Below are 57,671 nucleotides of genomic sequence, written 5' to 3'. Positions count from 1 at the left end.
AATAAAGCAAAATTATTAGCACCTGAAAAATTAGTGGTGGAATATGTTTCTCTTTCGCCAAAAGATGTTGAAAAAAATATTCAAATTACAGATGAGCAAGTTCAAACTTACTATGATCGCAATCAAGCCGATTATGTAACAAAGGGTGAGTCTCATTTGGCTCATATCCAAGTTGCGACAGAAGAAGACGCTCAGGCAGTTGAACAAGAGCTTAAAAATGGGGCGAATTTTGCAGAATTAGCAAAATCTAAATCGACAGATGCGTTATCGGCAAATAACGGTGGTGATTTAGGTTGGGCAAGAGCTGGCACTTTCCCTAAAGCTTTTGACGATGCTGCAGCAAATTTAAATATTGGTGAAGTGAGTTCGGTAGTTAAAGTTGATAATACTTACCATATTATTAAATTGTTAGATCGCAAGGCTGAGCAAATGATTGAGTTAGCCCAAGTAAAAGATCGTATCGTTGAAACAATTCGCCAAGAACTTGTTTTAACAGAATATTCAAAAATTGCTCGTGAAATGGCAAATAGAGCATTTGAAAACAATAGCTCACTAGAAGAAGTCGCAAAAGTAGCGGATTTGGAGGTACAAAAAACACCACAATTTACTCAGCAAAATGTGCCTGTTGCACTTCAACACGAAAAAGTGTTAAGAGCATTATTTGAAGGCGAATTACGCCAAAGCAAACAAAATTCAGATGCATTAGATGTGGGTAATGATATTAATCCACAAACCTTATTTGTGCGAGTGAGCGAATATGAAGCTGAACGTCCACAAACTTTTGATGAAGCAAAATCAGCGATTGAAAATTTTGTAAAAGCAGATAAAGCCGAAAAAGCATTACAACTTAAAGCAGTAGAATTGCTTAGTGCATTAAATGAAGGAAAAGAAGCTGATATTACATTTAATGCCCCACAAACATTAGTGTATATGCAGGCGGAAGTTGAAAATCCTTCTTTAGCAAGAACAGTGTTTGCAATGAAAAAAGAAGAGGGTAAAACAGCTTACCAACTTGCTCGTAATCAACAAGGTGATGTTGTTATTGTTGCATTAGATAAAATTGTAGATGGAGATAATGAACAATTCAAAGCATTACTTCCGCAATTTGAGCAAGCAAATCATTTAATTTTACGTGATGAGTTATTAAAAGATCTTCGTGCTAGAGCTTCAGTTGAAGTAAATGAAGATTTTATGAAACAGAATTAATAATAGGTGAAATTAAAATAGTTTGAAATAGAAGCACCCAAATCAGAGCAAAGATTTTGGGTGCTTTTGTTTTGTATCTCCTATCATTAATCTATATAATATTATTGAAATATTATTCTTTTGAGAAATTTTTGTGGATATTGTCATTAATTTTGCTATCTATCTCCAATTTTTTATTGGTCTATTTGCTATCGTAAATCCATTTGGTTCTTTGCCTATTTTTTTTAGTATGACTGCCCATCAATATGAAGGTGAACGAAATCATACAAGTTTGGTTACTGCTGTTTCAATCGGTGTGATTTTATTAGTGAGCCTTTATTTTGGTAATTTAATTTTAAATGCTTTTAGTATCTCTTTAAGTTCATTTAGAGTAGCGGGCGGTATTTTGATTGTAAGTATTGCAATGACAATGATTAGCGGTAAGCTAGGCGAACACAAACAAAATAAAGAAGAGAAAAACGAAGATATTACAGAATACGATAATATCGGTGTTGTACCGCTAGCAATGCCTATTATGGCAGGCCCTGGGGCAATAGGTTCTACTATTGTGTGGGGAACTCGCTACCATAGCTGGGAAGATTATATTGGCTTTAGTATCGCAATTATTATTTTTGCGTTAATTTGTTATATTTTATTTCGCTATTCTGCCCCTTTAGTTAAAAAACTAGGAAAAACAGGGTCAAATGTTGTTACTCGTATTATGGGGCTTATTTTGATGGCACTTGGTATTGAAATCATTGTGGCTGGAATTACGACCTTATTTCCAGGACTTCTTGTAAAATAGTTATCAATTTGGAATGCTTATGTTGAAATATTTACAAGCGGTGAAATTTGTAAAATGTTTTGCAAAAATGACCGCTTGCCTTTTACTTATTACCGCTTGTGATAAATTAAATAGCTCTAAGCCGATTCAAGTAGAACAACCGCAACAAGATGCGACAGTACTAAAACGAGCGGTTTATTCGGCGGTGATTCAACTTGATCCACATAAAGTAAAAGTATCTGCGGATGCAGCACCTATCCGAGATCTGTTAGTGGGCTTAATGGCATATAACATAAAAGGAGAGGTGGTCCCTGCACTTGCACAAAGTTGGTTTACTGAAGATCAAAAAGAATGGTTGTTTATTATAGATGAAAATGCCAAATGGTCTAATGGTGAAGCTGTTACTGCACAGGACTTTGTTGCAAGCTGGCAACGTTTAATTGCCCCTGAAAATCACTCATTACTTGCAAAATACCTTATCTATATGGGAGTAGAGAATGCAAAAGCAATTCAAGATAAGCAAAAAGATGTCAGTGAATTAGGTGTTGTTGCATTAAATGATCATAGTTTACAAATTCGTCTTCAGTATCCAAATAGCTTATTGCCAAAAATGTTGGCACATTCAGCGTTATTACCAACTTATCAAGGCACTGAGCCAGATCCAAAAAATTTTATCAGCAATGCAACTTATAAAGTTGAACAGCTAGAACCGAAAAAAATAACATTAAAAGCACGTACTGAAGATACAGCATTTCAAAAAGTGGAGTATGAGTTAATTACTACCATTCAAGATTATTCATCTTTCGATATTGTGGAAAACCCATTATTAACTCAAAAAGAAAATATTGTTAGATTTCCTCGATTATGTTCATACTATTATGAATTTAATTTTAACGACCCTTTATTAAGCAGAAAAGATATTCGAGAATCATTAAGGGTAATGGTGACTTCTGCTAATCTTGGGCAAGCATACGGTATTCCTAGCCAATCAGTTATTCCCCACCATTTAGTTAAAGATAGGGAAAAACAGTGGCAACCGATTATTGTTGAGCAGTTATTAACAAAAGCAGGCATTAGTCAGCATAATCCGCTTAAGCTTACACTCTCATATGATGAGAATAGTGCTAATATAGATATTGCCAACCAAATTATTCGTACATTATCTCAATCAGAGCTATTTCAGATTGTACCTAAAGCAACAGATTGGATTGCATTGAATAAAGCCAGAGAGCAAAAAAATTATCAGCTTATTCGTTCTGGTTGGTGTGCAGATTATCCTGATCCTGCGATCTTCTTATTTAAATTTCATTCAATGAGCCCAGATAATCATTCAGGTTATAAAAATGAAGAAGTCGATCAAAAATTAGATCGCTTACAATCAGAAAATTTAAGCCCAGAAGATCGTTTACAGATCATTAAAGAAGTGAATGATCTACTTTATGATGATGTAGCCGTATTACCTTTATTTCAATATCAGCACCGGGTAGGGATTGCCTCCTCCCTTTTAGGTATTGATTTAAATAATGATAGCGAAGTAATTTATAGCAAGGATTTACAACGCAGTTTAAACCAAAAGGATTAATTTAATGAACCAATTAACAGAACAGCAACTTGTTGAAATTAAAGTGATTTTCCAGCAATTTGCTCATCCAACTTTACAGAAAGATTTAATTGCCTTAAATGCGTTTCGAAAAGCGGAATTGGGTGGAAGCACATTACGTATTGAAATGACTATGCCATTTGCGTGGAATAGTGGTTTTGCTGCGTTAAAAGCAGAAACAGAAGAAAAATTAAAACAGCTAACGGGGGCAAGCGGTGTAAAATGGGTCTTAAATTACCAAATTGCCACACTAAAACGTGCAAATAGCCACCCAGCCGTAAATGGTGTTAAAAATATTATTGCGGTAACCTCAGGCAAAGGCGGTGTGGGTAAATCGACCACCTCTGTTAATCTTGCCTTAGCTCTTCAAGCACAAGGTGCAAAAGTTGGGATTTTAGATGCTGATATTTATGGTCCATCTATCCCGCATATGTTAGGGGCAAAAGATCAGCGTCCAACTTCGCCAGATAACAAACATATTACACCAATTACCGCCCACGGTTTACAGTCAAACTCTATCGGCTATTTAATGGACGAAGAAAATGCAACGATTTGGCGCGGCCCAATGGCAAGTAGTGCATTAAGTCAGTTATTAAATGAAACTTGGTGGAATGAACTTGATTATTTAGTCATTGATATGCCACCAGGTACGGGGGATATTCAATTAACCCTTTCTCAACAAATTCCTGTAACAGGGGCGGTGGTTGTAACAACTCCACAAGATATTGCATTACTTGATGCTATTAAAGGTATTTCAATGTTTGAGAAAGTTTCAGTGCCAGTTTTAGGGGTAATTGAGAATATGTCGATGCATATTTGCTCAAATTGTGGTCATCACGAAGCTATTTTCGGAACAGGTGGAGCAGATAAAATTGCTAAAAAATATGGCACTCAAGTTTTAGCTCAGTTACCGCTTCATATTCGCTTACGTGAAGATTTAGATGCAGGTGTACCAACAGTGGTTGCCGCACCAGAACACGAAATTACCCAAGCATATCTTGCTTTAGCAGAAAAAGTTGCTGCAGAGCTTTACTGGCAGGGTAGTGTTATTCCATCTGAAATTATGATTCGAGAAGTGAAATAATTTAACAAATATTATAGATTAAAGGCACGTGTGAGAACGTACCTTTATTTTTTATTTTTGATAGCCTTTTAAGATAGCTTGCCAATTTTCTTCATTAAATAAAATATTCAGTCTGCCCTGTTCCTTTTTAAAAGAACGTAGCAGGCGATCTAAATTGTTTTGTTTCCAATTTTCGCCTTGCTCAATGCTGCATTTATCAAAATCAATCAGCCAAAATTTCCCATCCTGCCCAAGCAAAATATTATGAATATTCAAATCGGAATGATGAACTTGATGATTATGTAAATCACGAATTAGCTGTCCGATTTGCTCATATTGTTCATTTGATAACTGCTGAGATTGCAAAACTTTGCTTAGATCCTGCGTGTTTTCTAGTTTTTCAAGCATTATCTCAGCACGATAACAACATAATTTACTTACTACTTTAATTGCAACTGGGTGAGGCACAGGCAAACTCCAAGCCAGCATTTGTTGTAATAAGAAGAACTCTTTATAGGCCCGAGTTTTCTCAAATTGAGTGAAAAAATAACTATCTTTCACGAATTTACCAAATATCCCCCCTCGATAATAATGACGGAGAACAACATTAATGCCAAGTTCAGGTGTGGCATTTAAAAACCAAGTAGTTCCTCGCCCTTTAGAGTAACCTAACAAGCGGTCGGAATTTTCAATATTTTCGCAATTAAATAGTGATTGTACAAATTCGGCGTGTTGTTCGGGGATTAAATCGGCATTAAAGAGAAATTGAGTTTTTTGCATAGTAAATATAATGTTTATCGCTGAGATAGCTCATTTTAGAGCTATTTTTTTTGATGTCAATTTGTTAGAATTTGCGGCTTATATTTGAGAGGAAAACCAATGACAACGATCTCGCCACTAAGCACAGCAGAAAACACGCTTTCACCTGAAGCGAAAAAAGTTCGCCAAGCCTTGCTTGCCAAAGGTATTGAAACACCGACGGTTCAACTAACACAAGATAAAGATAGTCGCCGAGCTGAAATTCAGCAACATATGCGAGCAGTAATGGAATTATTAGGGCTAGATCTAACCGACGATAGCCTCGAAGAAACGCCTCATCGTTTAGCGAAAATGTATGTAGATGAGATTTTTAGTGGGCTGGATTACGCTACTTTCCCTAAAATTACCAATATTGAAAATCGGATGAAAGTAAGCGAAATGGTGCTGGTGGATGATATTACCTTAACCTCAACCTGCGAACACCATTTTGTTACCATTGATGGTAAAGTTGCGGTGGCGTATTACCCGAAAAAATGGGTGATTGGTTTATCTAAAATTAACCGTGTAGTACAATTTTTTGCCCAGCGTCCACAAGTGCAAGAGCGTTTTACCGAGCAAATTCTCACCGCATTCCAAACCATTTTAGAAACGGAAGATGTGGCAGTTTATGTGAAAGCAACTCATTTCTGTGTGAAATGCCGAGGGGTAAAAGATACCAATAGCTATACGGTAACCTCGGCTTTTGGTGGTGTGTTCTTAGAAGATCGTGAAACTCGAAAAGAATTTTTAGGCTTATTAAACAAATAGTTTTAATACACGCAAGCGGTCAGATTTTTGCAAACTTTTGCAAAAATTTTACCGCTTGTTTATTAGGTAAAGTGAATGAAAATTGCATTAGGCATTGAATATGACGGTAGCCGTTATTTTGGTTGGCAACGACAAGAGTCGGTTGAAAGTGTGCAACAAAAATTAGAACAAGCTTTGTCTGTTGTGGCTAATTCGCCAGTAGAAGTGTTTTGTGCTGGTAGAACCGATGCTGGTGTTCACGGAACAGGACAGGTTGTGCATTTTGAAACACAAGCCAATCGCCCACTGCAAAGCTGGTGTTTCGGGACCAATGCCCATTTACCTGATGATATTGCAGTGAAATGGGCGGTGGAAGTGAATGAGGATTTCCACGCTCGTTTTAGTGCAACCGCTCGCCGTTATCGTTACATTATTTTTAATAGCAAACTGCGTTCAGCCATTTTACCTAAAGGGATAACTCACTATCATTTCCCGCTTGATGAAACTAAAATGCACGAGGCGGGGCAATATTTATTAGGCGAAAATGATTTTTCCTCCTTCCGTGCTGCAAAATGCCAATCAAAAACACCGTGGCGGAATATTCATCATCTTAAGGTTTCCCGTCAAGGTAATTATGTGATTGTCGATATTCAGGCAAACGCCTTTGTGCATCATATGGTGCGAAATATTGTTGGAACATTGCTTGAAATAGGACAGGGCAGACAACCAATAGAATGGGCAAAATGGGTGTTAGAGCAGCGAGATAGGGAAAAAGCCGCCCCAACCGCCAAAGCGGAAGGATTATATTTGGTGGAAGTACATTACCCTGAACATTTCGGTATTCCCAAAACACCATTAGGGCCTTTATTTTTAGCGGATTAATAGTCGTTAGCGGATAATATCAAGCGGTGAAATTTGCAAAAATGTTTGCAGATCTCACCGCTTGTTTTATTTCAACAGCCGTTGGCTATTTAATACTACAGTAATAGACGACAACGTCATCGCAACCGCCGCAATCATCGGATTGAGCAACCAGCCAGTAAACGGATAAAGCACACCAGCTGCCACAGGAATGGCGATTACATTATAGAAAAATGCACCCATTAAACTTTGTTTCATATTCTGCAATACACGCTTTGAGAAGGGAAGAATTTGCATCACAGGAGCTAATCCTTGTTTCATCAGCGAAAGATCCGCCGTTTCCACCGCAATATCAGAACCATTGTGCATTGCAATGCCGACGTTGGCTTGAGCAAGAGCTGGGGCATCGTTAATACCATCGCCAATCATTGCTACTTTTTTGCCTTGTGCTTGCAGTTCCCGAATTTTTTCAGCTTTTTGCTCTGGTAATACTTCAGCAATTACACCGTTTAAGCCAAGTGTTTTAGCAAAATATTCAGCGGTTGCTTGGCGATCGCCTGTGAGCATTAAGCATTGATAACCTTGTGCCTGGAATTGTTCAATCATCGCCTTTGATTCAGGGCGAAGTTGATCGGAAACTGATAACACACCGACTAACTGTTCATCAACAGCAACAAAAATTTTAGAGGAAAAATCGCCTTCTTGCGTAAAGGAAGATGATTGGTTCTCTGCACCAACAAATTTCGCATTACCGATTTTAACAAGATTTTCCTCATATTTGCCTGAAATACCCAAACCTTTTGCTACCTGAATATCACTCATTTCGCAAGCGGTCTGATTTTGTGCAAATTTTACAATCGCTTTTGCTATTGGGTGAGAAGCGTGCTGTTCTAAACTTTTGGCAATCTGTAGTAATTTATCTTGCTCAAAACCGTTAAAAGTAGTTACATCAACCACCTCCATTTGCCCTGTAGTAAGAGTGCCGGTTTTATCAAACACAAGAGTGTCGATTTCGCTACTGGCTTGTAAGGCTTCGATATTACGCACTAAAACACCAAACTCTGCGGCACGAGCCACCCCAGCTATGGTCGAAAGTGGAATAGCCAAGCCTAAGGCACAAGGGCAAGCGATGATTAGCACGGTCGTAAAAATAGATAAGGCAAAAGAAAACTCTTTACCAATCATTAACCAAACAAACATTGCTATTACAGCGAGTGAGACCACTACCGGCACAAACACGCTAGCCACTTTATCAACAAATTGAGCCAGTGGTGGTTTACTGCTTTGAGCGTGGCGAACCGCATTGATTACACGGGCAAGAGCGGTTTGCGAGCCGACTTGTTCGGCAATATAAACGCCTGAACCGTCTTGAACCAAGGTGCCAGCTCGCACTTTATCGCCCGCTTTTTTCTCAATTGGTAACGCTTCGCCGGTAAGCATTGATTCATCTACCCAAATCGAACCGCTTTCTAAAATGCCGTCCACCGCTAAGCGATCGCCTGTTAAGGCTTGCACCCTCATTTCAGGCTTGATTCCCTTAACAGGAATAGTTTTTGCAATATTTTCCTCAAAAATAACCGCTTGTTTCGGGGCTAAATCCAGTAATTTTTCTAATGCTAAAGAGGAACGCTGTTTGGCTTTTAACTCTAAATATTTACCTAAATTGATAAAGCCGATAATCATCACGCTCGCCTCAAAATAGACGTGAGCATTGGGCTGAGGGAAAAGCGTGAGCCAGAATGAATAAAGCCAAGCCGTCCCCGTGCTGATTGCGACCAATACGTCCATATTAGCAGATCTGTTTTTAAGGGCGGTGTAAGCCCCAATAAAGAAATCTTTGCCTGCAAAATACATTGTGGCAAGGCTAATAGCCGCCCAACCTAGCCAAAGGGAGCGATTGCTTTCATCAATTATCATTCCTTTGTAAAAACCAAAGGCAACCAATGCAAAGCCGATAATAAGAGCAACAATAAATTGCGAGCGTTTATGGTTAAGTACACGTTTGGTTTGGGCTTGTTGTTTAGCTCGACGCTCTTCCTCACTTTCCAGCACTTCCGCCCCAAAACCAATTTTGACAACGGCAGCGACTAAAGCCTCCGGCTCGGCATTGCCTTGAACAAAAGCGGTTTGATCGGCAAGATTAACCGATGCAAAACTAACGTTCTCGACTTTCAGTAAAGCTTTTTCTACACGGCGAACACAAGCAGCACAGTGCATTCCGTCAATTAAGAGTTGTTGTTCGTTTGAGTTGAGTGTTGAAGTTGTCATTTTACCTCCATAAGAATAATCCCCTTTTGGAGAAAAACATTTTCTTCCCCCTAAGGGGGAAGTCCCTTGCATTGCAAGGGGTAGGGGGCAAAAATTAAGCTAATTTCGCATCAAAACCAATATCTTCAACCGCAGTAATTAACGCTTCTGCACTTGCACTGCCTTCGACAACAGCCGTTTGATTTTCTAATGTTACGCTCGCTTGAGTAACACCTTCTACGCTATTTAACGCTTTCTCCACGCTTTTTACGCAGTTGCCGCAATGTAACCCGTCTAATGCTAAAGTAATTGTCATAATAAGCTCCTATTATTCATTATGAGTATTAAAAATACTGGTTGAACCGTCTTTTTTCAATAATAAAACGTGATATTTTTCTTTTACACCATTATGTTTTGGTTGATCCATACCAGGTGAACCAATTGGCATTGCAGGTACAATAAGTCCCACAGCATCACTAGGTTTTTCTGTTAATAAACGTTTGATATCTTGAGCGGGTACGTGACCTTCAATAATATATCCATCTACCAATGCAGTATGGCACGCTTGTAACTGTGGCTGTAACTTAAGCTCACTATGTACTGCTTGATTACCTGTGTCATTAGCTTTTACTTCAAAACCATTTTCTTTTAAGTGATCTATCCAAAAATTACAACAACCGCAGGTTGGACTTTTCCAAACTTCTACTGTTGATTGTGCATAAGCTAGGGAAAGAAATGCTGTTGTTACCCATAGGCTAATTGTTTTAAAAAGAGATGACTGCATACAATGCTCCTTATAAATTAAAAAGTGACAAATCTAGTATTTGTAGATATGCTAAACCCTAACCCTAGGTTAAGGTCAAGAGGAAATATGAATATCAGCCAAGCTGCCGAAAAAACAGGGCTTTCAGCCAAACAAATCCGAGATTACGAAAAAGCAAGCTTACTGCCTGAGCCAAGTCGTACCGAATCGGGCTACCGTTTTTATAATGAAAAAGATTTAGCTCGCTTACACTTTATTTGTAATGCCAGAAAGGTCGGTTTTTCCTTAGTGCAAATCACAGAATTATTACGATTAAACGACAACCCAAACCGCTCCAGCCGAGAAGTGAAAAAGCTGACGGAACAACATATAGATGAGTTAGAGCAGAAAATAGCGGATCTACAAGCAATGCTTAAACGACTAAAAAGCTGGAGCCATTCTTGCTGTGGCAATAATAATCCGGAGTGTTCAATTTTAAATGGATTGAATGGCTGATTTGCTTTTTTATCCCCTACCCCGCCTTTGGCGGGACTTCCCCCTATGGGGGAAGTACTACCGTAAGGCAGGGAAGGGGGCATCAAATACACAAAATCTACATATAGAAAAAGAAATATAGAACAGGTAATATTCATTGTGCTTTTTTGAGCAACATCACAAAATAAACAAGTATATTTAATTGTTTTATTAATAAACCTATGTCATTTCAACTCACATTTTGTCAGCAAGTAGGTAATAGCAAAAAACAAAATCAAGATGCATTATTTAATAGTGTAAAGGTTTACCAGTGGCAGTTAAAAAATGCTGAACGTGTCATTTTAAATGATGAAAAAGTCATTTTCGGCATTGCTGATGGGATTTCTAACAGCCCAAAACCTCAACTTGCTAGTCGATTTCTAATGGAAAAATTAAGCCAATGCCAAACATTGAGTTCCGCTTGGCTAAGAGCAATACAAGCTGAGTTAAGTGAACAATATGCTCACAGTCATTTTGGCACAAGTAGTACCTTTGTTGCTTGTGAAGTAAATACAAATGGTCGTGGCAAAATAGTTAATACTGGCGACAGTAGAGCTTATAAAATTACGATAAATGGCAAGTGGCAACAACTCAGTTTTGATCACACTGTGCTTGCTGAAATGCAAGCTCAAGGTTTGATTGATAAACAAACAGAATATGCAGCAATGTACCAAGCTTTATCCGATTGCATTAGTGCCGATTTTGATAGTTCAGATTTCCGAATTAATGTAACAGAATTTCAACTACTAAAAGGCGAAAGTATATTGCTTTGTTCAGACGGTTTACATAATTACATTACACCCGCACAACTTCTCCAAATTTGGCATAAGTACCCTAATAATATTGAACGTCTGCAAATTTGCAGAAAAATGGTAAAAAAACACCGCTTGTATGACGATTTTTCTGCCATTATTTGTGAATTTTTATAAGTTTGCGACATATTTTGTCGTTTTTCTAATTAAAATTATAAAAAAACAAAGGGGAAAACGATGAAAAATGATCTTAATTATGCTGTTGCACTTATCCGCCAAGCTGACGGTATTTTAATTACTGCGGGGGCTGGAATGTCTGTAGATAGTGGCTTGCCTGATTTTAGAAGTGTAGGTGGATTATGGAATGCCTATCCACCGCTGAAAAAATTCAATTTGCAATTTACAGATATTGCAACACCGCTTGTTTATAAACAACACCCTGAGCTTGCCAAATGGTTTTTTGCTCATCGCTTAAATCAATATCGCCAAACCAAACCCCACGAAGGTTATGAGATTTTAAAACGTTGGGCGGAGAGTAAGCAACACGGCTATTTTGTATTTACCAGCAATGTAGATGGGCATTTCCGCAAAGCAGGGTTTCTTGAAAGCAGAATTTACGAATGCCACGGCACATTAGACCGCTTGCAATGTGTGGATAATTGCCAAGATCAATCGTGGTGGTCTGACGGTTATCAGCCGATCACCGATGATGAACAATGTATCGTGCTTAGCCCTGCTCCCACCTGCCCACACTGCGATGGCTTAGCACGGCAAAATGTAATGATGTTTAATGACTACACCTATTGCGAAGATTACCAGCTCGGTAAATATGTATTACTTAATGAATGGCTAAGAAAAACCCAACGTCCTGTGGTGATTGAAATCGGTGCAGGCAAAACTGTGCCAACAGTCCGCAACTTCTCCGAACGCACTGCCAAACAGAAAAAAGGCGGTTTAATTCGTATTAACCCAATGGATGCAGGTGTACCGAAAATGCACTTTTTAAGTTTGGAAATGAAAGGATTGGAGGCGTTGAAAATGATTGATGATATTTTGAAGAATAATGTTAGATAAAATAAATTGTTTTTTTGAGCAGTTTGTTATAGTGTTTATACCAATTTTTATATGGAAGAAAGATAATGAGTAATCTAATTAACAAAGTTCAGATTCGTTACATTAAATTAGGTATTGGCGGTTGTTGGGAAGATGAATGCATTGAGAAAGGAACGATCAAATTTGGCTATGAAGGATTACATGAAGAATGCCTAGATAGTCAATGGGATAAAATTTGGGAGCATTGGTTTAAACATCGTAAAGATAAAGGAGCTGCAACTCGTGATACTAATCAAATTAGAGACTATTACGAGCTTACAGAAAATGATTATTTCATCACATTTTATGCAGGGCGTTTATGGTGGTGCCAGCCAAAAGGTAAGCCATTTATTGCTGATGATGATTTGAATTCTGGGTATCGTACCCGTAATACCCTAGATGGTTGGCATTCATCGCCAAAAGGTGTGATAGGAAATGATGATCCTAAATTTTTAATTGAGAATTTAGATGGAAGAATTAGTAAAGTGCAATCTTATCAAGGTACAGTATGCGGAGTACATTGCCAAGATAAGCTCTTACATCGTATTTTAGGTACAACTGTTCCTCAGATTGAGAGAGCAGAAGAAGCATTACAATCATTTAAGGATGCATTATTTCCCTTAGTAGAAAGTTTAAATCCAAAAGATTTTGAGTTATTAACCGAACTTATTTTCTCAAACTTAGGTTGGAAGCGAACGTCTCCAATCGGAAAAGTGCAGAAAGATATTGATATTGCTTTTTCAAACCCGATTAGTGGAAAAAACAGCTATGTTCAGGTTAAATGTAAAGCAAATGTTTCAGATTTAAAAAGGTTCATTGAGAATGTTAAAGGTAAATACAATAGTGTAGATACTCTGTATTTTGTTTATCATTCAGGTAATGATGAGCAATTCCGTAGAGAAATTGAAAGTTACGACAATATTTTCCTATGGAACAAAGAGAAAGTAGTTGAGTTAGTATTGAATACAGGATTGATTCAATGGGTAATGGATCGGGCTAGTTAATTTAAACTTTCCAACACGCGGTGCAATTTTGCAAAAATTCTGCAAAATTTCACCGCTCTTTTTTTACCTTTCTCTGACTTTTAACTCTCCCGATTAGCCTGTTTTAAAGGGCGTTATTTTTGTTTATTTCTGCAAAAGCATATCGAAAAAAATTTTCTTACGACACAAAATATCGCTGTGTTACATAAAATAGATGTATCCAATAAAACAGGAGTTTCAAATGAAAAAATACTGTCTAATAGAAAGTGAACGTGGTGATGAGGATCAAAAACTGTATCAAATCAAAGCGTTAAAGACTTTTACAACCAGCAATGGCACAGAAGTTAAAGAAGGCGATTTAGGTGGTTTTATTAGCGGTGAGCATAATTTATCCCACGAAGGAAATTGCTGGGTGGCGAATAGTGCGGAAGTTTGGGATCAGGCTTGTGTATCGGAAAATGGTTATATTGGTGGGTATACCGCCTTATTGCATAATGCCAAAGTATATGGCAATGCGAGAGTATTAAGGGGCTGTATCAGTAACAATGTGAAAATTTATGATAGTGCTGTGGTCGCAGTCAAAAACAATATTTGGGATGATGTAGAAATTTTTGGTAATGCAACGGTTAGCGGGAAAAATACTTGTATTTGTGGCTCAGTGAAAATTTTTGAAAATGCCCGAGTGGGTGGAAATTCTATTGGAGAAATTTGGATTTCTGATAATGCTCAAATTTATGGTAATTCTCAAATTGAAGCAAATTGCCATATTAAAGGAGAGGTGGAAATTTGGGGAAATTCGGTGATTCGAGGTAGTCGTATTTGGATTAAAGATAATGTCAAAATTTGTGGAGCTGAAATTAGCGGTAGTAATGATTTTTTCGGTAATACTCGGATTATTGGTGAAAATATCGTGATTAATGATGGTGTTGATTTAGGTAGTAATGCCTTTATTCAATCTCAAAATGATTTTATCCAAACAAAAATGTTTTCTGATTTTATGGAGTATTTAACTGCATATAAAACAGAAAATGGATTTGAAATTCGATATAACAATCAGGCTTTTTCTGCAGAGCAAATCCGAAATGCGTTAAAGGCATTTACAGAATATGAAACGGTTATTGAAGTAGCTAAGTCTCGTATTTTAGGAGGTTTTTAATGAAATATCGTTTAACAGGAAATACCGTGGAATATGATGGTAAAACACTTTATCAAATTGAAGCATTAAGAGACTTTTCATTTTACCGAAAAGGTGCTTGGGAACATTCTGTAAAAGAGGGAGAGCTAGGCGGTTGGATTGAAAAAGAAGAAAACCTTTCTCAGCAAGGTAATTGTTGGATAGCCGAAAATGTTTATGTCTTTGATAGTGCCAAAGTCGAGCATAATGCGATTATTACAGGCAAAGGCATTATTCACGGAAATGCAAGAGTATTTGGTCGGGCTTGGATTTATTGTGAAAATCACTATAAATTTGATATATCCGATCAGGCAAAAATTTATGGCGATGCTTTTATTCGTCATACCAATCTGACAATGAAAGATAATGCAAAAATATATGGTGAAGCAAATGCTCGCGGATATGGTTCATCACTTTCTATGTCCGATAATGCGATTTTTTGCGGTGGTAAGATGAATAGTTCGAAAAATGGATCTATTTCTTTACGAGATAATGCCGAAGTGCGTGGCGGTGGGTTGAATGATAGTTGCTCAGTATATGGTAATGCAATTATCTATGGTGGGGGGATTCACGATAATGCTGAAATTTACGGCAATGCTAAAATTTATGATTCAGACATTTGTGGTGATGCAAAAGTGGAAGGCAATACCGAAGTGAAGTTTGATACCAATATTGGTGGCAACGCTTATCTTTGTGGTAATGCGATTGTGGAACGAGATGAGGATGTGATGACATTCTCAAATATCGGCACACTGGCACTGTTACAAAATGAAGAAATAGAAGATATGAAACATCTCACATTTTTCCGAGCCGGCGACAAAATGCAGATGACGATTGGAAATCGTTTTTACGATGATCCGGAAAAGTTTTTACGGCATACCAAACTCTTTTGCCAAAATTTACAGGCAATGCTCGAAATGGCGGAAGAGCGGTTTGGATAATATAAAGAGGAAATCAATATGAAAAAAGATCTTAAAATCGTGGTGTTAACCGGTGCCGGCATTTCCGCAGAATCGGGCATTCGTACATTCCGAGCCGAGGACGGCTTGTGGGAAAATCATCGGGTGGAAGATGTGGCAACGCCCGAGGGATATAAACGGGAACCGGAGTTGGTACAACGCTTTTATAATGAGCGTCGCCGTAAGCTGTTTGATCCCGAAGTGCAACCTAATCCTGCCCATATCGCGTTAGCAGAATTGGAAGCAAAAATCGGGGAAAACTTGCTGATTGTAACGCAAAATGTCGATAACCTACACGAACGAGCAGGTTCTAAAAATGTTCTCCATATGCACGGTGAACTGCTGAAAGTCCGTTGTCCGAATAGAAATAAGGTTTATGAATGGCAAGGCGATGTGACTGATGAAAGCCGCTGTACTTGCTGTGCTACAGCTGCCCGTTTGCGTCCGCATATTGTTTGGTTTGGCGAAATGCCGTTGGAGATGGATCGCATTTACCAAGCATTAATGGAGTGTGACATTTTTGTGTCGATTGGCACTTCTGGCAATGTTTACCCTGCCGCAGGTTTTGTGCAAGAGGCGAATAACTGGGGAGCAAAAACCATTGAGCTAAATTTAGAACCAAGTAAAGTGAAAAATTCTTTTCAAGAAGCCAGATACGGTAAAGCAAGTGAAATTGTGCCAGAGTTTATAAAAGAGATTCTGGCATAGCGAAATAAGTTGAAAACAAGCGGTACTTTTTTGTGATTTTTTTGCAAAAAGTACCGCTTGTTGTTTTTATGCGACATAAAATATCGTACTAATAAATATACTGCACTTGAAGTTAAATAATCTTTAAGGAGCAATTTATGTCCGGTGTAATTTTAAACCCAAGCTTATTTAAGCATTATCATTGTGCAATATTAAGTGGCGAGCAAGACCAAGGTATCGCTAATTTTACGATTGAACAGATTAAACAATTTCTTAATTTTAACTCTGATGACTTAGGTGTTATTTGCCAAGAATTAACCAGTTATTGGGGATCTATTATGCGGTTAGACGGCATTGAGGTTACTTGCAGGCTATTTTGCTCAAATAAGAAGATCCGCCTCTATTTAATTTTTGATGATAATTTGGAGCGATTAGAAACACGAATAACTCGATTAGGCTATTTATTCAATCAACGAGCGATCTTAATTTTACCAAGAAATGAAAAAGTTCGCCGATATACGTTACACACTCAAGGCAATATTTTTTCACCAAGCTATAAAGAACGGGAATTTACGGATATTGATGATGTTATTAGCTACTATTTTCGCTATATTTATCAAAAAGATATTTCTGGAATAAAAGAATATAAGGAAAATTGGCGTTTTTATGGTGCAGGAGCAATGGGAAAAGCATCCTTAAATTTAAGAGGAAGAAAGGTAGATAGATGGCTAGAAAAAATAGAAGTTGGACAAAGTTTTGATATTCAAGGGGAGAATAAAAATGAAGAAAATCATATACATTGATATGGATAATGTGTTAGTGGATTTCCCAACTGGTATTGCAAAATTAGATGAAAAAACCAAGCAGGAATATGCCGGACATTATGATGATGTCGAGGGTATTTTCAGCCTAATGGAACCTATGCCGATGGCGGTTGAAGCGGTACATAAATTAGCAGAAAAATATGATGTTTATGTGCTTTCCACCGCTCCTTGGGATAATCCGTCTGCGTGGATTGATAAGGTAAAATGGATTCAAAAATATTTCGGTAAAGATGAAAATTCCGTGCTATATAAACGCTTGATTTTATCCCACCATAAAAATTTAAACCAAGGCGATTATTTAATTGACGATAGATTAAGAAACGGTGCGGATAAATTTAGTGGCGAGCATATTCATTTCGGACAGCCACAATTTCCGGATTGGAAAGCCGTATTAGATTACTTACTATAAGAATAATAAAGCGGACCAAGCGGTCAGTTTTTTGTAAAAATTTACAAGAAATTGACCGCTTGTTATTTTATACGACACAAAATATCGTTTATCTGTTTTATACTCAGAAAAAATAAGGAGTATATATGGAACATCATACAAACACTTCACACCCTATCATTGAATTTTATCAAGGCAGACGTAAAACCTCGCAATTCGATTTAAGCCTAGAAGAAGTTTGGAATTTACCAAAAAGTATGCTTAATCAAGGCTACTTCTGGATTGCATGGCTTTTCCCTGTTGAAAAGCCATCTAAATGGAATAATTTAGCCCCTGCATTTCAGCCACAAGATACCAAGTTTTTCCGAAATTCATCTGAAATTCAACAAAGATTTATTGGCTCTTTCGAGCATATTATTCGCTATTGGGGAATTTATCTTGAAGACGGTGAATTAAAAATGACGGAAGAAGTCCAAAATCGTCATTATTGGATTAGACGCATTGGTCATGAAGATAAAAAAATTTCTCGCATTATCGTGAGTTTGGATTTATGTGGGCAGCCGGAATTAGCAAGACAGTTACAAAAAATTGCGGTTCAGTTAGGTTTGGAAAAAGGCACGCCGAATCCTGAAACGGTGGAGGTTTGGCGGAGTTTGATCTGATTTTTTGATAATGATTGTTTTTTTTTTGAGCAGTTTGGTACAATACATCCAGTTTATTTACAATCGGAGAAATCTATGAGTTACACATCTATTTTAGCGAATTTAACATCTTTAGTTGAACAAGAAGAAAAGCAAGAACAACTATTTTTAGAAAGAGAAAAACAAGAAAGTACATTGTTTAATCCTTTCCAGTTTATGCGAACGGATGAAGATGGTTTATCTTATATTTTAAGTACATTGCTTGACCCTAAGGGTAATCACGGACAACAGGCTCTATTTTTAGAACAATTTTTACTAGGTCTAGTAAAAGAGAAAAATTTAGATGTATCTTTATTAAAGTTTAATAAAAATTCCACAAAGGTCGTAGTTCATCAACCAACATATACAAATTTCTATCACGATATTTTCATTGAAACAGACCATTGGGTGATGTCTATTGAAAGTAAATTAAACAATGCAAAAGAGCAACCTTATCAGATTTTTAATTATATTTCAGATTTAGAAAAGAAAAATAAAGATCATTGCTTCATGCTTTATCTTCCTATATCCGAAAAAGAACCAACTACGGGAATCTGTAATGATGAAGACAAATGGAACGCATTGAAAGACATAAATAAAGCAACCGTGATTACGCCTAATTTCCTTTACAATTGGTTATCCAATTGTGAAATGTATAGGCTCTCTCCGAGAATGACAGAATTTATTTCTTATTTTAAATCTTTTTTATGTTCTGGATTTAATTTAGGAAATCAACAAGAGATTAAAAAAGAACATATTCATGTTGAAATGGAACAATCTGAATTTGAAAGTCTTTTTGAACAATTCAAACAAAATGATTTCTTACTTCAATATAAAAAAGAGTTTACCCAGCTTATTAAAATTGTAAAAGGTACAGAGTATTATAAGAAAATTACAGAATACTGCCGAGAAGAGTTGGCTAAACAATTAAAGGAGAAGTTAGATGGTTGCACTTATAGACTTGATGACAGCTATTCATTAAAACAGGATAATAGTATTTATCCAATCTATCTTATCCCGAAAAAAGCTCCTGCTCCATTTTGGATCTGTTATGAAAATCTTGGAAGAGGCTATCATGGCATAATGTGGAATAAATCAACCAGAGAAAACTTTCCTAAATTAAACGAAATTTTTTCAAAAATTCAATCAGAACGTGGGGATAATGTCAGTAAAAATTATCCTATATATAATTATTGCCCCCAAGATTATTTAGCTTATTGGAATGATACAAGCTGGGTTACAATTTTGGACGGTTCTCTAATTGAAGATCTTTGGAAAAACATTCAAGGATTAGTAGAAAATAAAGAAATTATTGATAGCTTTTAAGCAAATCGTAATCTGAGCTTTTATACCCACAAGCGGTCGATTTCGCAAAAAATCTGCAAAATCGGCCGCTTGCTTTTTTATTTTTCGCCATTATAATCCGCTCGTCCGATCAAAAATCTACCATAAAGCATTAAGTGCGACACATCTTGTCGTATTGATAAGTAAAATTACTGATGTGAAATCAGCAAGAGGAATGTTTTATGAGTAACTATCAATTAAACCCTTCAACAGTTTCCCTTTATTCTGAAAAAATTATGCTAAAAGCAATGTTTGAGCATAAATTATTTTCAGCGTTTTTTCGTAACGATGAATATCGTGATGATGATGTAGCATTTGCCATTGGCTTACCTCAAGAAATGGAAAAAGATGCTGAACTAAAACAGTTAGCTCGAGAGTTGTTAAAGCAACGCTATCAAACTATCTTATCTCAAAAAGAGTCCCCTGAATGTTGGCAAACTGCATATGTGAACTTAGTTAAATTAACAGAATTTTTAGATTTGACTGCTTGTGAGCAGGCGGTAATGAAGTTTGTATTTCATTTGCGAGCAGAACAAAATTTATGTAGTTTATTAAAGTATCTACCCAATATGGATTTAAACCAAACAGCATTAATTTTGGCAGATTTAGTTGATCAGCCATCTAAAGAAGTGAAATCTGTACTTGGTAAAAAAAGTAAATTAATGGGGTATGGCTTGATTGAGCGTAATTATAGTCCCGATCAATTTCATGATTATTTAGGCTGGGGAGACGCTTTAGATTTTGATGATTTTGTACTTTTACCAATTACAGAAGAATCTTTAATCGAACGAGCTACTGTGCCAACCGTACCTTCTACACTAAAGCTCAGTCATTATGATCATATCGCTAAAAATCGTGAAATGATGCTAAATTATTTGGAAATTGCGATAAAAACAGCAAAAAAAGGGGTAAATATTCTGCTTTATGGTGTTGCTGGAACAGGGAAAACCGAATTTGCCACACTACTAGCTGAAACGCTAAATTTACCTGCTTATACAATGGCGAACCAAGATAAAGATGGCGATGTCTTGCGTGGAACGACCCGTTTAGAAAACTGCCGTTTAGCACAAAAATTACTGGCAGGCAAAAGAGCGGTAATTATTTTTGATGAAGTGGAAGATGTTTTTGCTGGCTCTTTTACTGAGCGATCAATCGCCCAACAGAATAAAGCCTGGGTTAATGATTTTTTGGAAAATAATGCTATTCCAATGATTTGGATCTCTAATTCTGTTGATTGCATTGACAATGCTTATCTGCGTCGTTTCGATATGGTGTTTGAAATGCCTATGCTACTGAATAAGCATAAAGCACAGCTTATTGCAGAACTAGTGGGCGATAAACTTTCTGCCGATTATATTCAACATTTTGCACAAAATGCCGATTTATCACCTGCGGTATTAAGCCGTACTTTAAATGTAATGAATACATTACCCACAGAGAACTCAGCGGATTTTGCAGATAAAGCCTTGGGAATGTTTAATCAAATGCTACGTTCGCAAGGTTTTAAGAAAATCGAACCGCTTGTTGAAAATAAAATTGCCTATAATTTGGATTGGGTGGCGTGTAGCGATAATCTACATAAAATCAGCGAGGGATTGATGCAGACAAAGTGTGGACGGATTTGTTGCTATGGTCCACCGGGAACGGGCAAGACAGCGTGGGCAAACTGGTTGGCACAGGAAATGGGCTTAAAAGCCTTGGTTCGTCAAGGTTCAGATTTATTAAGTATGTATGTGGGTGGTACCGAGCAGAACATTGCACAGGCTTTCCAACAGGCAAAAGAGAATAATATGGTGCTGATTTTTGATGAAGTGGATACGTTTTTGTTTGCCCGAGAAAATGGACAACGCAGTTGGGAGCATAGCCAAGTGAATGAAATGCTAACCCAAATTGAGAAATTTGAAGGCTTGCTTATCGTTTCGACCAATTTAATGGGTAATCTCGATCCTGCCTCATTGCGTCGCTTTGATCTTAAATTGAATTTCGGCTATTTGGAATTGGAACAGAGAAAAGAGGCTGCAATTAGCCAGATACAAAAATTAGGTTTAGCTTGCTTAAACCAGCACGAACTCTCTCGCTTTCAGCATTGGGATAATCTAACACTGGGCGATTTTGCGACTATTGCTCGTCGCCATCGTTTTGCCCCTTTTGAAACAATCTCGGAATGGCTTGATGCTTTAGAGTATGAATTATCATTAAAACCCAAAATTGATAATAATTTAGAAAAGTGGGTGCTTTAAGTTAACACAAGCGGTCTTTTTTGCAAAAAAATCTGCAAATCAGACCGCTATATTTTGATTATTTATTAGATGTATCAATTTGACTAAATTCTTCCAAGAATTTATTAAAATCACTTTTAAATGTTCGGTCTTGAACAACACGGAATTTTTCGTATTCACTTTCTGCTTTAATTTTAGCCATCTCTGCACTGATTTTGCCTTTATCTTGCAAAATAGGATAATTTGAAAGTGTTAAGAAATTATTTAGGAAGGTTTCCCATTCTGCCATATTCATTAAAATTTGTCGTCTAGCTCGGTTTTCTGCAAGATCTAAATAAGCAGAAACGAGCTGATTAAGCTCGCTGATATGGGCTTCTTGCAAATAATTTTTCGCCACAGATACATCACTTTTCAAAATTTTACCGTCAGGGGCATTTCGCCAATTAGTTAAGCCCATATTAGGTAATTGGCTATCAGCCTTATGATAAATAAGCTCTGCAGCAGTTTGCCCTGTAATTGCCCAATGTAACTTATTCTGCACAGTGGCAAAAAATTGCTTGGTTATTGGAGATTTTGCATCATAGTCAGATGATAATGCGTATAAATCTGTAATTTTTTCATAAAAACGGCGTTCAGATGCTCGGATCTCCCGAATTTTTTCAACTAATTGCTCAAAATAATCTTGCTCAAATTGCTTGCCTTGCTTTAAGCGTAGATCATCAATTACAAAGCCTTTGATAATAAATTCACGCAATGTATTCGTTGCCCAAATACGGAACTGTGTTGCTTCACGGCTATTTACACGATAGCCCACAGCAATGATTGCGTCTAAGTTATAGAAATCTACTTTGCGTTTTACCATTCGCTTACCTTCTTGGCGAACTATTTCCATTTTGGAAATGGTTGCATTTTGAACAAGTTCGCCTGTTTGGTAAATATTATCTAAATGTTTAGAAATTGCAGGAACCTCAACCCCAAATAACTCCGCCATATTTTTTTGCGTAAGCCAGAAAGTTTCATCGAGGTATTGTACTTCAATTTTTACATTTTGATTTGCTGAGTAAAATAAAATATTTGCACTGGTTGGTGTGGTTAGGTCGCTCATTTTTACTCCTAAAGTTTTGAATTAACTTACCATAAAAATTACTAAGGTTTTTATCTGATTTTGTGATCTGGCTCGAAAATTTTCTAATTATGCAAAATATGCAAAATTTTTAGCAAATCAGACCGCTTGTTAGCGTACAATAGTCATAATTTTAACAAGATATGGAGGCGAGATGTCTGAACCGATTAGATTAACCCAGTTCAGCCACGGGGCTGGTTGAGGCTGTAAAATTTCTCCTAAGGTGTTAGGGACTATTTTACAAAGTCAATTAGATAAATTTATCGACCCGAATTTGTTAGTGGGGAATGAAACGGCAGATGATGCAGCGGTGTATGATCTCGGAAACGGGCAGGCGATTATCAGCACTACCGATTTCTTTATGCCGATTGTGGATGACCCGTTTGATTTTGGGCGGATTGCTTCTGCCAATGCGATTAGCGATATTTATGCGATGGGCGGTAAGCCGATTATGGCGATTGCGATTCTTGGTTTCCCTGTCAATAAACTGCCGGCAGAAGTGGCTCAGCAGATTGTTGAAGGTGGGCGTTTTGCTTGCCAACAAGCGGGGATTGCATTAGCTGGTGGGCATTCGATTGATTCGCCGGAGCCAATTTTTGGCTTGGCGGTAACGGGCATTGTGCCGACAGAGCGAGTAAAACGTAATGCCTCCGCACAGGCAGGTTGCGAGCTGTTTTTAACCAAACCACTTGGCATTGGCGTGCTTACTACGGCTGAGAAAAAAGGGTTGTTGAAAGCAGAACATCAGAATTTGGCAAGTGAAGTGATGTGCCAAATCAACTTGATTGGGGCTGAATTTTCAGAATTGCCGGAAGTAACCGCAATGACCGATGTAACAGGTTTTGGCTTGCTTGGGCATTTAAGCGAGGTTTGCCAAGGCTCTGGCTTGCGTGCCGAGGTACATTTTGCCGATATTCAAACCCTTGACGGCACGAAAGAATATATTACATTAGGGGCTGTGCCGGGCGGAACAAACCGTAATTTTGATAGTTATGGGCATTTAATTTCGGCAATGACAGACGAGCAAAAAGCGATTTTATGCGACCCTCAAACCTCAGGCGGTTTATTGGTAGCGGTGCAGCCACAAGCGGTCGAAAAAATCCAACAAATTGCAAAAAATGCTAATGTGCCGTTATTCCACGTTGGGCGATTGCTTGAAATGGACGAAAACAAACCGCTTATTGAGGTGAAATAAATGCATAAACCCAATGTAACGCTTGCGTGCGTGGTGCATTGCAAAGGAAAGTTTCTATTTGTGGAAGAAATTGAATATGGCAAACGCACGTTGAATCAACCCGCAGGGCATTTAGAAAAAGAGGAAACCTTGCTAGAGGGGGCAAGGCGTGAACTGTTTGAAGAAACAGGGATTCGGGCGGAAATGAGTAGCTTGATTAAAATCTACCAATGGCAAGCTCCCCGCTCCCAAACAGATTACCTTCGTTTTGTGTTTGCTGTAGAGCTGGATGAATGGCTCGAACCTTCGCCACAAGATGCAGATATTACCCAAGCCCTTTGGCTAAGTGTGGAGGAATTCAACCATTACATTCAGCAAGAAGGGCAATGCGAGAGAAGCCCATTGGTCATTCAGTCGGTGCAAGATTATTTAAGTGGTAAGCGTTATCCGCTTGAGATTTTGCACGCTTTTGAATAGGAGTAAAAATGGAAACTGAGCAGTTTGATGTTGTGATTGTAGGTGGGGCAATCAGTGGTTCTGTGTTGGCATTGGCATTAAGCCATTTTAGCCAACAAAAAATGTCGATTGCGATAGTAGAAAAATCACTACCAAACTATGAACAACAAGGTGGATTTGATGCCCGCAGTATTGCATTAGCGGAAGGCAGTTTGCAAAAAATGCGACAAATTTTACCACTTGCAGGCGAAAATTTAGGGAGCATTATTGAAGCTATCGGCACACCGATTCAGCAAATTCATATTGCAGATAAAGGGCATTTTGGTAAAACAACCTTAAAAGCCGATGAATTACCTGTTTCTCAGCTTGGTGTGGTGGTGGAACTTGCAAAATTAGGCAAAAAATTGACCGCTTGTATTCAGCAACACGCTAATATCAAACTGTTTTGCCCGAATGAAGTGGACGTTATCGAGCGTTCCCAACAGCTATGTAATCTGACTCTAAAACACGGCGAGCAACTTAGTTGCCGTTTGCTGATTGCAGCAGACGGAATTCAATCAAACATTGCCAAACAGTGTGGAGTGGAAACGCTGCAAGTGCAAGATTATGCACAATCTGCCGTGATTGCCAATGTGGAATTAAGCGAACCTCACCAAAATCAAGCGTTTGAATATTTTACTGAACAAGGGCCTTTTGCCTTATTGCCCTTGGCAGGGAATTGTATGTCACTGGTTTGGTGTACCAAGCAGGCAGAGGAGTTAATGCAGTTACCTAATGAAGCATTTTTAGCTCGTTTACAGCAACAATTCGGTTGGCAATTAGGCGAGTTTTTAAGGGTAAGCAAGCGGTTTGTTTATCCGCTTATTTTGCAAAAGGCACAGTCGCACATTCATCATCGCCTAGCGATTGTCGGCAATGCGGCTCAAATGCTCCACCCTGTGGCAGGGCAAGGCTTTAATTTAGGGCTGAGAGATTTATATTCCTTAGCTCAGCTTGTGGCACAAGCCTTTAATAAGGGGACGGATATTGGCGAGTTTTCAGTATTATCTGCCTTTGAAAAAAGCCGAGAGCAAGATCAAAAGCAAATGATGACAGCAACAAGCGGTCTAATTTCTGTTTTTTCTTGTGAATTCTTACCAATACAAATCGCTCGAAATATGGGGTTGTTTACCATTTCACATTCCAAAACATTACGAGAAATGGTGGCGAATAAAGCGTTAGGGTGGTAACGCTTTTTGCGTTATTAAAAGACTGCAAATAGAGTAGTTCATTCTTATTTAAACAAAATAAGTGAGATGTGGGTTCTCATTTTTTATCAAATTTCTAGGTTATATAAAAACAAAAATGCTTAAAAAAAATTCAGATCAGACAGAATTACAGAATTTTATTACTCAAAAAATAGAACAACAAAATGCTTTTGAATTATTGGATGGTGTTTGCGAATGGTTTCGTAGTTCTTCGCCAACAGAAGTAAGAGAAAAGCTAAAATTATTTTTAAAAACGTTAGCAGAAAACGAAACGCTTGCCCAACAAGTATCTTCGTTATTAGCTCGTTGGATCTGTAGCTTAAGATTGTATCCACTTTTTGTTAGTACTGGGATCTTAGGGCGAGAAGGGTTTAGCCAAGGATTTAAAAATCGTTTATACGATAAATTTAACCCGAGTTTTAAAGATAAAAACGACTTGCGTGATGTATTTTATTTATTATTTAACGATAGTAATGATGAGTTATGGATAAATGAGGTTTCGTTAAATGAATGGCGTAGTTTGTTTAATTTACTTGCAAAATATACGCCGAAAAATGAGCGAGAGCGTTTATTTACACATTTGCGTCAAGAAGGGCTATTAGCGATTGAAATGTTGGCGGTTTGGGTGGCGGCAGAAGAGTTAGAACCTGAATTAATGCGTTTAGATCCGATTTTATTAGATAGAGATTCGCCTTTTGTTGCATTACAGCGAGAGGTTTTTCATTGGCTAAATGCACATAGACAAGAGCAAGAATTTGAGAAAAAACATCTCGAAGTGATGTATTCGCAAAGCTTAAAATTAGTTGAGCGTTTAAGAAAAAGAGGAGCGGAAGCCGGTTCTTCTTTAGCGGTGGCTCATTTATTGGAACGCTTAAAGCAGACACTTGAGCGACTAGGCATTTTATTACATATTTTCTCAAAGCCTAATTTAGCGTTATCACATTTATTGAGGTTGGTTGGCGATATTGCAATTTCTGCAGTACATCAACATAGCCTTGCGGATTTAATGAAACAAAGCGTGGGAATGCTTTCTCGTACTATTACCCAAAATACCAGCGATCATGGTGAGCATTATATTACTCGCAATAAAAAAGAGTATTTTTCAATGTTCTTTTCTGCAGCCGGCGGTGGTGTGATTATTGCTCTGATGGCACTATTTAAAATTTATCTAGGTACACAGATTGAGGATAAAGTTTGGCTCGGGCTTGCCGAAGGGCTTAATTATGGTTTAGGTTTTACCTTGATTTTTATGTTGCACTGCACAGTGGCAACTAAACAGCCGGCAATGACTGCCGCTCGTTTTGCTGAGGCGGTGGAACGTAATCCGCACAATCCACAAAGCAGAAATATGAAATTGGCACAGTTGCTGATTGATGTATTCCGTTCACAAAGTATCGCAGTTATCGGTAATGTGCTGATTGCAATAAGTGTTGCAGCTACAATAGCTTACTATTATTTTCAACATTTTGGTATGCCGTTATTAGATGAGGAAAGTATTTCTTATCAGCTTTCAGCAATAGATCCAACCAAAGGCACTTTGTGGTATGCGGCCATTGCGGGTGTTTGGTTATTCTTAGCTGGCATTATCTCTGGTTATTTTGATAATCGTAGCAATTATTTGAATAGCCGAATGCGGTTACGTCAGCACCCTTGTTTGAAATTGGTAATGACAGAAAAATGTCGGAACGGTTTTGCTGATTATATTCACGATAGTTATGGCTCTATTATGGGGAATCTTTCCTTTGGTATGTTGCTAGGCATAACTGGTGTGATTGGTTATTTACTCTCTTTACCTTTAGATATTCGCCACGTAGCCTTTTCTTCTGCAAATTTAGGTTATGCGGTAGTAAGCGGTTCTTTAGGTTGGGAAATTTTATGGAAAGGTGTGGGCTTTGTGCTATTAATTGGTTTGGTTAATTTAATTGTGAGTTTCTCTCTAACCCTATGGCTTGCATTACGTTCATTAAATGCAAAAATTGATAGTTGGTGGGATATTTTCATTTGTATGCTGAAAATTTTACGCAAAAAACCATTGAGTTTATTCTTACCAATGCAGTTAGATAAGTAAAAATAGCTGATAGATAAAAACAGAGAATTAGGTATAAAAAATCCCCTAGCATCAAGCTAGGGGATTTTAATGAGAGGAATTAATAACGTGTAATAGCGACTAATCCTTCAGGATTGATTTCATTTAAAGCATTGTTATCTACAAATTTCACTCGGCCTGAAGCGGCAATAACTTTTTCAATCATTTCATCAACAATATCTTCGTAAGTGTTTTCAGTTTGCTGGAAGCCTGATTCTAGTCTGCTTAGTTTACGACCATCTGCACTTACTTCTGCGGCTATATGTAGATCTTCTTCAACAACGAGGGTTTCTACACGTCCATCTAAACAAGCTTGCCATACCTCATTTAAGCCTCCGACAAAGCGGTTATTACCTTTTGCGGCACCTACTTCATCAAAGATTTTCTTACGTTCTTCATTAAGAGCATCTTTAATTTGTGGCCAAATGTTTTTAGCTAGTTCGTGTTCATTTTCATCACTTAGCCCGCTATGAATATAAAGCATTACATCATCACTATTGCTAGCTCCATCACGGAAATGTCCGATGTTGCGATCAACACCTACAACAATAATTGGAGCATCAATTTCTTTTCTTGCTTCATTTAATGCATCACCAATTTTTCTCATATGGTCGGTAACAATACGATCATTTACTTGACTAATGTCTTGACCTGGGCTTGCATTTGCGGTTACACCTTCAAGAGAGAATGGGAAACCATACTCTTGCACTTCATCAAGCATATCTTTGTTACCCGTAAATAGACGAGTTCCATTTTCACTCAGCACTGCTAGCAAATAAACAGGACTACGGTTCATTGCATAAACTAAATCACGGGTTAAGAAATTATCTTCAATACTTACACGTTCAGGTAAACGGAATGGTAATTTATAAGAAGCACTAAACTCATTACTAACAAAAATAACTAAACCATCTAGGTTATGTTGGTGATCTACCTCATCGGCTAAACGTTGAATTTCTTCAACAATTTGTAGTGATTCACGTTTTCCAAATTCGCTTTCAAGGCGGTTAATCGCATCTTGCACTAAATTTTTTAAACGAATCGGATCTTTTTCATTATCTGGAGAAGTACGATATGTCGGTAAAGTAATAGTTACACTTGGGTAAGCCTGCTTTGCTTGAATTTCTTTAACTAGTGTTAAGTTCATAGAGTTCTCCTTGTTTTTGCTATGAGATTTATTAATTAAAATATTGAGCACTCATAATTATGGACTAGCCCAGTTTTAAAAAGTTCATAAAAAATACCTATTGGTTGGTAAATTTAGATAGTTTTTGTTTATTTATACCTTTAATGTATCAATAACGACTCGTAATGCAGGAGAAACATTACGATGCGGATAATAGAGATAAAGTGGGGGGAAAATTAAACAATTTTCGCTAAAAATTGAAATTAATTTACCGCTAGCTAATTCATCTTCAATGATATTTTCTGGTAAATAGGCAATACCTAAATGATGAAGTGCCGCAGTTTTTATTGATTGAGAATCTGTAAAAATCCATTGGCAATTTGGTGTTATCGTAATTGGTTTGCCATCTTGTTCAAATTCCCATTCATAAATTGCTCCATTATTTAAACGAAAGCCTAAACATTGGTGTTGAGGTAATTCATCAAGCGTTTTAGGGAATCCGTGAGTGGCAAAATAATCAGGGCTAGCAACAACAGCAATTTTCATTTCTGTACTAATTTTGACTGCAACCATTCCCTCATCAACATTTCTGCCCAGTCTTATACCTGCATCAAATCCTTTACTAATAATATCTACAAATTGATTATCGCCTGTTAATTCAAGCTGAATATCAGGATATTTCTCTTTGAAGTGTGCTAATTTGGGAATTAAAATACGTTCTACCGTTTGTAAAGCTGCGTTAATTCTTACAAGTCCACTTGGCGATTCCCTATAATGTGCCAATAAATCCAGTTCTTGATTAAGCTTGCTAAAACTTTTTTCTGCTGTGCGAAATAGCTGTTGTCCGGCTTGGGTTAATGAAACTTGCCGAGTTGTACGAAAAAAGAGTTGTAACCCAAGTCTTGCTTCCAGTAAGCGAATTGTTTTACTGAGTGCAGGAGAGGACACATTTAATTTTGCAGCAGCTTTGCTAAAACTCTTTTCTGTTGCCACAATAAGAAAGGCATAAAGGTCATTATAATTTTCACGTTTTAACATTTTCTACCTCATTAGTAACTTGAGGTTAATAGTCTATCAATTTTTTAGTGTATTATCATTTTATTTTTAATCTTTATAATGCATTCCATCAACGACAATGATGTCGTTTGAATCAAAATATAACACTAAAAAATACATAGAAGGATTATTCAAATGAAATTAAATACATTAATGACAACAGCTTTACTTAGTGCAACTTTATCTGTAACAGTAGCGAATGCGGCAACAGTTGAACGTTTTGTTGATATTGAAGGGAAAACTTATAAATTAACAGAAGTACGTAAAAACAACTATGACTATTATTCAGCACAGTTAAAAAATCACTTAGCAGAATTAAAAAGTACACAAGATTTTGGTCAATTTCAAACATTGGTTAATGAAGCATCACAATTAGCAAAAAATGCAAAAAGAACAGTAAAAGAAAGTATGATCGATCGTTATGAAGGACAAGATAATGCTCGTGAAATGGACACGATGATCGTTCGTTCAGGGCAAATTAATCGATTAATTTCTTCACTAGAAAAATCTAGCCAGCAAAATGATTTAACAACAGCAAAACAAGCTATTTTATTTAAGGTTGCCGGTTATCTTTAATTAACTTTTAATGCCTACTGCAATAAACTTTATTGGTATAAATTATGTTAGCCCCTTATTGGGGCTATTTTTTGTAGAATCAATAGCAATAATGACGCAATGCTTGGATAATCTTCACATTACAAGCGGTTAATTTTCGCCGAAATTTTGCAACTTTATTCCTTGTATGGTGAATCCTACTGGTTTCGTATGAATCAGTGTTCGAGTGTTAGCTCAATATTATAACAAGCAGAGTTTTACCCTAACCACTTTTCAACTAGTTCTTTTGTGGTTTCTTTATGTACCCACATACTGCCAAGTTCAGGGTGAGGGAATTTTGTGTGGTTATAACCGACAAATTGGCGGAAATCAAAAACAGCGTGCGGGTAGCTGTTAATCAATAAAAAGGCTTGGTAGCCATCTTCACTCCAACAGATTTCTAAACGACGTGGCTCGTGTAAGGAGTTTTGTTCAATATCACTAATACGAAAGACAAATAAACTATCAACGACAGGTTGTTCCGTTTGGTGTAAGTCCATTGCATAGAAATAGCCAGTCTCGCCATCAATTTCAAACATCACGACTAAATGTTCGTGCTGAGTAGAGTGAGCACCATTACGGTATGGTTCATTTAATAAAATTTGGTCGGTTAGAACAGAGTATAGCATTCAATATCCTTAAATAATTTGGCTTATTAGATAGAAAAATCCCACTGATTGCTCAGTGGGATTAAGATTAAATATCAAGAATTACGCTTGACCTTTAACTTCTTTTAAACCGTTGAACGGAGCCGGTGTACCAGCACGTTCTAATGCTTCTTCAATACGGATTAATTGGTTGTATTTAGCAACACGGTCTGAACGGCTCATTGAACCAGTTTTGATTTGACCTGCTGCTGTACCAACCGCTAAATCTGCGATTGTTGCATCTTCAGTTTCGCCAGAACGGTGAGAGATTACTGCTGTGTAGCCTGCATCTTTCGCCATTTTGATTGCTGCTAAGGTTTCAGTTAAAGAACCGATTTGGTTGAATTTGATTAAGATTGAGTTTGCGATCCCGTTTTCGATACCACGGCTTAAGATCTTAGTATTAGTTACGAATAAATCGTCGCCTACTAATTGAACTTTATCGCCTAATACTTTAGTTTGGTATGCAAAACCTTCCCAGTCTGATTCGTCTTGACCATCTTCGATAGACACGATTGGGTACTCTTTACATAAACCTTCTAAGTAGTGAGTGAACTCTTGAGAAGTGAATGTTTTACCTTCGCCTTTCATATCGTACACATTGCGTTCTTTATCGTAGAACTCAGATGATGCACAGTCCATTGCTAAAGTAACGTCTTTACCTAACACATAACCTGCTTTTTCAACTGCTTCTTTGATACACGCTAAAGCGTCTGCATTTGATGCTAGGTTTGGAGCGAAACCACCTTCATCACCCACTGCTGTATTTAAGCCTTTCGCTTTTAATACTTTAGCAAGATTGTGGAATACTTCAGCACCGATACGTAATGCTTCTTTTAATGTTGAAGCACCAACCGGTTGAATCATAAATTCTTGAATATCAACGTTGTTGTCAGCGTGTTCGCCACCGTTAATGATGTTCATCATTGGTAATGGCATAGAGTAAACGCCCGGAGTGCCGTTTAATTCAGCGATGTAAGCATATAATGGTAAGCCTTTTGATGCTGCAGCTGCTTTAGCTGTTGCTAATGAAACTGCTAAGATTGCGTTTGCACCAAATTTAGATTTGTTTTCTGTACCGTCTAAATCGATCATAATTTGGTCGATTTCAGCTTGATTAGTACCTTCTTTGCCTTCGATTGCTTTTGCAATTTCGTTGTTTACAGCAGAAACAGCTTTTAACACACCTTTACCTAAGAAACGTGATTTATCGCCATCACGTAATTCTAATGCTTCACGTGAACCTGTAGATGCACCTGATGGAGCAGCTGCTAAACCTACAAAGCCACCTTCTAAGTGAACTTCAGCTTCTACTGTTGGGTTACCACGAGAGTCGATGATTTCACGACCAATTACTTTAACAATTTTAGCCATTGTTGATATCCTCTAATGTGAGAGTTAATAGAAAAAAAGAATAGGTATATACTAAAGCGATTTTTCACTTTTGTCTTTTAAAAATTATCATTCGTGTTAGATAATTTATCACTAATTTGATCTAAGCCTAAATTCGCCCGAGATTATAGCAATATTTGTAAAAAACGGCAAAAATCTTACCGCTTGTAATGGTTATTTTTTGATTAAAAAGGTAAGCACTTCATAATGTGAAGTGTGCGGAAACATATCAAACAGTTGCACTTTCATTAAGTTGTAATTGGTAAGTGATTCGAAATCTTTCGCCATTGAATTGGCATTACAACTTGAATAAATTAAATAAGGCGAACCAAGATCGTTTAAAAATTCCGCTAACGGCTTGCCAATGCCACGTCGAGGTGGGTTCACCACCACTAAATCGGGTGTTTCTCCCTGTTCATTTAAAGCAAATTGAGCGGAATCTAGCGAGGCAAATTTGACATTTTTTAATCCTAATTTTTCGGTGGATTTTGTGGCACTTGCAATCGCAGAGGCAGAAATTTCAATGCCGGTTAATTCAAAATCTGGATTTTTGTTGCTTAATGTTTTTGCACAATGTAGCCCAAAGCCCCCAACACCACAGAATAGATCCCACATTTTCTTAATCGGTAGCTCCGCAACCCACTGTTGAGCGGTATGATAAAGCTTGCTTGCGACTTGCGGATTCGTTTGGAAAAAGCCTTGTGGACGAATAAAAAGAGGCACCCCATTAAAATGTTCTTCTAACGTGGTTTGTTCGGTTAGGAAAATTTCTGTTTCTCCCTCTAATACGGCAGCGTGTTGAGGTTGAATATTTAGGCTAACAACTGATTGAGCAGGGAGTTTTTCTAATAATTTGGGTAACTCTCGCTCAACTAATGCCCGTTTTGCTTCGCTTCTTACCACAAAACGTAACATAACCGATTGATTATATTGGCTTTGTGTAATCAAAATATATTTTAGCTCGCCTTTTTTCTTTGCGATATTGTAAGGTACTAAACCTGCCCGCCCGATAAAATCTTTTAAAATGGGGAATAAGGTTTTAAATGTGTGAGGGTAAAGAGCACAATCGGTTAAATCCACTCCGCTTTGTGGGTCGGCTTGCTCTTTAAGAATACCGAGAATGGGGCGTTCTACACTACCCAACACCACCATTTTGGCTTTATTGCGAAAATGAGAAATGTCGGAATAAACAAGCGGTTGAATTTCGGTTATATTTTGCAAAATAAAAGGCGAAATTAACCGCTTGAGATCCGCTTCTTTTTCCGCTACTTGAACGGAGTAAGGTTTTTCAATCCATTGGCAAGAAGTGCAATTCCCTGCTTGAAAGTGGGCACAAGTAAGCATATTAGGCATTAGCTTCTTTCCATTCCAACCAATTATTTTGTAATGCGGTTAATTCAAGTTGTGCTTGCTGATAGCGAGAATTGCTTTCAAGCTCTTTCCAACTTATATTTTTGCGTTTCATTAGTGATAAATAGCGTTCTTTTTGAGTCGCAGTTGGCTGGTATTTCAAGCCGTCTAACACTTGAATAACACCTTCTGGTTCGTTGCAAAGAAGTAATAAATCACAACCAGCGTGAATGGCTTTTTCAGAGCGTTCTACAAAATCGCCCATAAAGCCGGCTCCTTTCATTCCTAAATCATCAGAGAAAATCACACCATTAAAGTTTAACTGTTTGCGTAAAACCTCTTTTAACCAATAACTTGAGCCACTGGCAGGCTGGCTATCGCACTGAGTGTAAACTACGTGAGCAGGCATAATAGCCGATAATTTCCCTTTATTGATTAACTCTTTAAAAGGGATAATATCGTGCTTAAAAATAACTTCTTGCGAGCGAGCATCAAACGGGGTTTCTAAATGCGAATCGGCTAAAACGTGTCCGTGCCCAGGGAAATGTTTACCTGTGGTCGCCATTCCCATTTCCAGCATACCGTCAATAAAGGCTTCGGCGATAGGTAATATTGTTGCAGGTTCTTGGCCGAATGAGCGGTCGCCAATCGCTTTACATTTATGCCCTAAATCCAGAACTGGAGCAAAACTAAGGTCAATATCTAACGCAAACATCTCCGCTGCCATCAACCAGCCAGATTCTTTGGCAAGTTGCATCGCTTGTGCTTGGTTGGTTGCAAGTTGTAAAAAAGCTTGCATTGCCGGTAATTTAGTAAAACCATCACGGAAACGTTGCACTCGTCCGCCTTCTTGATCGACGGTAATTAAAAGAGGCTTTTTAACACGATGACGAATATCTTTGATTAATGCTTGCACTTGAGCTTTATCGTAAAAATTACGGCTAAATAAAATCAAGCCGGATACAAGAGGGTGCTCTAGAATTTCGACTTCTTCCTGGGTTAATTCTTTATCTTTAATATCAATAAGTAACATTTTCTTCTCTAATAAGTAGGTAGCCTTATGGCTTATAAATAATTGTAACGATTATAAATTAATAATTTGCGTTGATAAAATGCTGTAAGATTTCTGCCGTAAATTGTTTTCTTAAATAAAAACCAAGTGGTAAAGATTGTACTAGTTCCCCTTTGGCATTGATTGCAGGAGCAAGAGAACGGTTATTTCTGCCTTTCGGTCTTAACTGTAACACTTCGCCAAAAGTTGCATTAATTTCGTGATGTTTACCTAATACTATCATTTCCATCAGCTCTTCCCAGTCTTGTTGCAATTTAAATTCTTGTTCTGGCGTGGGAGACCATAAAATAGGTTGCCCAATATGACGTTCGCTCAATGGAATTTTCCTTTCGCCCTCAACAGGAATCCATAACACACGGGAAAGTTTATGCCTAACGTGAGAACTTTGCCAAGTAATGCCATTATTTTGAGTGAGAGGGGCAAGGCTCACAAAGGTGGTTTCAAGCGGTAAACCTTTTTGATTTATAGGAATGGTTTTTAGTTCAATGCCTAAATGGGCAAAATCCTGCTCGGCTTTACTACCGGCTTTTGCCCCTAATGCCGTTTCAATCAATGTTCCCACCCAGCCTTTATCTCGTTTTAAATCAGCAGGAACAGGAATATTAAGCATTTTGGCAATTTCGCCTAAGGTAAAACCTGCCAGCCATTGAGCTTTGGCGAGCAGGTCTTGTTCGGTGTGAGAGAAGGTAGATAATTTCATAGAAAAACAAACAAGCGGTTATTTTTTTGCAAAATTTTACAAAAAAGTAACCGCTTGTGAAAGATTACATCCAAGCATTGCTACGGATAACACCTACTGCGATACCCTCAATCTCAATATATTCTTGGCTAGGATTAACAATAATGGGTTTTAACTCATCATTTTCTGGGTGAAGGTAAATTAAATCCCCTTTTTTCTCTAAACGTTTAACCGTTACTTCATCATTAACTCGTGCAACAACCACTTGCCCATTACGTGCAGAGTTTGTTTTATGTACCGCTAATAAATCGCCATCTAAAATACCTATTTTTTCCATTGAATTACCGTTTACTTTCAATAAATAATCGGCAGTTGGGCTAAACATCTCCCCATTTACCGGGTAATGATTTTCAACATGCTCAACAGCTAAGATTGGTGTGCCAGCGGCAACTTTGCCAATAAGAGGTAAACCTTCATCTTCATCGTTTGCTGCTTCTGGCTCATCATTTACTAAAATACGAATTCCACGAGACGTGCCAGATAACATTTCAATGTAACCTTTGCGAGCTAAGGCTTTTAAGTGTTCTTCTGCTGCATTTGGCGATTTAAAGCCAATTTCACGAGCTATTTCCACCCGAGTAGGCGGCATACCAGTTGTTTCTATGTGGCTTTTTACAAAATCAAAGATTTCTTGCTGACGTACAGTTAAATGTTTACGCATTTGAATATATCCTCACTGTCTTTATATACAGAAAATATTGATAGTATATACAGTATTTTCTGTTTTGTAACCAATAATTTCACAAAAATTTATAAAAATTTATGATAGAATGCCGACACTTAGAGGTTAGACCTCCAACAATAACTATTCTAAAGGAATATTAATATGTCTGGCTTATTAAATATTTATCGAAGCTTTCTAAATCTGCCACTCTCATTATTGGTTAAATCTCGTGCTATTCCGACCGATCCTATTAATGAATTGGGGCTAAACCTTGAGCAACCTATTGTTTATGTGTTGCCATATACTTCGCAAACAGATTTACTTATTCTGAAAAAAAACTGTGCTGCCCTAAATTTACCTGATCCATTACAAGGAAATGTGATTGGAGGGCAAAGCTTGCCTCGTTTCGTTTTTTTAGATGAAGGGCGTCGTTTCTTCAAATCAAAAGGAGCAAAAAGCGAAACAGAATCTATTTTCTATCGTTATTTAGATTTACACCGTGAAAATGCAGATTTAGATGTACAACTCGTACCTGTTTCTGTGTTGTGGGGGAGGGCTCCAGGTAAAGAAGATGCGAGACATTTGCAGGTCTTAACTTCATTCCAACGCTTTATGTCTATGATCTGGTTTGGTCGTGATAACTTTGTTCGTTTTTCACAGGCAGTTTCGTTGCGTTATATGGCAACAGAACACGGTGCAGATGAAAAAATCGCACAAAAAGTGGCAAGAGTTGCAAAAATTCACTTCTCAAAACTACGTTATTCGGCAATGGGGCCTCGTTTACCAAATCGTGAAGCGATGTTTAATAAGATTTTAAATTCTGAGGTTATTCAAGCAGCGATTGCAGAAGAAGCGAAAAAGTCTTCTCCAGAAAAAGCCCGTAAAGAAGCAGAAAAAATTATTCACGAGATTGCAGCTGATGTAAAACACGAAAGTTTGCGAATGGCAGATAGAGTATTGAGTTGGTTATGGAATAAGCTTTATCAAGGAATTAATGTGCAAAATGGTGATCGAGTGCGTAAATTAGCTCTTGAGGGACACGAAATAGTTTATGTGCCTTGCCACCGTAGCCATATGGACTATTTGTTATTGTCTTATCTGCTTTATCATCAAGGACTAGTACCGCCACATATTGCAGCGGGAATTAACTTAAATTTCTGGCCAGCAGGTCCGATTTTCCGCAGTTGGGGGGCATTTTTCATTCGCCGTACCTTTAAGGGAAACCGTTTATATTCTACGATTTTCCGTGAATATTTAGCGGAATTATTCTATCGTGGTTATTCGGTTGAATATTTTATTGAGGGTGGACGCTCTCGCACTGGTCGTTTATTGCAACCTAAAACTGGTATGATGTCGATGACCTTACAGGCATTACAACGTGGCTTAAATCGACCATTAAGCATTGTACCAGTTTATATCGGGTATGAGCACGTGCTTGAAGTTGATACTTATGCTAAAGAATTACGAGGTGCTGCAAAAGAAAAAGAAAATGCAGGCTTAGTGTTGCGAGTGATTAAGAAACTGAAAAATTTAGGGCAAGGCTATGTAAATTTTGGCGAGCCGATTCAGGTAAATAACTACCTAAATCAATATTACCCAGAATGGAAAGAGCATTCTGAAGATAATCGCCCAAAATGGTTGAATGAGGCAGTTGATAATGTGGCTCATCAAGTAATGGTCAATATCAATAAAGCGGCGGCGGTTAATGCAAAAAATTTAGTTGGTTCTGCTTTATTAGCTTCTCGCCAACGAGCATTATCTCGTGAACAAGTAATCGAGCAGTTAGAAAGTTATATTCAGCTATTTAAAAATGTACCTTATTCTGAAGATATGACGCTACCTGAAGAAAGTGCAGAAGAGTTGTTACAACACGTTATCCAATTACCTCGTTCTGGTGTTTCAATCGAGAAAGATAGCTTTGGCGAACTTGTCCGCTTAGATAGAGAGTCTGCGGTTTTAATGACTTATTATCGCAATAACGTGCAACATTTGTTTGTACTGCCTTCTTTAGTTGCAAGTATTGTGCTTCATTATGAGGCAATTTCAAAAGATTTAGTGCTTCAATCGGTCAATCGTATTTATCCGTTTTTGCAGGCTGAATTATTCTTGCACTTCAAACAAGAAGAAGTAAGTAAACAAATTGAAGCGATTATTGCTGAATTTACACGGCAGGGCATCATTAAAAATGAAAGCGATATGTTGATGATTAATCGCCCGCATATTCGTACATTGCAACTACATTCAGCTGGCATACGTGAGATTTTACAACGTTACTATATTAGTTTAAGTGTTTTACTTGAGCAGCCTGAAATTAGCCGAGTAGCATTGGAGAAAGAGAGCAGTTCTGTGGCTCAGCGTTTATCTGTATTGCACGGTATTAACGCTCCAGAATTTTTTGATAAAGCAATTTTCTCAACCTTTAGTGCAAGTTTGAAAGCTCAAGGTTATTTTGATAGTGATGATAATCTTGTGATTGATAAAGTAAAAGAAACAGAATCTCTGTTACGCAGCTTAATTTCAATCGAAGTACAACACACTATTCAAGGTTCAATGGCAAAAATTGAAGTAGAGAAAACCCAAGAATAGTAAACATTACTAACAAGCGATTATTTTTAATTGGAATTTTGCAAACAAAAGGCTGAATACAAAATGTATTCAGCCTTTTTGATAGAGCATATAATGAAATTATGCTTTTGGCTCACCGATTGGTAAAACAGTTCTGCCAAAGCTTTCATTGATAATATCAGCAGCTGCCAAGTAGAATGCTAAAAATGCAGTTAATAAACCAAAGTTACCACCGATGTGGGTAATGGTACTGTTATGGGTAAAATCGCCTGCAGCTAATAAGTAGAATGTAATAGTTAAGCTTAGGAAAATCGCTTGTAACGCACGTGCTTTTGCTAAAGTACCAATAAACATCATTAATGTAAATGTTCCCCAAGCAATTAAGTACCAGCCCACAAATTCGTGTGAGACAGTTTCTGCAAAGAATACTTTAAATAAGGCAAAAGACCACCAGAATGCACCATAACTAGTGAAAGCGGTAAAGCCAAAAGTATTACCTTTTGAGAATTCAAACATACCTGCAATCATCTGAGCTGTGCCACCAAAGGCAAATCCCATTGCTAATACTAAACCAACATTATCGCCACTAAATGTGCCATTATTGATTAAGCTAAGTAAAAAAGTGGTAAGTGCAAAACCGCATAAACCGAGCGGTGCCGGGTTAGTTCCTGAATTTGGAGCTGACATTGAAAAACCTCTGTATAATTATTTATGCTGCAGAAATTAATGCAGCTGATTAACATCGCTTCTAGAAATTGGAAGCCTTTTTCGCCTAAATTTTAGGGCGATAAAGTATAGCGATTTTGTCAGAAATTAACTACTAATTTCCTCGTTATCGCATCAAATTTTGTGAAATTTGAACCATTAACACACCCTAAATATGAATGTTCTAAATTTATTATTGATACATCTTCTCAATTTGGGCTTTATAACGTTCTAAAATTACTTTGCGTCTTAATTTTAGTGTTGGTGTTATCTCTTCCATTTTGGTACTAAATGCTTGAGAAAGTAGCGTGAATTTTTTTACTTGCTCAAAACTTGCCAAATCTTTTTGTAATTCATTAATTTGCTTCTCAAATAGTTGTACTATTTCAACATTTTTAATGAGTTCTACTCTGTCGTGATATTTAATATTAAGTTGCTTAGCGTAGCTTTCTAAACTATCGAAACAAGGCACAATAAGGGCTGAAACATATTTTTTAGCATCAGCAATAATGGCAATTTGTTCAATAAATTTAGCTTTGCCAATTTTACCTTCTATATATTGCGGTGCGATATATTTACCATTAGAGGTTTTCATTAACTCTTTAATTCGGTCGGTAATGAAGAGGTTGCCTTCTGCATCTAACTCGCCAGCATCGCCAGTTTTTAAAAAGCCATCAGCAGTAAATGCTTCTGCAGTTTCAATAGGTTTTTTGTAATAGCCTCGCATAACGGTTTCGCCACGTACTAAAATTTCATTATCATTACCTATTTTTACTTCAATATTTGGCATTAGTGAACCGATTGAGTTTAAATTTACATTATCCCCTTGCCAGCAAGAGACTGTTCCCGTTGTTTCCGTCATTCCATAGCCGATTTTGACATTCACACCAATACTTTGGAAAAAAATCGCAATAGTTGGATCTAATTTTGCACCGCCACACGGAATCATTCTCACCCGCCCACCAAGTAAAGCTCGTAGTTTAGAGAGAACTAATTTATCTGCTAAGCGGTATTGCCATTTCAACCAAATAGAAGGTTTTTTAGCATAAAAATGTTTTTCACCCATTTTTACAGCCCAGTTAAATAAGACTCGGCGATGTATTGGAGCATTCTGTACTTTATCCCATACGGCAGTGTAGATTTTTTCGCAAAAGCGAGGTACTGCACACATTAATGTTGGGCGAATATCTGCCATAGCTTCTCGAATATTATGAGGATCTTCTAAGTAACAATTTATAGCTCCTCGATGCAGTATATAGGCAGTCCAAGCTCGTTCAAAAATATGTGAAAACGGAAGGAAAGAGAGTGATACATCATTATTATCAATATGCATCAATGCTTGATCGTGTGCCTGTAAGAAAGCGGATAAATTGCGATAATCTAACATTACACCTTTGGGTTCACCTGTTGTGCCAGAGGTATAAATTAAAGTGAAAAGGTCGTCTAAAGATTTTTCAGCTAAGCGTTTTTCTAATTCGACTGGTGTTGCCTCTACATTAATAAAATCATCCCAATGGATTGCTATTGAATAATTTTTTAGATCGATTGATGGTTTCATTGCCACAATTTTAACTAATTGTGGACAGTTGTTCGCTATTTCTAATGCATTATCAAATTGCTCTTGGCAGCCACAAACAAGATTTTAATATCAGCATTATTGATAATATATTCTACTTGATTTGGGGTATTGGTTGCATAAATTGGTACTGCGACAGCACGAATTTGCATCGCTCCAATATCAGTTATTGTCCAACGAGGCATATTGTGGGCAAAAATCGCAATTTTGTCTTGCACACCAATGCCGTGAGCTATTAAAGCATAAGAAAGCTGGTTAATATTTTGTTGGAAATCGCTCCAATTTTGGTCAAGCCATTGACCATTTTGATTAAATCGAATAGCGGTAGAGTGAGCAAGTTTTTTTGCTTGTTCTTGAATACGATGAACGAAATGAAAATCTAAATTGTGCATTTTTTACCTAATTATTTCAGCTAACAACTGTACGCTAATATAAACATTTTAATAATAAAAATCTAGTAAAAAGAGAACAGATGTACGCTGAAATAAAAACGATCATATTTTTGCAAGATTTTGCTAAAATATGACCGCTTGTTCTAGTAAATATTACCAACAATAGTAGCAGTAACGCCAACCTCGATACATAAACTCTCGATCGTAATTCCAACGCATTTCTTCTAGCTCTTCTTGTGCTTTATAATGCTGCCAGGCGAGTTTATAGCAGGCTTGGAACATTGGGTCGTTTACTTTTTTGGTATAACGCTTTTTAAAAGTTTGTTCTTCTTCCTCTGTTTGACTTAACGGCGGATTAAATTGCTGATGCATCAATTCTGCCGTTTCAGCATCACACTGTTTAGCAAGTTGTACTTGTAGATTTTGTTCTGCTCGAACTTGCTTAGCTCTACGCTCAGCTTGTTGCTCTGGTGTTAATGCACAAGCGGTTAGCATAAATGAAAGTGAAAGGGTTAAGCTTAATTTCAGCATTTTCATATTTAATCCCTCTTTATGTTTAGTTAATTATTAAGACTCTTATTCGCTTTCTTCAAGCTCGTCAGCCATTGCACTTAATGCATCACGAGTTAATTGGGCCAGAGCTTTGTAAAATCCAGTATCAAAGGCTTCAACTTTCCCTAAAAATGAACTTGCACAAGGTAGTAGGAATTGTTCAAATAAGGTTTTTTGTGCCAATGTGGAATCCAAATTATCTTCAATCCAAGAAGCAGTTAACAGCAGTAATGCAAAGTGATCTGCATTATCTAATTCTGGCATTGCTCGAGCTTGGCGAAACTCAATAAAATCGGTTACTGATAAACCATAGGCTGAGATTGTTGTAGCAATAGCCCCTCCTTCCGCAAAAAGTGCTTGATAGCTCGCTTCTAATTGCGTAGGGTTAGCGTTATTTTGTAAAACAGAAAGTGCATTTTCGCTTTGAGCATCAGTTGTTAATGCCCATTGTTGGCCTAGCCCACCTTGAGCAAGCCAGTTAAATGTGCCGGCTAGAATTGGATCGTTAGGGTTACGATAAAATAAATTACCGAATAGGCGACAAAGTAGAGAAAAATCGTTAATTGTTGCTTCGCTCATAAAATTATTGAAAGTTAGTGAATGAAATAATGTTTAGTATATCAGATAGTTGGAGGATGTAGAGAATGAAATATATTGGTGCACACGTAAGTGCTTCAGGCGGAGTAGAAAATGCGGTACTGCGTTCTGTGGAAATTGGAGCAAATGCTTTTGCATTATTTACAAAAAACCAGCGTCAGTGGCAAGCTCCACCATTAAAAGCAGAGAATATCGAAAATTTTAAGCGTTTTTGTCAGGTTCACCATTTTTCAGCTGATCAAATTTTACCGCACGACAGCTATTTAATTAATTTAGGGAATCCAGAAGCAGAAGCGTTAGAAAAATCACGAACTGCATTTATTGATGAAATGGAAAGAGCCAATCAACTTGGATTGAAACTACTTAATTTTCACCCAGGTTCTCATTTACGAAAAATTTCTGAGCAAGATTGTTTAGCCCGTATTGCCGAATCTATCAATATTGCGGTAGAAAAAGTGCCTAATGTCGTTGCCGTGATTGAAAATACTGCTGGGCAAGGCTCAAATCTCGGTTGGCATTTTGATCATCTGGCTAAAATTATTGAACAGGTGGAAAATAAAAATAGAGTAGGGGTTTGTTTAGATACTTGCCATTTATTCTCAGCAGGATATGACATTAGTTCTTATGAAAAAAGTGAAGAAGTCTTTAATGATTTTAATCAGACTGTTGGTTTTCAATATTTAAGGGGAATGCATTTAAATGGTTCAAAGACTGAATTAGGAAGTCGAGTTGATCGCCATCACACTTTACAAGAGGGAACGATTGGTACAGAAGTGTTTACATTTATTATGCAAAATGCAAATTTTGATGGAATTCCGATGATTTTAGAAACAATTTCGCCTGAAATCTGGGCAGATGAAATAAAATTTCTACGGACTTTGGAACTAAAATAAGTTATACTGGTCTGAGCAGGTGGTCTGGATATATCTAGACCATTATTTTTATTATTTTTTTGATCTTTTAAAGATTAAGACTAAGGAATTAAACGCTGTAATTGTTCTGGCGAGACGAGATATTAAATTATGAAAAAAAATCTTTTTGCAACTACTTTTAGACCCCTGTGTATTTTAACTTTGGCAGTTTTTGGCGGTTATACTTCTATTGCCTCCGCAAGTTTAAGTACAAAACCTGCAACACCTAGCCAAATTATTGCAAGTAAAGCAGAAAGATTATCAAAATCCTCAAATCATTCAGCTACTCGAGTAGCCGTTTCAGCGAATTCAAATCTTAGTCGTATAAATAGCGTATATAATAATTGGAAAGGTACTCGTTACCGTTTAGGTGGCACAACAAAATCTGGCATTGATTGTTCTGCATTTGTCCGTGAAGTAATGAGTAAAGCATTTAATAAAAGTATGCCTCGCTCAACGGCTGGGCAACGTCACGTTGGTCGTTCTATTTCAAAAGCAGATCTACGTCCTGGAGATTTAGTTTTTTTCCGTAGAAACAATCACGTTGGTGTCTATATCGGTAATGGAAAGTTTGTTCACGCAAGTTCAAGCCGTGGAGTAACTACCAGCTCATTATCAGAACGTTATTGGTCAAGAAATTATACTCAATCTCGTCGTGTAATCTAATTTTTTCTTTGATAAGCTGGCACTAATAGTAATATTAGTGCCTATTTGTTTGTTTCATTACTTTCTTCTTTTTTGCTTTTATTATTTATGCAACACGCTGTTTAGTTGTACTAAATGCTCCTCGAGTACGCATTTGATGTACAACATTCATAATAACACCCGCTACTTTAACATCATTCCAATTTTGAATGCGGATATTTGGTTCGCTAACATCTAATGAAAATAAGATTTTTTCTTTTATGCCTGAAGCATCTTCTATTTCATTAAAGAATTGATAGAACTTATATTCACCATTTTTCTCGATAACTAATAAGTCATTTAATAAGTATTGATCGGTATTTTCCACTATAAGCAGATCGTCTAATTCAATTCCCCAAGCAATTAAGTTAGGATTTTTTACGTGAATAAAAAATGTATCGGTTGGACGTTTAATGCAAAGCGAGTTGAGATCTAACTTTACAGAACGCTGACTATTAATATCTCGATATAGTGGAATAGGTTGATGTGATGCTTTTTGGGTAATAAGTTGTTTAAGTGAAGCCATTAGGTAAACCCTCTATCTGTTTTTTTATACAGTCTATTTTACTGGGTAAAATACCAGTGTCAATAGGTTCTGTAACTTTTTTTGTAAATTTAACCAGTATTTTGACCGCTAGATAAGCTGAGGGTGCGAATAAAAAAAGCACCGCTAAGGGTGCTTCTTGTAATTAAAAACTGTTATTATAAGCTTTCAGTGAATGTACGTGTGATAACATCACGTTGTTGTTCTGGTGTTAGTGAGTTAAAACGCACAGCGTAACCAGAAACACGGATAGTTAATTGAGGGTATTTCTCAGGGTTTTTAACCGCATCTTCTAATGTTTCACGACGTAAAACGTTTACGTTTAAGTGTTGGCCACCTTCAACTTTGATAGTTGGTGCTACATTTACAGGCACTTCACGGTATGCAATTTCACCTAATTCGCTGATAGCAACAACTTGATCTTCTTCAAAGCCAGCTTTAGCAGCTAAGCAACGAGCTTCGTTTTTAGCTTCGTCTAATAACCAGAAAGAGTTTAATAAGTTGCTGTTTGTTGATTCTGTGATTTGTACACCTTTAATCATTTTAGTTTCTCCTAATGTAGAGTGAGTTGAAATTAAAAAAAATTTTAAACATTCAAATTTATTTGAAAGTATTTTACCTCTTTTTAGATAAAAAGCGATAAAAATTTAACCATTTTTTATATTATTTATGTTAATTGATTAAAATATAATCAAACTGAGAACTGTTATGAAAACTTGGACAGAAGCCTTAGGCGAAGAAAAACAAAAAAGTTATTTTCAGCAAATTTTACAATTTGTGCATAATGAGCGATTAGCCGGAAAAACGATTTACCCTCCCCAAAATGAAGTATTTAGTGCGTTTGCATTAACAGAATTTAGTGATGTGAGAGTTGTTATTTTAGGGCAAGATCCTTACCACGGGCCGAATCAAGCTCACGGTTTGGCATTTTCAGTTAAACCCCCAGTTGCACCACCGCCTTCTTTATTAAATATGTATAAAGAGTTAGCAGAAGATGTTGAAGGTTTTCAAATTCCTCAACACGGGTATTTGGTTGATTGGGCAAAACAAGGTGTTTTTATGCTTAATACAGTATTAACGGTTGAACAAAGCCGTGCAAATTCTCACGCTCAAATTGGTTGGGAAACCTTTACCGATAAAGTGATTGCACAGTTAAATGAGCACCGTGAAAATTTAGTCTTTCTACTTTGGGGGAGTCACGCTCAGAAAAAAGGACAGTTTATTGACCGAAATCGCCACTGCGTGCTGACATCGCCACACCCTTCGCCACTTTCTGCTTATCGTGGTTTTTTGGGCTGTAAACATTTTTCAAAAACGAATGAATACTTGATTAAACAAGGAATACCCCCAATTAATTGGCAGTTGCCACTTAATATAACAAATACATTATAAGGAGAATATTATGTATTTAGATTTACCATTAGTAAGCATCGCATTTGTATTGCTAGTGTTAGTGACGCTAAGTTCAACAATTAAAATTGTGCCACAAGGCTATCACTGGACGATAGAGCGTTTCGGACGTTACACCAAAACCCTGACACCAGGTTTAAATATTGTTGTGCCTTTTATTGATCGAGTTGGTCGCAAAATTAATATGATGGAACAGGTGTTAGATATTCCATCGCAAGAAGTGATTTCACGTGATAATGCAAGTGTCGCCATTGATGCAGTATGCTTTGTGCAAACTATCGATGCACGCAGAGCTGCCTATGAAGTCAATCATTTAGAGCAGGCTATTGTTAATTTAACGATGACCAATATGCGTACCGTACTAGGCTCAATGGATTTAGATGATATGCTCTCTCAGCGTGATTTAATTAATGGTCGCCTACTTTCTATTGTTGATGAAGCAACCAATATCTGGGGAGTAAAAGTAACCCGTATTGAAATTCGAGATGTTCGCCCACCGAAAGAGTTAGTAGAAGCGATGAATGCCCAAATGAAAGCTGAACGTAATAAACGTGCAGATATTTTGGAAGCTGAGGGGATTCGTCAGGCTGAAATTCTACGTGCAGAAGGGGAGAAACAATCTCGCATTCTAAAAGCAGAAGGGGAGCGTCAAGAAGCTTTCTTACAAGCTGAAGCTCGTGAGCGTGCGGCAGAAGCCGAAGCAAAAGCAACCCAGATGGTTTCTAGTGCGATTGCACAGGGCGACACCACTGCAATTAATTACTTTATCGCTCAAAAATATACTGAAGCATTGAAAGATATTGGCTCGGCGGAAAATAGCAAAGTTGTGTTAATGCCATTAGAAGCTGGTAACTTAATCGGTTCAGTTGCAGGCATTGCTGAACTTTTAAAAGGCGATAAAAAAGCATAATAATGGGGCATTGCCCCTATTTATTACAAGGAGAAAATATGGATTGGCTCTTTAATTGGACAGGCTGGTTGATTTTTGGCTTTGTATTATTGGCATTAGAATTAATTATCCCCGGAGTATTTATTATGTGGTGGGGATTTTCAGCGGTTATTTTAGCGATTCTGGTCGCCCTAGTACCCGATTTATCACAAGCAGTGCAAATCACAGTTTTTGCTGTATTAGCCATTATCTTCAGCCTAATTTGGTGGAAGTATCAACACAGCAAAGACAAGCAAGATGATAAAGCAACTGTATTAAACTCAAGAGATCACGCAATGATTGGTACACAAGGCTTTATTGTCGAAATTCTTGAAAACGGCATTGCCCGAGGCAAATTTGGCGATACCACTTGGCGAGTAATTGGCACGGAGCTTAATATTGGCGATAAAGTGCAAGTACAACGGGTTGAGGGAATTACCTTGTATGTGCAAAAAATATCATAGTTAAATTACCTCTCTACTAATTAAAAACAAGCGGTTAAATTTCCTGAATTTCTTGCAATTTGGGATAGTGAACAAAATTGAGTCTATAAAGTAGGTTAAAACCTTGTAATATAAGGCTTAAACCTACTTTTGGAGTTTAAAACGTAGCATACACTATCTATTTATCTATCAGGCATATCCCAAGTTAAACATTGCTCATACAACCAACGTGGTGGAGTTGTTTTTTAGACAAATGAAAGCAAAATTAGCCCCACATTAGGGACTAACTGATGAACATAAGATAATGTTTATAAAGGATTTTATTTGCTAAAAGAGTTGAAAATAAAGCAATAGCAGACATCAAAAATGTCCACTATTCTCCAAATTTTGGTGCTATGTAACAAATGTATTAAGCCCGAAAATGGCATTGTTATTGGTAAGATTCATATTCGCTTAAAGTGGGAAATTTACTTAAGATTTAAATATTTAGGTTTACACTCAAGCCAATAGGGCTATGCCAAAAGTATTCTTTGAGTATTTCGTCTGTTTTAGTCTTTTCAAGCCACTCGCTATAGAGATTTTGATTGCGAGTTGTTGATTTTGTAAACACTGCTATATTCTCAATAGCAGGAAACCATTACAAACATATTTCTTTATCGAATCTGCCAAAAAATCTCAAACACTAAACTATCCTGCATTGTTTGATGAATTTTTCCTTTCAATTCTTTTAATAGTTGCAATTCCTGTTCGGCAATTTCATCTTGCACATCGTCCAGTTCGTTACGGGCTCTACGAAGCTGTTTACGAAGTTTTGCTACATCTTCTTGTAACTGAATTTGCAGTTCAATATCATCTGTTAGCACTAATTCCTTTTCTTTGCTACGCATTGCATCTTTCAGCTCACTAATTAAATCTTCAGCAACTTGCATTTGATCTTTTGCCCAAGCGTTAATACGCACACTTTCAGCTTTTAGTAATGCATCATTTTCCGTCTTAATACGGGCTTTTTCTAAATCAATCTGCTCTTTCACTAAATCTGAAAATACAAGCGGTAGATTTTTAACAGAATTTCGCAAATCTGCTGAAAGTAAAAAGAGCTTTTGTGCAAATTCTTTATCCAACAAATTACTTTGTTCATCGCACACAGTAAACACTAACGATTCTTGGCTTTCTGCATTAGACTCCACACTGATTTTATCCAAACGCAACCAGCCGGATTTACCTTGATACTGTTCCAGCAAACTTATTTTTTCAGGGAAATGAGTATAATCAAAAACTAATGTTGCGGTTGGAGTGTAAGCATTTAACGCCTCATTGATACACCATTGCCCAAGTGGTTGATTTAAGCGATATTCATAGCCTTGCAAATTTATTGTACGTGCTTTGCGTGGCAATAAATATCGCCCGATTGGCACTCCGCCAAGCGGTGCATTTTCGAGTAAAAAATACCAATCTGTTTGGTTAAACTGAGCTTTGCCGTTTAAAGCAAATTGCGTTACCCCCCAAAACCACCGTTCCATTGCATTTAAACGCTCTTCAGTCATTACTTTGAGGCGCTCTAGCACTGACTGATCAAAGCTTGTTACCAATGCATTTTTGATTTCTTGTACTCGCCCTTCAATTTCATCGGCAAATTGTGCTTGCAACTGATCAAATGCCGTCTGTATTTCATCTTCAGTGCGACAAGTAGCGTAAATATTAGCGATTTGGTTTTCAATATCTACACCGGATTCAATTCGTCCCAGCACTTCATCTGATGCACCTAACACACCTTGGAACAACTTAAATTTTTCCGTAAGTAGCTCCAAAACACGCTGATCAGCAAGATTGCGTTTGTTTAAGAAATTGATCACCACGACATCAAATTTTTGTCCATAACGGTGGCAACGTCCGATTCGTTGCTCAACACGTTGCGGATTCCACGGTAAATCATAGTTAATCAACAGTGAACAAAATTGCAGGTTTACCCCTTCGCTGGCAGCTTCGGTAGCAATCATAATCTGAGCCTTTTCTTTAAAATGCTCAATCAATGCCGAACGTTTATCCACTTCTGCTGAGCCTGTGATTTTTGCTGTACCTTGATAACGGACAAGCCAATCTTGATAAATCGCTAGTGAATTAGGATCGTTATTGCTACCACTAAATAGCACCACATCATCGGCATAGCCATTTTGTACTAAAAAATCAAACAGATATTTTTGCGTACGTATCGATTCTGTGAAAATAATCGCTTTTTGATTTGCCCCCAGTTTGCTCATTTCAGCGAAACCTGTTTGAAGGGCGGTCAATAAAGCGATAATTTTGCTGTCTTGTTGCAATCCTTCCGCCAAACGGATAAAGCCTTCAATTTCAGCAATTTCAGTTTGCAAAGCAACTTGATTTAATTCATCACTAACAGAAATTTCTGCATCTTCCGTCTCCAACTCATCGGCTTCGACATCATCTGCGGTTAATTCTTCACCATCAAATAATGCTTCAATTTCGCTTAAAGGCTCATCTTGATTTTGCTCTAACTGCTGTAGATGTTGAAGCCTTGCCAAAATTGCCTTTAACGTACCGAGAACTGCTTGCGGACTAGAAGCTAACAGTTTTCGTAGGATTAAAGCCGTTAAATGTTTATGCCGTTTTGGCAAAGCGTAACTGCTTTCTTTACGTAAAAATTCGGAGATTTGCTCATAAAGAGTAAACTCTGCGACTGTTGGCATAAATTCTTGGGTGATAGTCTTACGCTCGGTATAACGCACATATTCCAATACATTTTTGCGTAGCGTACGTTTAACAAAACTCGTCATTCTCTGTTTGAGTTCAGCCACATTGCCACGGCGGACAAATTCTTTTTGGAAATATTTACGGTCACCAAAAATATGATCATCTAGCAAAGTAGATAAACCATACAATTCCATCAACGAATTTTGCAAAGGTGTTGCCGTCAGCAGTAACTTTTTCTTACCACCAAAAGCTTGACGCATTGCCTGCCCCATTTTGTTATCGGCTTTGTAAGCGTTACGCATTTTATGGGCTTCATCAATTACCACCAAATTCCAATCAAACTGTTTGAAGGTTGCTTGCTCTTTACTGGCAAATTGGTGCGAAATAATCAGTATATTGTTACCGATTTGCTTTTTGCAAAAATTAAACAGTTTTGCACCGCTTGTATTTTTCATCACCTGACTAACAACAGTTTTATCCACCACCATTGTCGGCAAACCAAACTTCTCTGCCAGCTCATTCGCCCACTGTTTACGCAAAATCGCAGGGCAGACAATCAACAAATTCCGCTTACGCTCCGCCCATTTTTGACAAAGCACCAAACCTGCTTCAATGGTTTTTCCTAAACCTACTTCATCAGCAAGCATTACCCCCTCTTGGAGAGGATTTTTAAGTGCAAACAACGCAGCATCAATTTGATGTGGATTTAAATCCACTTTGGCGTCAAATAGAGATTGCGATAAACGATTGTCGTCCGTGCGACGACAAATGATTTCATTAGCAAAATAACGTGCGTGGTAGGGCGTAATATTCATCATTGCATTTTCTCAAACATTTGCTGTAAATAATTATTTTCCATAAACAGAATATGGCGTTCGGCAAGTTCTTCTGCTGTTAAGGTCATATTCACCCAATCTTTCAATTTAGTGATTGACAAAATAAAGTTATTTAGCACCAAATTCGGATCACCAATTTTGTTTTCTAATTCTTTGACTTCTTGGTAAAGCCCGAATTTTGGATCGTGTAAATCCATCTGGCGGATACCTTTCGGATCAACAAAATTAAGCCATTGTTTGCCACTTTTATGATCCACCACCCACAGCAGAAAATCAGGATAGAAATTCCCAGCTGATGCAAAACCTAAACCTTTATCTTTTCGATCAGCATTTCGCATTAAATAGAGCGATTTATCACCTAGCCATTTGGCTAATTCGCCTGATTTTTCCGCTTGCATTAAATCATTGATAAACTGTATTTCACTTTCTACCGCAAGTGGCAAAGGTGAGATTTTTATTGGTAAACCTGTTGATTTATCAAAGGAAAATAGCGGATAAAACAAATGACTGTTAAAACAAATCGCCTTAAATTCAGAGAGTGGTGACTGCCAATTCATCGCCTGTTCAATTTTTTTCTCCCGAATTAAATTCGCTAATTCTTCGATTTTTTTGACCGCTTGTTCACGCTCATAAGAAATATTTTCCTCTTCGCCGAACAACATTTTATATTCTTCAAAGAACGAGCAATTTTCTTCAGTAACTATCGCAGTTTCCATAAATTGCTGTTCATAAATGTCTTTCAAACGACGGTAAAATCGGTCGGTATATTCCTTCAACAGCTGGAAAAGAATATCCTGTTGCGTTTGAATATCAGCAAAACTACGGACTTCCATTGCCGAATTTGGCACATAGAGCAAATACCAATCATCTCGACTTTCCACGAATTTACGTAACCCATCACGGCTAACACGCAAATTTGACCAAGTGCGTTCCATTTTGTATTGTTGCAAATCCAAATAGAGCTTATCCCAATCAAGTAAAGCAAAAATCTCTCGCTTAAATTTGTTACTTTGACGTTCATCATTATCACTTTTGCGAACTACTTTAGAACTCAATGCTTCCAATCTCGGATACAGATCTAACACCGCCAAAATCGGCTTAATTTTACCTTGGGAAAACTCAGGCAATTCATAAAGTTGTACCATTTCTTGGCGTTTAAAGCCCATTTTTTGATTGTCTTTATAACCATCTTTTAAACGTAAAGTTTTCAACGCCATATTAGCAGGCAATTTTTTCTGCACAGGAAAATCTAACTGCAACACTTCATCAGGTGCTTGAATACCTTCATCTTCCAAGTATTCACGGAATTTCGCCATATAATCGGCTTTAATGCCGAAAATATTGAGTGTTTCTAATTTATCCAACCCTAAGCCTTTCGGCATTTGATTTACAGGCGTTCTTCGTAGCGAAAAATCACGCCCTTTCAAACGCACACCACGCCCGAAAAGCTGAATAATTTGCGAGCCTTCACCCTTGCCCATATTGAGCAAGCCCATTGTTGACACTCGCCAGCTTGACCACCCTTCGGTAAATTTACGAGAGCCAATCAATAAATTAAGCGTTGAACTATTTTGATTGATAGTGCCAAACAAACTCTCTGAGAACTCGTCTTGTTGTACAGAAACATTGTCTAATTCCACCGCACTTTTCAGCAATTCACTGCTGTCGCCCACGTTAATCAAGGCAAAATAATCGCTGTTACCCACTTTTAATGCCACTTCGCCCGACGTTTTTTTAATATTATGCAAATAGAGATGTGATGCACTTTCAGTATTGAATAAAGTTTTCAGAATATCTGCATAAAGAGCATTTAAATCACCTTTAAAACTGACCAACGGTAAAAAACGATGGCGGAAAATCGCATTGCCTTTGCTGTCCAAAAGCAACGGTTCATCACACAATAATGCATTCAACCACGCCAAAATTTGCGAACGGTTTTTACCATCTAAGAAATAGGCTAACTGCTCTACAACAGTCCAAATATCGCTATCTTCCTTGTTTACCGTATTACCGACAAATACCCACAGCGGTTTATGCAGATTGTAAGCGGTCAATTTTTCCTTATTTTTTGCAAAAAGATGTAACTGTTGGTAAAACGACAATAAACTTGCCACAAAATATTTACGGTCATTATCTGCTATGCCGTAATCTTCCGCTTTCATATTTAAAATGGAAAACTCTTTGCCATAGCCATCGGCATAGAAGAACTTGTAGGAATAGTCAAACAGTACACATTTAGCATAGGTTTCAAACACCGCTTTTTGTTTGGCTTCTTGTTTATCGGCAAAGCTGGTCGGAATTTTTTGTTGCTCGGCTTTTTTGCTAATGCCATTTGCTTTAGCAATTTTTTTCTGAATATCAAACAGACAATCTTTCGCTGTTTTACCGTCTTTCACAGCTTGTCCAAAAGTAGCTGAATACTCAAACGCAAAGCCATCACCAATTAATTTCTGACGGCGCGCCAGCCACTGATCCCCCGATGAACCTCGATGCCCCTCGTCCACCAATACCAACTTGTTCAAATCCAAGAAGCGATCGACGGCTACGGTTAGTTCGCCGTCTTTGTCCGCCAACTTGTTGATATCCATAATCTGAATATCATTAAACAAGCCCGTACCTTGGAATGGTTTATTTTTATCAAACAGATTGGCAGGCAAATTTGATGCAGCAAATTCTGCCAAATGTTGTTGTGAAAGCCCGTCATTCGGTGTAATCACAAATACGGTCAAATCTTTATTTTTTTGATAATGCTGATATTGCAAAATATTGACGTGCATTAACAATGTCTTACCACTTCCTGTCGCATTCCAAAATGCCAATTTATTTAAATCGCTTAATTCATACAAATCAAAATCAGGAAAAGTGTTATCGTTCTCTTTGAGTAAAACCAGTTGTTCATTTAATTGATTTAACAAATCATTCGGGCGGTTAAAATAAAAATCCAAATAAATTTCGGTAAAAAGCAAGGAAAGATATTGAAAGTATTTGAGCTTTAAAATATGCCCTTCATCTTTATTACGATGCTCTGTGATTTGTTGCCAATGTTTAACAATATTCAAGTCATAACGGCGTAAATCGTTTGCCGAAATCATATCGGTTTGAAATAATTGCCCGCCTGTCAATTCGTGAAAAAATTTCGTCTGCCCGTCATTATCAATACCCTCAAAGCGATCATCACCCAAGCGTTGCTTAAATTTTTCAAGATTGTCTTGATTAAACAGTGACAACAAATAGCGGTTTAAAATTAAGTTATCGTGGAAAGTGCGTTTCATAGTTATCCTTTTAATATCGTTACAAATCTCCCCCAGCCCCTCTTTACTAAAGAGGGGAGCGGTCTTGAGAAAGAATAGAGATCTCCAATTTTTCACAAAACTATTCCCCTCTTTAGTAAAGAGGGGTTAGGGGAGATTTGTCACCCAAACATTCGTTGCAAAAACTCTGCTTCAATCGACCGCACTTTCAGCGTTTTTATGCTCTCATCGCTATCGGCGAAGACGGTTGGTATATTATGGTCGCCGTTGATATAGACCACATCAAATTCGCTTTCTTGCGGATTGATTTTGTGGCGGTTTAAATAATCATTGAGTCTGTCATAATCATATTTTTTACAATCACGCCAAATAATTAGCGTTTTTTCACCGCTTGTATTAGTGCCTTGCACGGTGAGCAAACCGTTTTCTCGTTTGTCGTTAATTTCACTTACCCGTAAGCCAATCAAATAGTTAAAGGTTTCCACCAAATCAATGGTTTTGGCTTCATACGCCCCTGCGGAGGTGGTGGCGATGTTGAGTTGGTAGTCAAACGGTTTGGCGAAATGTTGTGTGTTGAGCAAACTTTCACGGCTTTCCACGTTGAGCATATAGTGCAATAAATAGTCGTTTTGCAACGCTTCATTTTGGGCAAATAAATCACTGGCAGGCTGTTTTAATTCTAGGTTGTTGAGCGTGTCTTCATAGCTTTCAAGCTTTAATACCTTAACGATTTGCGAAACACCATCAAACACTCCCTTATCCGATTGCGGTTTGCCGTCTTTCCATTCTTTGGCGAAAATTACTTTTTGCACACGTGGCTTTAGTACCGTATCAAAATATTCGCCTTGTTCCACTAAGATATATTTGCGGTTACCGTTGTCTTCTCGGTTTAGGTTGATTACGGCGTGGGCGGTTGTGCCAGAGCCTGCGAAGTAGTCTAGGATTGTGCTGTCCTTAAATGAGCTAATATGAATACTATCCTGAACTTGATAAACACTTTTTGGATAATCAAAACCGCTATTAGGAACAATAGCTTTTAAGATATTTGTCCCTTTTGAAGAAGCATCATATCTATCGCCATACCATAAAGTTTTTGGTAAAAATGTAGTATCTACCTCATCTTTAGCATAAATAGTTATTTTTTCTTTATCTCGTTTAGCAAACAATACGCCTGTTTTAATTCCATCTATACAAGATTTAAAACCCCAACGCCATCTACCTTTACTTCCATCATTTCTAATTGGCAAAACAAAATAAAAGCCACTTTCTTCATATTTAGATTTTAATTCATTGACATAATCATCATTAAACTTTGAACCATCATAGATTTTTTTATATTCATCATCTGATAATAAACTTAACGAAAGATCTGATTTACTACAAAGAAAAGGAAAGTACATATAAGGTCTATCTTCTCTTTGAGCCTCTGAACCAGAACGTCTTAATGGTAATTCTCTATACCGCTCTTGTTCATTACCTTTACTGTATTTTTTTTCTATTTCTTCTTGGCTTAAAGATAAACGATTAGTTATTGCAGTATTTTTCTGTTTACTTGCAATAATCATATATTCGTGGCTATCAGCAAAAAATTCTTTTTCTCTGCCCTTTGGATTGTGCTGAATTGCGATTGATGTAACAAAATTATCTATACCAAAAACTTCTTTTGTTAGAATTTCTAAATTAGAAAATTCTAACCCATCAATAGCTATTGAAATTAAACCATCACTACTTAATAAACTTCTTGATACAGTCATTCTATTTTCAAGTAATGAACACCAACTAGAATGCTTATACCCATTTTTATAAATAATTTCTGATGCATTTGTATTATACGGCGGATCAATGTAAATACATTTCACCTGTTCTTTATATCTTTCCTGCAACAAATTCAGAGCTTGAAAATTATCAGAATGAATTAGCAAGCCGTTAGTTTTCTCGTCTAAATTACTCAAATTACCTAACACATCAGCTTGGAAGTTTGGCTCAAACAAAGAGGTATCCACCACCAAGTGCGGATAGTTTTTGCAAATTTCTGCTACATTTAGACCGCTTGTATCCACATTAAACAAGGCTTGCCATTGAGCAGTTTGTTTTGGGTTGTTTAACGCAACCTGTATTTGCGTTTCATTCAGGTGATCGAGCGTAATCAGATAATGGCAGTCTGCAACAAATTTCTTTTTCAGCCATAATTTCTTTTGGAAGTCTTCTAATTGGGCTAAAAAGGCGATAATTTCTTTGGCGACGGTTTTTAAGGTTTTGATGGTTTGCAGGTTTTGTTCAATATGCGAAAAATCGGTGCTGTCTTGAATATTATCCAAGTCCATCACTTCATTTTTGATATAAAAATCTAATTCTTGATTTAAAAACTTACCGAGATTTTTGTGAATAAAATAATCAGCGGTGTTTTTGGTTGTGTAGTCTGTAAGATATTTTTCAAGTAATGTACGAGTTTTATTCGTATCTGTTGGTTTTAATGTAAAAATTTCCTGAAAATCATCTGAAACCGCAAAAGTTTTAATTTTTTCTACCGCTTGTAAAATATATTCTTTTTGCAATTTCTCTTGTGTTTTTCCTTTCTCTTTCTTCACCGCTATATATTCAAAACGAATAGTGAGTAAATCGCCATTTTCTTCGATCGGCAAAATATCGGTTTGTATTTCATCGCCGTTTTCGTCCGTATCAATTTTTATTTGTGGCTCAATTAAAGCAAATAAACGAGTTTGGTCATTATCTTTACGATTGTCTTTTGCCGTGTCAGCTTCTACAAGTCGAAATTGTACTTTTTTGCCGTTTTCCAAGGTAAAGGCATAATTACTGAAATTTTCGCCCGATTTGGTGTAGTACTGATCTTTGTTCGCCCAGTGCAACATCACTTCTTCGCCGGCGTATGGAATGGCATAGGTGTCGCCTTTGTAGCGACGTTGGCTGATAAAATCGCCTTGATCGTAATAGCGTGAAAAGAAAATGTAGAGATGGTTGTAAACGCTGATTTCTTGTTCAAAGTTATTAGAAAATGCTTTTTTAATTTTTGCAGGTAGCGTTTTTTGTAGAAATTCGTTGATTTGCTCTTGGCGGGAATTGAGAATACGATAAATGCCGAAATCTAAATCAGCTTGATTTATTTGAAAAATTTCTTGCAATTTAGTAATAAGTTGAGCAAGCTGTGCTGTGCTGTGCTG

Annotated in this window: 49 protein-coding genes and 2 pseudogenes (1 of these 51 running past the window's edge); 29 read left to right on the top strand and 22 right to left on the bottom strand. The window is 37.3% G+C overall.

Annotated elements, in window-relative coordinates; all coding sequences use genetic code 11:
- The 4 genes from PTQ27_RS08175 to apbC form a co-directional block, all read left to right on the top strand.
- Positions 1-1,206 carry the 3' portion of a SurA N-terminal domain-containing protein gene (locus tag PTQ27_RS08175; RefSeq protein ID WP_273748080.1) on the top strand. The gene continues 657 nt to the left of window position 1, outside the view, so only the last 1,206 of its 1,863 coding nucleotides appear in the window; its start codon lies off the left edge, out of view; it ends in the stop codon at positions 1,204-1,206.
- 133 nt (positions 1,207-1,339) lie between these two features.
- Complete coding sequence (locus tag PTQ27_RS08170; RefSeq protein ID WP_273748079.1) at positions 1,340-1,990, top strand: YchE family NAAT transporter; 651 nt, start codon at positions 1,340-1,342, stop codon at positions 1,988-1,990.
- 19 nt (positions 1,991-2,009) lie between these two features.
- On the top strand, positions 2,010-3,551 hold the full coding sequence (locus tag PTQ27_RS08165; RefSeq protein ID WP_273748078.1) for a peptide ABC transporter substrate-binding protein: 1,542 nt from the start codon (positions 2,010-2,012) through the stop codon (positions 3,549-3,551).
- 4 nt (positions 3,552-3,555) lie between these two features.
- The gene (gene apbC, locus PTQ27_RS08160) at positions 3,556-4,653 is read left to right on the top strand and encodes an iron-sulfur cluster carrier protein ApbC (protein ID WP_273748077.1); all 1,098 of its coding nucleotides are present in this window, start codon (positions 3,556-3,558) and stop codon (positions 4,651-4,653) included.
- A gap of 51 nt (positions 4,654-4,704) precedes the next feature.
- Here the strand turns inward: apbC and PTQ27_RS08155 are convergent, their stop codons facing one another.
- A complete protein-coding gene (locus PTQ27_RS08155; RefSeq protein WP_273748076.1) occupies positions 4,705-5,412 on the bottom strand; it encodes a 3-deoxy-D-manno-octulosonic acid kinase in 708 nt (235 codons plus the stop codon).
- A 99-nt stretch (positions 5,413-5,511) separates the two neighbouring features.
- Here PTQ27_RS08155 and folE point away from each other — a divergent pair, with 99 nt between their 5' ends.
- Entirely contained in the window at positions 5,512-6,198 is a 687-nt protein-coding gene (gene folE / locus PTQ27_RS08150) for a GTP cyclohydrolase I FolE (protein WP_273748075.1), read from the top strand.
- A 75-nt stretch (positions 6,199-6,273) separates the two neighbouring features.
- A complete protein-coding gene (gene truA / locus PTQ27_RS08145) occupies positions 6,274-7,059 on the top strand; it encodes a tRNA pseudouridine(38-40) synthase TruA (protein WP_273748074.1) in 786 nt (261 codons plus the stop codon).
- 66 nt (positions 7,060-7,125) lie between these two features.
- On the opposite strand, the gene PTQ27_RS08140 is transcribed toward truA, so the two are convergent.
- The 3 genes from PTQ27_RS08140 to PTQ27_RS08130 form a co-directional block, all read right to left on the bottom strand.
- Positions 7,126-9,306 (bottom strand): heavy metal translocating P-type ATPase, encoded by a 2,181-nt coding sequence (locus PTQ27_RS08140; protein WP_273748073.1) that lies wholly within the window; start codon positions 9,304-9,306, stop codon positions 7,126-7,128.
- 94 nt (positions 9,307-9,400) lie between these two features.
- Positions 9,401-9,601, bottom strand: coding sequence for a heavy-metal-associated domain-containing protein (locus tag PTQ27_RS08135; RefSeq protein ID WP_273748072.1), 201 nt, complete (start codon positions 9,599-9,601; stop codon positions 9,401-9,403).
- 12 nt (positions 9,602-9,613) lie between these two features.
- Entirely contained in the window at positions 9,614-10,069 is a 456-nt protein-coding gene (locus PTQ27_RS08130; RefSeq protein WP_273748071.1) for a DUF411 domain-containing protein, read from the bottom strand.
- Between the two features lie 87 nt (positions 10,070-10,156).
- Here PTQ27_RS08130 and cueR point away from each other — a divergent pair, with 87 nt between their 5' ends.
- The 12 genes and pseudogenes from cueR (at position 10,157) to PTQ27_RS08070 (ending at position 21,684) form a co-directional block, all read left to right on the top strand.
- Positions 10,157-10,543 (top strand): Cu(I)-responsive transcriptional regulator, encoded by a 387-nt coding sequence (gene cueR, locus PTQ27_RS08125; RefSeq protein ID WP_273748070.1) that lies wholly within the window; start codon positions 10,157-10,159, stop codon positions 10,541-10,543.
- Positions 10,544-10,743: 200 nt separating this feature from the next.
- A complete protein-coding gene (locus PTQ27_RS08120; RefSeq protein WP_273748069.1) occupies positions 10,744-11,490 on the top strand; it encodes a PP2C family protein-serine/threonine phosphatase in 747 nt (248 codons plus the stop codon).
- Between the two features lie 60 nt (positions 11,491-11,550).
- Positions 11,551-12,387, top strand: a complete 837-nt coding sequence (locus tag PTQ27_RS08115) for an SIR2 family NAD-dependent protein deacylase (protein ID WP_273748068.1) — start codon at positions 11,551-11,553, stop codon at positions 12,385-12,387.
- A 65-nt stretch (positions 12,388-12,452) separates the two neighbouring features.
- Positions 12,453-13,409, top strand: coding sequence for a restriction endonuclease (locus PTQ27_RS08110; protein ID WP_273748067.1), 957 nt, complete (start codon positions 12,453-12,455; stop codon positions 13,407-13,409).
- Positions 13,410-13,629: 220 nt separating this feature from the next.
- Positions 13,630-14,544: an LbetaH domain-containing protein gene (locus PTQ27_RS08105; protein WP_273748066.1), complete on the top strand. Its 915-nt coding sequence runs from the start codon at positions 13,630-13,632 to the stop codon at positions 14,542-14,544.
- Positions 14,544-15,503, top strand: a complete 960-nt coding sequence (locus tag PTQ27_RS08100; protein WP_273748065.1) for a hypothetical protein — start codon at positions 14,544-14,546, stop codon at positions 15,501-15,503. The genes PTQ27_RS08105 and PTQ27_RS08100 overlap by 1 nt, the downstream gene beginning before the upstream one ends.
- A gap of 18 nt (positions 15,504-15,521) precedes the next feature.
- Entirely contained in the window at positions 15,522-16,229 is a 708-nt protein-coding gene (gene cobB / locus PTQ27_RS08095) for a Sir2 family NAD+-dependent deacetylase (protein WP_273748064.1), read from the top strand.
- A 137-nt stretch (positions 16,230-16,366) separates the two neighbouring features.
- Complete coding sequence (locus PTQ27_RS08090; RefSeq protein WP_273748063.1) at positions 16,367-17,011, top strand: hypothetical protein; 645 nt, start codon at positions 16,367-16,369, stop codon at positions 17,009-17,011.
- A pseudogene (locus PTQ27_RS08085) lies at positions 16,989-17,435 on the top strand (5' nucleotidase, NT5C type); the annotation flags it as partial. The gene PTQ27_RS08090 and the pseudogene PTQ27_RS08085, both read left to right, overlap by 23 nt.
- Before the next feature lie 131 nt (positions 17,436-17,566).
- Positions 17,567-18,082 (top strand): opioid growth factor receptor-related protein, encoded by a 516-nt coding sequence (locus PTQ27_RS08080; protein WP_273748061.1) that lies wholly within the window; start codon positions 17,567-17,569, stop codon positions 18,080-18,082.
- A gap of 75 nt (positions 18,083-18,157) precedes the next feature.
- Positions 18,158-19,426, top strand: coding sequence for a PD-(D/E)XK nuclease family protein (locus PTQ27_RS08075; RefSeq protein WP_273748060.1), 1,269 nt, complete (start codon positions 18,158-18,160; stop codon positions 19,424-19,426).
- A 200-nt stretch (positions 19,427-19,626) separates the two neighbouring features.
- A complete protein-coding gene (locus PTQ27_RS08070) occupies positions 19,627-21,684 on the top strand; it encodes an AAA family ATPase (RefSeq protein WP_273748059.1) in 2,058 nt (685 codons plus the stop codon).
- 58 nt (positions 21,685-21,742) lie between these two features.
- Here PTQ27_RS08070 and PTQ27_RS08065 read toward each other — a convergent pair whose 3' ends face one another.
- Positions 21,743-22,768 (bottom strand): virulence RhuM family protein, encoded by a 1,026-nt coding sequence (locus PTQ27_RS08065; protein WP_273748058.1) that lies wholly within the window; start codon positions 22,766-22,768, stop codon positions 21,743-21,745.
- A 172-nt stretch (positions 22,769-22,940) separates the two neighbouring features.
- Between PTQ27_RS08065 and selD the strand changes: the two genes are divergently transcribed.
- The 4 genes from selD to PTQ27_RS08045 all read left to right on the top strand — a co-directional run bounded on the left by selD (position 22,941) and on the right by PTQ27_RS08045 (position 27,731).
- Complete coding sequence (gene selD / locus PTQ27_RS08060; protein WP_273748057.1) at positions 22,941-23,981, top strand: selenide, water dikinase SelD; 1,041 nt, start codon at positions 22,941-22,943, stop codon at positions 23,979-23,981.
- Positions 23,982-24,437, top strand: a complete 456-nt coding sequence (locus tag PTQ27_RS08055) for an NUDIX hydrolase (RefSeq protein WP_273748056.1) — start codon at positions 23,982-23,984, stop codon at positions 24,435-24,437.
- 8 nt (positions 24,438-24,445) lie between these two features.
- Positions 24,446-25,645, top strand: coding sequence for a 2-octaprenyl-6-methoxyphenyl hydroxylase (ubiH, locus tag PTQ27_RS08050; protein ID WP_273748055.1), 1,200 nt, complete (start codon positions 24,446-24,448; stop codon positions 25,643-25,645).
- Between the two features lie 115 nt (positions 25,646-25,760).
- Positions 25,761-27,731: a site-specific recombinase gene (locus tag PTQ27_RS08045; protein ID WP_273748054.1), complete on the top strand. Its 1,971-nt coding sequence runs from the start codon at positions 25,761-25,763 to the stop codon at positions 27,729-27,731.
- 79 nt (positions 27,732-27,810) lie between these two features.
- On the opposite strand, the gene PTQ27_RS08040 is transcribed toward PTQ27_RS08045, so the two are convergent.
- Both PTQ27_RS08040 and PTQ27_RS08035 read right to left on the bottom strand, forming a co-directional pair.
- Positions 27,811-28,896 carry an AOC03_06830 family ribosome hibernation factor gene (locus tag PTQ27_RS08040; protein WP_273748053.1) on the bottom strand — a complete coding sequence of 362 codons (1,086 nt, stop codon included), beginning with the start codon at positions 28,894-28,896 and terminating at the stop codon, positions 27,811-27,813.
- A gap of 132 nt (positions 28,897-29,028) precedes the next feature.
- Positions 29,029-29,913 (bottom strand): LysR family transcriptional regulator, encoded by an 885-nt coding sequence (locus PTQ27_RS08035; RefSeq protein WP_273748052.1) that lies wholly within the window; start codon positions 29,911-29,913, stop codon positions 29,029-29,031.
- A gap of 153 nt (positions 29,914-30,066) precedes the next feature.
- On the opposite strand from PTQ27_RS08035, the gene PTQ27_RS08030 reads away from it, so the two are divergent.
- Entirely contained in the window at positions 30,067-30,507 is a 441-nt protein-coding gene (locus PTQ27_RS08030) for a hypothetical protein (protein WP_273748051.1), read from the top strand.
- Between the two features lie 236 nt (positions 30,508-30,743).
- Here PTQ27_RS08030 and PTQ27_RS08025 read toward each other — a convergent pair whose 3' ends face one another.
- From PTQ27_RS08025 to lexA, 6 genes are all read right to left on the bottom strand, one after another.
- Positions 30,744-31,154, bottom strand: coding sequence for a DUF2251 domain-containing protein (locus PTQ27_RS08025; protein ID WP_273748050.1), 411 nt, complete (start codon positions 31,152-31,154; stop codon positions 30,744-30,746).
- 81 nt (positions 31,155-31,235) lie between these two features.
- On the bottom strand, positions 31,236-32,546 hold the full coding sequence (gene eno / locus PTQ27_RS08020) for a phosphopyruvate hydratase (protein ID WP_273748049.1): 1,311 nt from the start codon (positions 32,544-32,546) through the stop codon (positions 31,236-31,238).
- Between the two features lie 192 nt (positions 32,547-32,738).
- Entirely contained in the window at positions 32,739-33,908 is a 1,170-nt protein-coding gene (rlmC, locus tag PTQ27_RS08015) for a 23S rRNA (uracil(747)-C(5))-methyltransferase RlmC (RefSeq protein ID WP_434802837.1), read from the bottom strand.
- A 1-nt stretch (position 33,909) separates the two neighbouring features.
- The gene (gene nagZ, locus PTQ27_RS08010; protein WP_273748047.1) at positions 33,910-34,947 is read right to left on the bottom strand and encodes a beta-N-acetylhexosaminidase; all 1,038 of its coding nucleotides are present in this window, start codon (positions 34,945-34,947) and stop codon (positions 33,910-33,912) included.
- Positions 34,948-35,005: 58 nt separating this feature from the next.
- The gene (mutH, locus tag PTQ27_RS08005; RefSeq protein ID WP_273748046.1) at positions 35,006-35,686 is read right to left on the bottom strand and encodes a DNA mismatch repair endonuclease MutH; all 681 of its coding nucleotides are present in this window, start codon (positions 35,684-35,686) and stop codon (positions 35,006-35,008) included.
- Between the two features lie 64 nt (positions 35,687-35,750).
- Positions 35,751-36,386 carry a transcriptional repressor LexA gene (gene lexA / locus PTQ27_RS08000; RefSeq protein ID WP_273748045.1) on the bottom strand — a complete coding sequence of 212 codons (636 nt, stop codon included), beginning with the start codon at positions 36,384-36,386 and terminating at the stop codon, positions 35,751-35,753.
- A gap of 165 nt (positions 36,387-36,551) precedes the next feature.
- On the opposite strand from lexA, the gene plsB reads away from it, so the two are divergent.
- Positions 36,552-38,975, top strand: coding sequence for a glycerol-3-phosphate 1-O-acyltransferase PlsB (gene plsB / locus PTQ27_RS07995; RefSeq protein WP_273748044.1), 2,424 nt, complete (start codon positions 36,552-36,554; stop codon positions 38,973-38,975).
- Positions 38,976-39,074: 99 nt separating this feature from the next.
- Here plsB and PTQ27_RS07990 read toward each other — a convergent pair whose 3' ends face one another.
- The 4 genes and pseudogenes from PTQ27_RS07990 to PTQ27_RS07975 all read right to left on the bottom strand — a co-directional run bounded on the left by PTQ27_RS07990 (position 39,075) and on the right by PTQ27_RS07975 (position 42,758).
- A complete protein-coding gene (locus PTQ27_RS07990) occupies positions 39,075-39,641 on the bottom strand; it encodes an acetate uptake transporter (RefSeq protein ID WP_273748043.1) in 567 nt (188 codons plus the stop codon).
- Between the two features lie 211 nt (positions 39,642-39,852).
- A pseudogene (locus tag PTQ27_RS07985) lies at positions 39,853-41,627 on the bottom strand (AMP-dependent synthetase/ligase).
- Between the two features lie 153 nt (positions 41,628-41,780).
- Positions 41,781-42,164: a hypothetical protein gene (locus PTQ27_RS07980; protein ID WP_273748042.1), complete on the bottom strand. Its 384-nt coding sequence runs from the start codon at positions 42,162-42,164 to the stop codon at positions 41,781-41,783.
- A 39-nt stretch (positions 42,165-42,203) separates the two neighbouring features.
- The gene (locus PTQ27_RS07975) at positions 42,204-42,758 is read right to left on the bottom strand and encodes a TorD/DmsD family molecular chaperone (protein WP_273748041.1); all 555 of its coding nucleotides are present in this window, start codon (positions 42,756-42,758) and stop codon (positions 42,204-42,206) included.
- Positions 42,759-42,823: 65 nt separating this feature from the next.
- Between PTQ27_RS07975 and nfo the strand changes: the two genes are divergently transcribed.
- Positions 42,824-43,669 (top strand): deoxyribonuclease IV, encoded by an 846-nt coding sequence (gene nfo, locus PTQ27_RS07970; protein WP_273748040.1) that lies wholly within the window; start codon positions 42,824-42,826, stop codon positions 43,667-43,669.
- 129 nt (positions 43,670-43,798) lie between these two features.
- Positions 43,799-44,353 carry a C40 family peptidase gene (locus PTQ27_RS07965; protein WP_273748039.1) on the top strand — a complete coding sequence of 185 codons (555 nt, stop codon included), beginning with the start codon at positions 43,799-43,801 and terminating at the stop codon, positions 44,351-44,353.
- Positions 44,354-44,438: 85 nt separating this feature from the next.
- Here the strand turns inward: PTQ27_RS07965 and PTQ27_RS07960 are convergent, their stop codons facing one another.
- Both PTQ27_RS07960 and grcA read right to left on the bottom strand, forming a co-directional pair.
- The gene (locus PTQ27_RS07960; protein ID WP_273748038.1) at positions 44,439-44,897 is read right to left on the bottom strand and encodes a LexA family protein; all 459 of its coding nucleotides are present in this window, start codon (positions 44,895-44,897) and stop codon (positions 44,439-44,441) included.
- A gap of 176 nt (positions 44,898-45,073) precedes the next feature.
- Complete coding sequence (gene grcA / locus PTQ27_RS07955) at positions 45,074-45,457, bottom strand: autonomous glycyl radical cofactor GrcA (protein WP_273748037.1); 384 nt, start codon at positions 45,455-45,457, stop codon at positions 45,074-45,076.
- 166 nt (positions 45,458-45,623) lie between these two features.
- On the opposite strand from grcA, the gene ung reads away from it, so the two are divergent.
- The 3 genes from ung to PTQ27_RS07940 are packed head-to-tail and all read left to right on the top strand — an operon-like array spanning position 45,624 to position 47,717.
- Positions 45,624-46,307: a uracil-DNA glycosylase gene (gene ung, locus PTQ27_RS07950; RefSeq protein WP_273748036.1), complete on the top strand. Its 684-nt coding sequence runs from the start codon at positions 45,624-45,626 to the stop codon at positions 46,305-46,307.
- Positions 46,308-46,317: 10 nt separating this feature from the next.
- A complete protein-coding gene (locus PTQ27_RS07945) occupies positions 46,318-47,235 on the top strand; it encodes an SPFH domain-containing protein (protein ID WP_273748035.1) in 918 nt (305 codons plus the stop codon).
- A 38-nt stretch (positions 47,236-47,273) separates the two neighbouring features.
- Positions 47,274-47,717: an NfeD family protein gene (locus PTQ27_RS07940; protein WP_273748034.1), complete on the top strand. Its 444-nt coding sequence runs from the start codon at positions 47,274-47,276 to the stop codon at positions 47,715-47,717.
- Between the two features lie 632 nt (positions 47,718-48,349).
- Here PTQ27_RS07940 and PTQ27_RS07935 read toward each other — a convergent pair.
- From PTQ27_RS07935 to PTQ27_RS07925, 3 genes are all read right to left on the bottom strand, one after another.
- Complete coding sequence (locus tag PTQ27_RS07935; RefSeq protein ID WP_273748033.1) at positions 48,350-51,223, bottom strand: SNF2-related protein; 2,874 nt, start codon at positions 51,221-51,223, stop codon at positions 48,350-48,352.
- Positions 51,220-54,513: a DEAD/DEAH box helicase family protein gene (locus tag PTQ27_RS07930; protein ID WP_273771126.1), complete on the bottom strand. Its 3,294-nt coding sequence runs from the start codon at positions 54,511-54,513 to the stop codon at positions 51,220-51,222. Before PTQ27_RS07930 ends, PTQ27_RS07935 begins: the two co-directional genes overlap by 4 nt.
- Before the next feature lie 140 nt (positions 54,514-54,653).
- Entirely contained in the window at positions 54,654-57,632 is a 2,979-nt protein-coding gene (locus PTQ27_RS07925) for a site-specific DNA-methyltransferase (protein WP_273748031.1), read from the bottom strand.
- Between the last annotated feature and the right edge of the window lie 39 nt (positions 57,633-57,671).

It is taken from the genome of Mannheimia cairinae (genome assembly GCF_028649535.1).
In the GTDB taxonomy this organism is placed as follows: domain Bacteria; phylum Pseudomonadota; class Gammaproteobacteria; order Enterobacterales; family Pasteurellaceae; genus Mannheimia; species Mannheimia cairinae.
This window is presented reverse-complemented; position numbering and strand designations above follow the sequence as displayed.

Bases quoted from the DNA above. Each gene is read 5' to 3' on its own strand.
- PTQ27_RS08165 (WP_273748078.1), top strand. From the start codon at position 2,010: ATGTTGAAATATTTACAAGCGGTGAAATTTGTAAAATGTTTTGCAAAA.
- apbC (WP_273748077.1), top strand. From the start codon at position 3,556: ATGAACCAATTAACAGAACAGCAACTTGTTGAAATTAAAGTGATTTTC.
- PTQ27_RS08155 (WP_273748076.1), bottom strand. From the start codon at position 5,412: ATGCAAAAAACTCAATTTCTCTTTAATGCCGATTTAATCCCCGAACAA.
- folE (WP_273748075.1), top strand. From the start codon at position 5,512: ATGACAACGATCTCGCCACTAAGCACAGCAGAAAACACGCTTTCACCT.
- truA (WP_273748074.1), top strand. From the start codon at position 6,274: ATGAAAATTGCATTAGGCATTGAATATGACGGTAGCCGTTATTTTGGT.
- PTQ27_RS08140 (WP_273748073.1), bottom strand. From the start codon at position 9,306: ATGACAACTTCAACACTCAACTCAAACGAACAACAACTCTTAATTGAC.
- PTQ27_RS08135 (WP_273748072.1), bottom strand. From the start codon at position 9,601: ATGACAATTACTTTAGCATTAGACGGGTTACATTGCGGCAACTGCGTA.
- PTQ27_RS08130 (WP_273748071.1), bottom strand. From the start codon at position 10,069: ATGCAGTCATCTCTTTTTAAAACAATTAGCCTATGGGTAACAACAGCA.
- cueR (WP_273748070.1), top strand. From the start codon at position 10,157: ATGAATATCAGCCAAGCTGCCGAAAAAACAGGGCTTTCAGCCAAACAA.
- PTQ27_RS08120 (WP_273748069.1), top strand. From the start codon at position 10,744: ATGTCATTTCAACTCACATTTTGTCAGCAAGTAGGTAATAGCAAAAAA.
- PTQ27_RS08115 (WP_273748068.1), top strand. From the start codon at position 11,551: ATGAAAAATGATCTTAATTATGCTGTTGCACTTATCCGCCAAGCTGAC.
- PTQ27_RS08110 (WP_273748067.1), top strand. From the start codon at position 12,453: ATGAGTAATCTAATTAACAAAGTTCAGATTCGTTACATTAAATTAGGT.
- PTQ27_RS08105 (WP_273748066.1), top strand. From the start codon at position 13,630: ATGAAAAAATACTGTCTAATAGAAAGTGAACGTGGTGATGAGGATCAA.
- PTQ27_RS08100 (WP_273748065.1), top strand. From the start codon at position 14,544: ATGAAATATCGTTTAACAGGAAATACCGTGGAATATGATGGTAAAACA.
- cobB (WP_273748064.1), top strand. From the start codon at position 15,522: ATGAAAAAAGATCTTAAAATCGTGGTGTTAACCGGTGCCGGCATTTCC.
- PTQ27_RS08090 (WP_273748063.1), top strand. From the start codon at position 16,367: ATGTCCGGTGTAATTTTAAACCCAAGCTTATTTAAGCATTATCATTGT.
- PTQ27_RS08080 (WP_273748061.1), top strand. From the start codon at position 17,567: ATGGAACATCATACAAACACTTCACACCCTATCATTGAATTTTATCAA.
- PTQ27_RS08075 (WP_273748060.1), top strand. From the start codon at position 18,158: ATGAGTTACACATCTATTTTAGCGAATTTAACATCTTTAGTTGAACAA.
- PTQ27_RS08070 (WP_273748059.1), top strand. From the start codon at position 19,627: ATGAGTAACTATCAATTAAACCCTTCAACAGTTTCCCTTTATTCTGAA.
- PTQ27_RS08065 (WP_273748058.1), bottom strand. From the start codon at position 22,768: ATGAGCGACCTAACCACACCAACCAGTGCAAATATTTTATTTTACTCA.
- PTQ27_RS08055 (WP_273748056.1), top strand. From the start codon at position 23,982: ATGCATAAACCCAATGTAACGCTTGCGTGCGTGGTGCATTGCAAAGGA.
- ubiH (WP_273748055.1), top strand. From the start codon at position 24,446: ATGGAAACTGAGCAGTTTGATGTTGTGATTGTAGGTGGGGCAATCAGT.
- PTQ27_RS08045 (WP_273748054.1), top strand. From the start codon at position 25,761: ATGCTTAAAAAAAATTCAGATCAGACAGAATTACAGAATTTTATTACT.
- PTQ27_RS08040 (WP_273748053.1), bottom strand. From the start codon at position 28,896: ATGAACTTAACACTAGTTAAAGAAATTCAAGCAAAGCAGGCTTACCCA.
- PTQ27_RS08035 (WP_273748052.1), bottom strand. From the start codon at position 29,913: ATGTTAAAACGTGAAAATTATAATGACCTTTATGCCTTTCTTATTGTG.
- PTQ27_RS08030 (WP_273748051.1), top strand. From the start codon at position 30,067: ATGAAATTAAATACATTAATGACAACAGCTTTACTTAGTGCAACTTTA.
- PTQ27_RS08025 (WP_273748050.1), bottom strand. From the start codon at position 31,154: ATGCTATACTCTGTTCTAACCGACCAAATTTTATTAAATGAACCATAC.
- eno (WP_273748049.1), bottom strand. From the start codon at position 32,546: ATGGCTAAAATTGTTAAAGTAATTGGTCGTGAAATCATCGACTCTCGT.
- rlmC (WP_434802837.1), bottom strand. From the start codon at position 33,908: ATGCTTACTTGTGCCCACTTTCAAGCAGGGAATTGCACTTCTTGCCAA.
- nagZ (WP_273748047.1), bottom strand. From the start codon at position 34,947: ATGTTACTTATTGATATTAAAGATAAAGAATTAACCCAGGAAGAAGTC.
- mutH (WP_273748046.1), bottom strand. From the start codon at position 35,686: ATGAAATTATCTACCTTCTCTCACACCGAACAAGACCTGCTCGCCAAA.
- lexA (WP_273748045.1), bottom strand. From the start codon at position 36,386: ATGCGTAAACATTTAACTGTACGTCAGCAAGAAATCTTTGATTTTGTA.
- plsB (WP_273748044.1), top strand. From the start codon at position 36,552: ATGTCTGGCTTATTAAATATTTATCGAAGCTTTCTAAATCTGCCACTC.
- PTQ27_RS07990 (WP_273748043.1), bottom strand. From the start codon at position 39,641: ATGTCAGCTCCAAATTCAGGAACTAACCCGGCACCGCTCGGTTTATGC.
- PTQ27_RS07980 (WP_273748042.1), bottom strand. From the start codon at position 42,164: ATGAAAATGCTGAAATTAAGCTTAACCCTTTCACTTTCATTTATGCTA.
- PTQ27_RS07975 (WP_273748041.1), bottom strand. From the start codon at position 42,758: ATGAGCGAAGCAACAATTAACGATTTTTCTCTACTTTGTCGCCTATTC.
- nfo (WP_273748040.1), top strand. From the start codon at position 42,824: ATGAAATATATTGGTGCACACGTAAGTGCTTCAGGCGGAGTAGAAAAT.
- PTQ27_RS07965 (WP_273748039.1), top strand. From the start codon at position 43,799: ATGAAAAAAAATCTTTTTGCAACTACTTTTAGACCCCTGTGTATTTTA.
- PTQ27_RS07960 (WP_273748038.1), bottom strand. From the start codon at position 44,897: ATGGCTTCACTTAAACAACTTATTACCCAAAAAGCATCACATCAACCT.
- grcA (WP_273748037.1), bottom strand. From the start codon at position 45,457: ATGATTAAAGGTGTACAAATCACAGAATCAACAAACAGCAACTTATTA.
- ung (WP_273748036.1), top strand. From the start codon at position 45,624: ATGAAAACTTGGACAGAAGCCTTAGGCGAAGAAAAACAAAAAAGTTAT.
- PTQ27_RS07945 (WP_273748035.1), top strand. From the start codon at position 46,318: ATGTATTTAGATTTACCATTAGTAAGCATCGCATTTGTATTGCTAGTG.
- PTQ27_RS07940 (WP_273748034.1), top strand. From the start codon at position 47,274: ATGGATTGGCTCTTTAATTGGACAGGCTGGTTGATTTTTGGCTTTGTA.
- PTQ27_RS07935 (WP_273748033.1), bottom strand. From the start codon at position 51,223: ATGATGAATATTACGCCCTACCACGCACGTTATTTTGCTAATGAAATC.
- PTQ27_RS07930 (WP_273771126.1), bottom strand. From the start codon at position 54,513: ATGAAACGCACTTTCCACGATAACTTAATTTTAAACCGCTATTTGTTG.